The 57,671-nt window shown below is 65.0% G+C and carries 50 protein-coding genes, 1 tRNA gene and 4 pseudogenes (2 of these 55 only partly in view); 18 read left to right on the top strand and 37 right to left on the bottom strand.

The window, feature by feature from the left end; genetic code table 11:
• A protein-coding gene (gene sigK / locus FM104_RS00310; protein ID WP_179206612.1) for an ECF RNA polymerase sigma factor SigK crosses the window boundary here: on the bottom strand, positions 1-541 show its 5' portion. Its footprint begins 59 nt before the window's first position; the window shows 541 of its 600 coding nt (coding positions 1-541); its start codon is at positions 539-541; its stop codon lies off the left edge, out of view.
• A gap of 30 nt (positions 542-571) precedes the next feature.
• Positions 572-2,284 (bottom strand): cytochrome c biogenesis protein DipZ, encoded by a 1,713-nt coding sequence (locus FM104_RS00315; protein ID WP_087129464.1) that lies wholly within the window; start codon positions 2,282-2,284, stop codon positions 572-574.
• Between the two features lie 206 nt (positions 2,285-2,490).
• On the opposite strand from FM104_RS00315, the gene FM104_RS00320 reads away from it, so the two are divergent.
• The 3 genes from FM104_RS00320 to FM104_RS16665 all read left to right on the top strand — a co-directional run bounded on the left by FM104_RS00320 (position 2,491) and on the right by FM104_RS16665 (position 4,090).
• The gene (locus FM104_RS00320) at positions 2,491-3,147 is read left to right on the top strand and encodes a fasciclin domain-containing protein (protein WP_087129465.1); all 657 of its coding nucleotides are present in this window, start codon (positions 2,491-2,493) and stop codon (positions 3,145-3,147) included.
• A 179-nt stretch (positions 3,148-3,326) separates the two neighbouring features.
• Positions 3,327-3,399, top strand: a tRNA-Lys gene (locus FM104_RS00325).
• 226 nt (positions 3,400-3,625) lie between these two features.
• Entirely contained in the window at positions 3,626-4,090 is a 465-nt protein-coding gene (locus FM104_RS16665; protein ID WP_256971433.1) for a hypothetical protein, read from the top strand.
• Here FM104_RS16665 and FM104_RS16865 read toward each other — a convergent pair.
• From FM104_RS16865 to FM104_RS00435, 22 genes and pseudogenes are all read right to left on the bottom strand, one after another.
• Positions 4,004-5,047 (bottom strand): annotated as a pseudogene (locus FM104_RS16865) (recombinase family protein); the annotation flags it as partial. The gene FM104_RS16665 and the pseudogene FM104_RS16865 sit on opposite strands and share 87 nt — an antisense overlap.
• Positions 5,048-5,405: 358 nt before the next feature.
• A complete protein-coding gene (locus tag FM104_RS00335) occupies positions 5,406-5,981 on the bottom strand; it encodes a hypothetical protein (protein ID WP_143738218.1) in 576 nt (191 codons plus the stop codon).
• Positions 5,982-5,992: 11 nt separating this feature from the next.
• Positions 5,993-6,442, bottom strand: coding sequence for a single-stranded DNA-binding protein (locus FM104_RS00340; protein WP_087129466.1), 450 nt, complete (start codon positions 6,440-6,442; stop codon positions 5,993-5,995).
• Positions 6,443-6,515: 73 nt separating this feature from the next.
• On the bottom strand, positions 6,516-8,291 hold the full coding sequence (locus tag FM104_RS00345) for a type IV secretory system conjugative DNA transfer family protein (protein ID WP_087129467.1): 1,776 nt from the start codon (positions 8,289-8,291) through the stop codon (positions 6,516-6,518).
• Positions 8,288-8,827: a hypothetical protein gene (locus FM104_RS00350; RefSeq protein WP_179206613.1), complete on the bottom strand. Its 540-nt coding sequence runs from the start codon at positions 8,825-8,827 to the stop codon at positions 8,288-8,290. The genes FM104_RS00345 and FM104_RS00350 overlap by 4 nt, the downstream gene beginning before the upstream one ends.
• Positions 8,827-10,374 (bottom strand): VirB4 family type IV secretion system protein, encoded by a 1,548-nt coding sequence (locus tag FM104_RS00355; protein WP_087129468.1) that lies wholly within the window; start codon positions 10,372-10,374, stop codon positions 8,827-8,829. Before FM104_RS00355 ends, FM104_RS00350 begins: the two co-directional genes overlap by 1 nt.
• Positions 10,371-11,516 (bottom strand): hypothetical protein, encoded by a 1,146-nt coding sequence (locus FM104_RS16400; RefSeq protein WP_179206614.1) that lies wholly within the window; start codon positions 11,514-11,516, stop codon positions 10,371-10,373. The genes FM104_RS00355 and FM104_RS16400 overlap by 4 nt, the downstream gene beginning before the upstream one ends.
• Positions 11,517-11,568: 52 nt before the next feature.
• Positions 11,569-13,029: an SCO6880 family protein gene (locus tag FM104_RS00365; RefSeq protein ID WP_087129469.1), complete on the bottom strand. Its 1,461-nt coding sequence runs from the start codon at positions 13,027-13,029 to the stop codon at positions 11,569-11,571.
• Between the two features lie 4 nt (positions 13,030-13,033).
• On the bottom strand, positions 13,034-14,422 hold the full coding sequence (locus FM104_RS00370; RefSeq protein WP_087129470.1) for a conjugal transfer protein TrbL: 1,389 nt from the start codon (positions 14,420-14,422) through the stop codon (positions 13,034-13,036).
• A gap of 37 nt (positions 14,423-14,459) precedes the next feature.
• Positions 14,460-14,729 carry a DUF6112 family protein gene (locus FM104_RS00375; protein WP_022883069.1) on the bottom strand — a complete coding sequence of 90 codons (270 nt, stop codon included), beginning with the start codon at positions 14,727-14,729 and terminating at the stop codon, positions 14,460-14,462.
• Between the two features lie 77 nt (positions 14,730-14,806).
• Positions 14,807-15,073, bottom strand: a complete 267-nt coding sequence (locus FM104_RS00380; RefSeq protein ID WP_087129471.1) for a DUF6112 family protein — start codon at positions 15,071-15,073, stop codon at positions 14,807-14,809.
• A complete protein-coding gene (locus tag FM104_RS00385) occupies positions 15,073-16,245 on the bottom strand; it encodes a M23 family metallopeptidase (protein ID WP_087129472.1) in 1,173 nt (390 codons plus the stop codon). Before FM104_RS00385 ends, FM104_RS00380 begins: the two co-directional genes overlap by 1 nt.
• A gap of 15 nt (positions 16,246-16,260) precedes the next feature.
• Positions 16,261-16,950: a hypothetical protein gene (locus FM104_RS00390; protein ID WP_087129473.1), complete on the bottom strand. Its 690-nt coding sequence runs from the start codon at positions 16,948-16,950 to the stop codon at positions 16,261-16,263.
• Positions 16,951-17,024: 74 nt separating this feature from the next.
• Positions 17,025-18,065: a ParB N-terminal domain-containing protein gene (locus FM104_RS00395; RefSeq protein WP_256971436.1), complete on the bottom strand. Its 1,041-nt coding sequence runs from the start codon at positions 18,063-18,065 to the stop codon at positions 17,025-17,027.
• A 38-nt stretch (positions 18,066-18,103) separates the two neighbouring features.
• The gene (locus FM104_RS00400) at positions 18,104-18,970 is read right to left on the bottom strand and encodes a hypothetical protein (protein ID WP_087129475.1); all 867 of its coding nucleotides are present in this window, start codon (positions 18,968-18,970) and stop codon (positions 18,104-18,106) included.
• Between the two features lie 82 nt (positions 18,971-19,052).
• Positions 19,053-19,499 carry a hypothetical protein gene (locus FM104_RS00405; protein ID WP_087129476.1) on the bottom strand — a complete coding sequence of 149 codons (447 nt, stop codon included), beginning with the start codon at positions 19,497-19,499 and terminating at the stop codon, positions 19,053-19,055.
• The gene (locus tag FM104_RS00410; RefSeq protein WP_218778533.1) at positions 19,496-20,080 is read right to left on the bottom strand and encodes a DUF2637 domain-containing protein; all 585 of its coding nucleotides are present in this window, start codon (positions 20,078-20,080) and stop codon (positions 19,496-19,498) included. The genes FM104_RS00405 and FM104_RS00410 overlap by 4 nt, the downstream gene beginning before the upstream one ends.
• A 35-nt stretch (positions 20,081-20,115) precedes the next feature.
• Complete coding sequence (locus tag FM104_RS00415; RefSeq protein WP_087129478.1) at positions 20,116-21,009, bottom strand: bifunctional DNA primase/polymerase; 894 nt, start codon at positions 21,007-21,009, stop codon at positions 20,116-20,118.
• Positions 21,009-22,094: an ArdC-like ssDNA-binding domain-containing protein gene (locus FM104_RS00420; RefSeq protein WP_087129479.1), complete on the bottom strand. Its 1,086-nt coding sequence runs from the start codon at positions 22,092-22,094 to the stop codon at positions 21,009-21,011. Before FM104_RS00420 ends, FM104_RS00415 begins: the two co-directional genes overlap by 1 nt.
• Positions 22,095-22,319: 225 nt before the next feature.
• Positions 22,320-23,090: a helix-turn-helix transcriptional regulator gene (locus FM104_RS00425; protein WP_256971438.1), complete on the bottom strand. Its 771-nt coding sequence runs from the start codon at positions 23,088-23,090 to the stop codon at positions 22,320-22,322.
• 261 nt (positions 23,091-23,351) lie between these two features.
• The gene (locus tag FM104_RS00430) at positions 23,352-24,749 is read right to left on the bottom strand and encodes an ABC transporter permease (RefSeq protein WP_087129481.1); all 1,398 of its coding nucleotides are present in this window, start codon (positions 24,747-24,749) and stop codon (positions 23,352-23,354) included.
• On the bottom strand, positions 24,746-25,492 hold the full coding sequence (locus FM104_RS00435; RefSeq protein ID WP_087129482.1) for an ABC transporter ATP-binding protein: 747 nt from the start codon (positions 25,490-25,492) through the stop codon (positions 24,746-24,748). The genes FM104_RS00430 and FM104_RS00435 overlap by 4 nt, the downstream gene beginning before the upstream one ends.
• Before the next feature lie 130 nt (positions 25,493-25,622).
• On the opposite strand from FM104_RS00435, the gene FM104_RS00440 reads away from it, so the two are divergent.
• Both FM104_RS00440 and FM104_RS00445 read left to right on the top strand, forming a co-directional pair.
• Positions 25,623-26,873: a sensor histidine kinase gene (locus FM104_RS00440; RefSeq protein WP_087129483.1), complete on the top strand. Its 1,251-nt coding sequence runs from the start codon at positions 25,623-25,625 to the stop codon at positions 26,871-26,873.
• On the top strand, positions 26,870-27,532 hold the full coding sequence (locus tag FM104_RS00445) for a response regulator transcription factor (protein ID WP_087129484.1): 663 nt from the start codon (positions 26,870-26,872) through the stop codon (positions 27,530-27,532). The genes FM104_RS00440 and FM104_RS00445 overlap by 4 nt, the downstream gene beginning before the upstream one ends.
• 228 nt (positions 27,533-27,760) lie before the next feature.
• On the opposite strand, the gene FM104_RS16675 is transcribed toward FM104_RS00445, so the two are convergent.
• Entirely contained in the window at positions 27,761-28,201 is a 441-nt protein-coding gene (locus tag FM104_RS16675) for a hypothetical protein (RefSeq protein WP_256971447.1), read from the bottom strand.
• Between the two features lie 94 nt (positions 28,202-28,295).
• Positions 28,296-28,628: pseudogene (locus tag FM104_RS16680) on the bottom strand (DNA cytosine methyltransferase); the annotation flags it as partial.
• A 256-nt stretch (positions 28,629-28,884) separates the two neighbouring features.
• Here FM104_RS16680 and mobF (FM104_RS00455) point away from each other — a divergent pair.
• A pseudogene (mobF, locus tag FM104_RS00455) lies at positions 28,885-30,570 on the top strand (MobF family relaxase); the annotation flags it as partial.
• A gap of 232 nt (positions 30,571-30,802) precedes the next feature.
• Here the strand turns inward: mobF (FM104_RS00455) and FM104_RS00460 are convergent.
• Positions 30,803-31,468, bottom strand: a complete 666-nt coding sequence (locus FM104_RS00460; protein WP_087129487.1) for a response regulator transcription factor — start codon at positions 31,466-31,468, stop codon at positions 30,803-30,805.
• Complete coding sequence (locus FM104_RS00465) at positions 31,465-32,703, bottom strand: sensor histidine kinase (RefSeq protein ID WP_087129488.1); 1,239 nt, start codon at positions 32,701-32,703, stop codon at positions 31,465-31,467. Before FM104_RS00465 ends, FM104_RS00460 begins: the two co-directional genes overlap by 4 nt.
• Before the next feature lie 128 nt (positions 32,704-32,831).
• Between FM104_RS00465 and FM104_RS00470 the strand changes: the two genes are divergently transcribed.
• From FM104_RS00470 to FM104_RS00480, 3 genes are all read left to right on the top strand, one after another.
• A complete protein-coding gene (locus FM104_RS00470; RefSeq protein ID WP_087129489.1) occupies positions 32,832-33,575 on the top strand; it encodes an ABC transporter ATP-binding protein in 744 nt (247 codons plus the stop codon).
• Positions 33,572-34,963, top strand: coding sequence for an FtsX-like permease family protein (locus FM104_RS00475; RefSeq protein WP_087129490.1), 1,392 nt, complete (start codon positions 33,572-33,574; stop codon positions 34,961-34,963). The genes FM104_RS00470 and FM104_RS00475 overlap by 4 nt, the downstream gene beginning before the upstream one ends.
• Before the next feature lie 91 nt (positions 34,964-35,054).
• Entirely contained in the window at positions 35,055-35,903 is an 849-nt protein-coding gene (locus FM104_RS00480) for a helix-turn-helix domain-containing protein (protein WP_087129491.1), read from the top strand.
• A gap of 50 nt (positions 35,904-35,953) precedes the next feature.
• Here the strand turns inward: FM104_RS00480 and mobF (FM104_RS00485) are convergent, their stop codons facing one another.
• The 3 genes from mobF (FM104_RS00485) to FM104_RS00495 all read right to left on the bottom strand — a co-directional run bounded on the left by mobF (FM104_RS00485) (position 35,954) and on the right by FM104_RS00495 (position 41,460).
• Positions 35,954-39,415 carry a MobF family relaxase gene (gene mobF, locus FM104_RS00485; RefSeq protein WP_256971439.1) on the bottom strand — a complete coding sequence of 1,154 codons (3,462 nt, stop codon included), beginning with the start codon at positions 39,413-39,415 and terminating at the stop codon, positions 35,954-35,956.
• A 130-nt stretch (positions 39,416-39,545) separates the two neighbouring features.
• On the bottom strand, positions 39,546-40,196 hold the full coding sequence (locus tag FM104_RS00490; protein WP_087129493.1) for a response regulator transcription factor: 651 nt from the start codon (positions 40,194-40,196) through the stop codon (positions 39,546-39,548).
• The gene (locus tag FM104_RS00495) at positions 40,177-41,460 is read right to left on the bottom strand and encodes a sensor histidine kinase (RefSeq protein WP_087129494.1); all 1,284 of its coding nucleotides are present in this window, start codon (positions 41,458-41,460) and stop codon (positions 40,177-40,179) included. The genes FM104_RS00490 and FM104_RS00495 overlap by 20 nt, the downstream gene beginning before the upstream one ends.
• A gap of 124 nt (positions 41,461-41,584) precedes the next feature.
• On the opposite strand from FM104_RS00495, the gene FM104_RS00500 reads away from it, so the two are divergent.
• The 3 genes from FM104_RS00500 to FM104_RS00510 all read left to right on the top strand — a co-directional run bounded on the left by FM104_RS00500 (position 41,585) and on the right by FM104_RS00510 (position 44,442).
• Complete coding sequence (locus FM104_RS00500; RefSeq protein ID WP_218778529.1) at positions 41,585-42,346, top strand: ABC transporter ATP-binding protein; 762 nt, start codon at positions 41,585-41,587, stop codon at positions 42,344-42,346.
• Positions 42,343-43,692, top strand: a complete 1,350-nt coding sequence (locus FM104_RS00505; protein WP_087129495.1) for an FtsX-like permease family protein — start codon at positions 42,343-42,345, stop codon at positions 43,690-43,692. The genes FM104_RS00500 and FM104_RS00505 overlap by 4 nt, the downstream gene beginning before the upstream one ends.
• Positions 43,693-44,220: 528 nt before the next feature.
• On the top strand, positions 44,221-44,442 hold the full coding sequence (locus FM104_RS00510) for a hypothetical protein (protein WP_087129496.1): 222 nt from the start codon (positions 44,221-44,223) through the stop codon (positions 44,440-44,442).
• Between the two features lie 69 nt (positions 44,443-44,511).
• Here FM104_RS00510 and FM104_RS00515 read toward each other — a convergent pair whose 3' ends face one another.
• Entirely contained in the window at positions 44,512-45,999 is a 1,488-nt protein-coding gene (locus FM104_RS00515; protein ID WP_087129497.1) for a recombinase family protein, read from the bottom strand.
• A 53-nt stretch (positions 46,000-46,052) separates the two neighbouring features.
• Between FM104_RS00515 and FM104_RS00520 the strand changes: the two are divergent.
• Positions 46,053-47,927, top strand: a pseudogene (locus tag FM104_RS00520) (ATP-dependent DNA helicase); the annotation flags it as partial.
• Between the two features lie 79 nt (positions 47,928-48,006).
• Here the strand turns inward: FM104_RS00520 and FM104_RS00525 are convergent.
• Positions 48,007-49,302 (bottom strand): hypothetical protein, encoded by a 1,296-nt coding sequence (locus FM104_RS00525; protein WP_143738219.1) that lies wholly within the window; start codon positions 49,300-49,302, stop codon positions 48,007-48,009.
• A gap of 320 nt (positions 49,303-49,622) precedes the next feature.
• On the opposite strand from FM104_RS00525, the gene FM104_RS16610 reads away from it, so the two are divergent.
• Positions 49,623-50,771: a hypothetical protein gene (locus tag FM104_RS16610; protein WP_218778530.1), complete on the top strand. Its 1,149-nt coding sequence runs from the start codon at positions 49,623-49,625 to the stop codon at positions 50,769-50,771.
• Between the two features lie 76 nt (positions 50,772-50,847).
• On the opposite strand, the gene FM104_RS00535 is transcribed toward FM104_RS16610, so the two are convergent.
• On the bottom strand, positions 50,848-52,101 hold the full coding sequence (locus FM104_RS00535) for an AlbA family DNA-binding domain-containing protein (protein WP_087129500.1): 1,254 nt from the start codon (positions 52,099-52,101) through the stop codon (positions 50,848-50,850).
• A 189-nt stretch (positions 52,102-52,290) separates the two neighbouring features.
• On the opposite strand from FM104_RS00535, the gene FM104_RS00540 reads away from it, so the two are divergent.
• Positions 52,291-52,677, top strand: coding sequence for a sulfate permease (locus FM104_RS00540; protein ID WP_087129501.1), 387 nt, complete (start codon positions 52,291-52,293; stop codon positions 52,675-52,677).
• 73 nt (positions 52,678-52,750) lie between these two features.
• Here the strand turns inward: FM104_RS00540 and FM104_RS00545 are convergent, their stop codons facing one another.
• Complete coding sequence (locus FM104_RS00545) at positions 52,751-53,740, bottom strand: DNA-processing protein DprA (protein WP_087129502.1); 990 nt, start codon at positions 53,738-53,740, stop codon at positions 52,751-52,753.
• Between the two features lie 148 nt (positions 53,741-53,888).
• On the opposite strand from FM104_RS00545, the gene FM104_RS00550 reads away from it, so the two are divergent.
• The 3 genes from FM104_RS00550 to FM104_RS00560 are packed head-to-tail and all read left to right on the top strand — an operon-like array spanning position 53,889 to position 56,818.
• Positions 53,889-54,848, top strand: coding sequence for an ABC-three component system protein (locus FM104_RS00550; RefSeq protein WP_373407822.1), 960 nt, complete (start codon positions 53,889-53,891; stop codon positions 54,846-54,848).
• Between the two features lie 25 nt (positions 54,849-54,873).
• On the top strand, positions 54,874-55,083 hold the full coding sequence (locus FM104_RS00555) for an ABC-three component system middle component 6 (RefSeq protein ID WP_218778531.1): 210 nt from the start codon (positions 54,874-54,876) through the stop codon (positions 55,081-55,083).
• On the top strand, positions 55,073-56,818 hold the full coding sequence (locus FM104_RS00560) for an ABC-three component system protein (RefSeq protein ID WP_087129505.1): 1,746 nt from the start codon (positions 55,073-55,075) through the stop codon (positions 56,816-56,818). Before FM104_RS00555 ends, FM104_RS00560 begins: the two co-directional genes overlap by 11 nt.
• On the opposite strand, the gene FM104_RS16615 is transcribed toward FM104_RS00560, so the two are convergent.
• Positions 56,815-57,072, bottom strand: a complete 258-nt coding sequence (locus FM104_RS16615; RefSeq protein WP_218778532.1) for a helix-turn-helix domain-containing protein — start codon at positions 57,070-57,072, stop codon at positions 56,815-56,817. The two genes, FM104_RS00560 and FM104_RS16615, sit on opposite strands and share 4 nt — an antisense overlap.
• Before the next feature lie 282 nt (positions 57,073-57,354).
• On the bottom strand, positions 57,355-57,671 hold the final stretch of the coding sequence (locus FM104_RS00570) for an IMPACT family protein (protein WP_087129507.1). 343 nt of this gene lie beyond the right edge of the window; only the last 317 of its 660 coding nucleotides appear in the window; its start codon lies beyond the right edge, outside the window — the gene reads right to left on this strand; the stop codon is at positions 57,355-57,357.

The following is a 57,671-nucleotide window of genomic DNA, read 5'->3' on the forward strand; positions in this document are numbered from 1 at the left end:
TGATCGTTCCCAGCGGCGCTCCGATGAGCACCGCGATCTCTGTCTGACTGTATCCGCCGTAGTACGAGAGGACGAGCGCTTCGCGCTGAGCCTCCGGGAGCTGAGCGAGTGCTCCCACGACCTTCTCCCCTTCGATTCCCGATTCGACCTGTTCGGCCACACTGTCATGTGCGACGTCGATGTTTCGCAGTCCTGCTCGGACGTCGCGGTCGGAACTGGATTGCGCCGATCGCACGCGGTCCACAGCCCGCCTGTGTGCGATCGTCATGATCCAGGTTCGTCCTTGCCCTTTGTTCGGAGCGAACCGCGAAGCGGATTGCCAGACCTCGAGGAAGACTTCCTGCAGCACTTCTTCGCTCTGCGACCGGTTCACGAGAACGCGCAGAATAAGGCCGAAAACCCGGGAGGAGAGCATGTCGTAGAGACTGGCGAAAGCCTTCTGGTCACCGGATGCAACGCTGAGGAGCAGGTCGGCGACGGCGTCTCGCGCCGTGCCGTCCTCGGGAACGTCCATCCCATCAATGACCATCTCTAACAGCATGCCGCATCCCCCCGGTTTTTCAGCAATGCCTCACCCGAAGGTGAACGAGTAGATCTGGATTCCGGCGGGCACTTCGATCGTGAGAACGCCCTTGCCGAGGCTGTCCTCATCGACGAGCGAGTAGGAACGTGGAGTGCCATCGATCTCGATCTTTCGCATCTCGCCGCCCTTGCCGCGCAGGACCACTTCGCCGGAGCCAGCGACCACCATGCGCACCTCAGCCGCGTGGTAGTCGAGTCGGATGCGCCCGGTCGTGCTTTCCGGCGTCGCGTACTGCGTCTGCACTTCCCACTCGCCATCGAGGGCGAAGGTGTCGGCCGGCTGCTTCTCGGGGAACGAGAAGCTCCGGGTTCCCGAGCGATACGCCTCGGGGCCGGCGAAGTTGACGTCCTTCGACGAGCCGATGAACGTCTCCCGTGTGGTCGATCCGACCTCCGGGGTGTCGTCCGTGGTCTCGGTGGCCGGCGGCAGCTTCACATCCGGGTCGGCATCTGTCAGCAGCTCGCGGATCAGCTTCTCGGTCGTCTGGTAGTTGCCTTCACCGAACGCGATGTGCCGCACGGTGCCGCTCGCGTCGATGAGGTAGTGCGCGGGCCAGTAGCGGTTGCGGTAGTTCGTCCAGGTGGAGAGGTTGTTGTCCAGCGCCACCGGATAGGTGATGCCGAAGTCCTTGGCGCCCGCTGCGACGTTCTTCGCGTCTTTCTCGAAGGCGTACTCCGGGGAGTGGATGCCGATGATGTTCAATCCGGCATCGCGGTAGGCGTCGTCCCAGGCCACGACGTGCGGGATGGAGCGCTGGCAGTTGATGCAGGAATATGCCCAGAAGTCGATCAGCACGACCTCGCCGCGCAGATCTTTGAGGTCGATGGCTGCGCCGTCCGGGGTGTTCAGCCACTGGTCGATGCCGCGGATCGAAGGTGCTGTGCCGCAGGATTCCAGTTCGTCGGCCCCGTTGCTGCACTGGTCGAGGTTCTTGTTCTCATCGTTGACGAGGCCGCCGAGGTCCAGCGCCCGGTCGATCTCATCGGACTGCGACAGCTGGTCCTGGAATGCCGCCGTGTAGTCGGGCACCAGCCGCTGCAGTGCCTGTGGCACGTTGAACACCAGACCGACCGCGAGTGCGATCATCGCAATGCCGGCCGCGATGCGCAGACCGCGCTCTTTCGTGCGGAATGCGCGGATTCGCTCGACGACACGTCGTCCGGCGAGAGCGAAGATGAGAAGCGGCACCGCTACTCCGATGGCGAAGGAGAGCGTCAACGCGATCGTGCCGATCCCGATCCGGCCGGTGGAGCCGGCGACGATGATGGCTGCCAGCACGGGTCCGGCGCACGGCACGAAGACCGCACCGAGGGCGAGGCCGACGCCGAAGCCGCTGCCCCGGTTGGTGACTTCGCGCTGTCCGAAGCGCTGGAAGGGCTTCTCGAGGATGTGCGCGAACCGCGGCACGATCAGAGCGATGCCGATGAGGATCAGCACCGCGATGCCCACCCATCGGATGATGTCCTGCGGCAGATTCAAGAGGCCGAGAAGGAGAGAGCCGCCGAGCGTCACGGCGGTGAAGCTCAGAACGAGGCCCGCGATCACCAGATACGGGCGGCTGCGCCTCGCGGGCAGCGCTTCTCCGTCGAACTTCGCCGACTGCGCACCTCCCGTGAGGAAGATGACCGGCAGTACTGGCAGGATGCACGGCGAGATGCCCGTGATGAGCCCACCGAGCAGACCGATGATGATGAGCTCCATGGTGTCCTCGCTTTTCTTCTTCGTGTCGTGCGGACAGTCCCGCGCGTCTAGGAACTGTTCGCTCCGACCCCCGGATCGGATTGGCGAAAAAGAATTTTGAGGAATCTCCCATCCGATCTGAACAGGACTCCGAACAGCTGTCAGACGCCACGGAAATGCCGGGGCAGACCCACGGGAATCCGTGAGTCAGAACTAAGGAGCATGAGATGTTCAGCACCAAGAAGAAGGTCACAGCAGCCCTGACTCTCACGTTGGCGAGCGCGTTCTTGCTGTCAGCCTGTTCGATGAGCGCTAGCGAGACCATGGAGTCGGAGAAGCCCGCTGCTCCCGAGACTTCGGAAGCAGCCCCCGAGATGATGGACCCGGCTGCCAACCTCGTCGGTCCGGCTTGTGCCGGGTACGCCGAGCAGGTGCCGGATGGCGCAGGCTCCATCCAGGGCATGTCGCAGGATCCGGTTGCCGTTGCAGCATCCAACAACCCGCTGCTGACCACGCTGGTCGCCGCGGTGAGCGGTCAGCTCAACCCCGACGTGGATCTGGTCGACACCCTCAACGGCGGCGAGTTCACCGTCTTCGCACCGGTCGATGACGCCTTCGGAAAGATCGACCCCGCCACCATCGAGGCGCTGAAGACCGACTCCGACACACTCACGTCGATCCTCACCTACCACGTCGTTCCCGGACAGATCGAGCCTGCTGACATCGCCGGCATGCACAAGACCGTGCAGGGCGCCGAGGTCGATGTGACCGGCTCTGGCGACAACCTGATGGTCAACGGCGCCACCGTGCTCTGCGGTGGAGTCCAGACCGCCAACGCAACCGTGTACCTGGTCGACACGGTTCTGATGCCCCCGGCAGAGTAATCCGCCGATTCGCTGAGTGGGGACTCCGCGATACCCCGAGTGGGGACTCGGCGATACCCCGAGTGGGGACTCGGAAACGACCTTCTTGCGCTCATGGGGATGACGGCACGGAGGAAGAAGGGCCGACAAGCGATGAGGATCGCTGTCGGCCCTTCGTCGTGCACTTAGACTGGAAGCACGGGCCTCTAGCTCAGTCGGTAGAGCATCGGACTTTTAATCCGCGGGTCATGGGTTCGAGCCCCATGGGGCCCACCCATAGGTCGTTGTTCAAACCAACGACATTCCCGGTTTGAGTACCGGATTCCGTGGTCTGCCCTTGTTTGGCGACCGCAGTTGCCTGGGCCTGGGGGTCGAAGAATACGTTGAACGGCGGGCCAGGCTGCCCGTCAACGGTGTTCTCCTCGGTGATAATGAGCTTGTCGAAGAACGCCTGGTTGGCGATCCGCCGTAGTGAGTCGTCGATGCTCATGTAGATCGCATGGCAGTCTCCGGCCAGGGCGAGACAGTCGTCGAGGTGGGCTTTCGCCTGCTCGTACTCGATGTCGCCTGCGTTGATCTGGGCATCAAGAAACGCGATCCGGCGGGCGATGCGTTCCTGCTCCGCGGCGAGCAGATCGAGGGGCAAGGCTCCGGCGTAGTGAACTTGCAGCAACTTGGTGCGCTCGTTCCGGAGCGCGTCGCGTTCGAGTTTGTGGGCGTTTCGCTCCTGCGTGGAGGAGGCTTGGAGCTGGTCAAACTGGCGGGTGATGAGCTCGCGCAGAGCTGTCACAATGTGGTCAGGGATCTGGATGCGGCGGTAGTAGTTCTCGACCGAAGTTTCAACATCAGAGATCAGCATCGCGCGCTGCTCACAGTTGGTGCGCTTGGAGTGACGACCGGCACAGATGAAGTACGGGTAGATCACGCCCTGTCGACTCTTCGCGTTGGTCAGCATCAGCCGTGAACCGCACTCCCCGCAGAACACTGTGCCTTTGAGGTAATGGTCGTGCGTCTGGGTCTTCTCGCCCGAAGTCTGGTGAGCGGTCAGCACAGACTGGACTCGGTACCAGACTTCCGTGCTCACAAGCGGTTCATGGAGTCCGTCGTAGGTGGCGCCACGGAATCGGACATTGCCCTTGTAGTACGGGTTCGACAGGAGTTTCTGGATAGTCGATAGGGCGGGTGGCTTCGCTGGACGTTTCGGGGTCGGTGGTGTCGTGAGGCCTCGGTCGATCAACTCGTCTCGCAAGGTGATGGTGGAGTAATTGCCGGATGCGTAGGCCTCGAAGGCCCAGGTCACCAGCGAGGCCCGCGCAGGGTCGGGTTCGACGGTTCGCATCTCGCGCCCGAGCTCGTCGCGGCGGATGACGTTGAGGTAGCCGATAGGTGCTTTCCCGTTCGTCCCACCCGTGAGCGCCTTCTGCCCCATGCCCTTAGCTACCTCGCTGGCGAGGTTGCGGGAGTAGAACTCAGCGATCGTGGACATGATGCCGTGCAGCAGCATCCCGGACGGGGTTTCGTCGATGTTCTCGGTCGCCGAAACGAGCATCACGCCCGCCTCTCGAAGGGCGAGGTGGATTGCGACGTCGTCGGCACGGTTGCGGGCGAGGCGGTCGACCTTGTGGACGATGCAGTACGCGACGTTGTGGGTCTTGACGTACTCGATCATCCGCATCAGATCGGGGCGGTCGGCCTTGCGTGCTGACTCGCCGGCGTCGATGAACTCCTCGACCACGATGGTGCTCAGATCACGGGCTTTGCGGAGGTTCGCTTCCCGCTGGGCGGGGATAGAGAATCCTTCGTCGCGACCGCCGCGTTCGGCTTGCTCTTTGGTCGAGACCCGCAGGTAGGAGACTGCGAGAGTCGTGGTCTCGCCGAGCCCGAAGGTGGTGGATGTGGGGGCTGGAGGTGCCAGTGTCATGAGTCGTGTTTCCTCTCACCGATGGTGGGAGCCAGCACGACAACTGAGGTGTCGTGCGGTGCGACTCGTAAGAGGGAAACACGACCTGCAAGGCAGGTAAGCCACGAAGGCGAAAAGACTGCGCACCCGACCCGGATCTCTCCAAGCCGTAGCGGTTTTGGCTATTCTACCTCGTCGCTCGATTCCGACCCGGAATCAGCAGAGGCTCGCGGTGTCGTTCGGCCTCCATCCTGTTCGGCTCGGGCGATGGCCATGCCCATGAAAACCTGCGCGAGCTTGTGGAGGTCTGGGGACTGCCTGGGCACTGCTTCGACTCGCAGTTGCCGTGCCCTGTTTTGCTGTCGTCGGTGCTGACGATTCATGACACCTCCCCGGTTGAGATATCGAGGTTGGCGTAGAAGTCGTCCTCGGCCTCGCGTCGGGCAGCGACGTCCTCGATCACGAACTGGACGAAGTCTTCTTCGCGGTTGGTGATGATTGTGTCCTGGACGGACTCTCCGGGTTTCTCGCCGGGCCAGGTGGTTTGCCGGGTGGGGCGGTCGCGGTCGAGGCGTGTGCCGGAGGCGGACACCCAGTCGCGGAGACGTTCTCGGGTGTCGGCGAAGTCTCGGTGCCATCCGGAGGGTGCCGATCCGTTCTGTTCGGCATCGTAGGCGGAGAGCCAGTGCAGGTGCAGGGCGGACAGTTCCCAGACGAGCTCGGGATGCCGGTGCCAGAACGGCGGGATCACCGTGGAGGCAAGGCCATAGGTCGTGCGCAGCCAGTCCACCCACTGATTCAGGTCTAGCCATTCGGCTTCGGCTTCTTCCGCGGTGAGGAGGTTCCAATTGATCGGGTGCGGAGGCCCTGGCTCTGCCTCGTCGTAGCGAGGCTGGGTGCCAGAGGTCGGGAGGGTCGGTTCGGGTTCATCCATCTCAGGGATGTCGTCAGTCATGATCGGCCTGTTCAGAGCGTCGGGACTGACGAAGTGGCCGCGTTGGCGCGGCGGGACTGATCCTGTTCCGGAGCGTCCTGGGTCACGGCCGGCTGGGAACGTCGGGCACGGGTCACCTCGTAGTTCGTGCGGGCGAGATCATGACCGATCTTCTTCGCGATGAACTCCTCCGTCGGAACGGCCTGTCCATCAGCATCGATGTGGTCGTATTCGTGGGTATAGCCCTCAGCGACGAACTTGTCGCCCTTCGCGAATCGTGCGTGGGCACGCTCGGCAGTTTTCCTGAACGAAACCAAATCGTGGAAGGTGGTCTCGGTCTGGGTGAATGACCCGTCCTCTTCCTTGCGGTAATGCTCCTGCCCGATCTTCGCGTAGAAGCGAGCTCCACCACGTTCGGAGAACGTCAACTGCGGGGTCGACGCGATGAAACCGGACACGGACTCTTGAGTGTGGATAGCCATCGGACTGTCCTTTCTGACATCAGTGGCAGTCCCAGGCCGGAACCGCTCTGCCAGACAGGTGCACCCCAGGTTCCTACAACGGGCGCTGTTCCAGGAGCTTCTCGATCCCGGTCCGGTCCGCTTTGAGCTGGGCGGCATCTGGCCGACCCGTCCACGTGCGCATCCGAGTCACAATCGGTGGTGCGGACCGCAGGAGTACGAGGGCGGTCCCGAAGGGGAAGGTGCGGATCGTGTCGGGTGGCATGATCGGGACCCGGCGGATGGAGCGTTGCGCGGATCGGGAGCCGTGGTCGCCAATGGTGGTGGAGTCGGTGAGTTCGTCGCGTTCACCGATGAGGGTGGTGAGGTCGTGGAGGTCTTTCGAGTTCGACGCTCCGCCAAGGATGATCTTCACGATGGACGCATCCCAGATCGCACCGGCCGCGTTCTCGGACCACTTCTCCCGCGCTTGCGCCAATGACTGGAGCACGGGCATGGCCGTGATCCCGGTGCCACCTCCCTCCGCCATCAAGGTCGGCAACGACGGCAGCGGGGCAAGGTTCCCGACCTCATCGAGGGCGAGAAGTAGCGGCGGATCGAGACGCGCGCCAGGGCTCCGGGCGGCGATGCGTCGTGCAGTTTCGACGAGGTCTTCCACGAAGGCCGCGACGAGTGCGGATGAGTTGTTCGCCCCGGCGCCGGTGGCGAGGAGGTAGAGGGTGCCGTTGGCTTGGAGGAATGCTTCGGGGTCGAAGTCCTCACCTTCGCGTGGCGATACGGCGTCGAGGACTCTGGGATCAGCGAGTGCCGCGAGGGCAAGGGAAACGCCTTGCCAGATCGAGTCGCGGGTTCTCGGATCGGAGTCGATCATCGCCTGTAACGAGTCTGCCCACCCCGTCGCCGCGCTCGGGTGTCCAGTGAGGATCGCGACGGCGTCCGCGGCGGTGGAGGGATCGAGAGTCCACCGGAACAACTCAGCGGGTGTCCGTTGGTCCAGGGCGGCAGCGTGTAGGAGTGCTTGGAGAGCGGTGCGGGTTTTCCCTTCCCAGAACCCGCCCCCTTCAACCCCGCCTGCAGACAGGCCGGTGCCTGCGGCGAGGCCGGTGGCACGGATCATCGCGGTGAGGGGATCTTCGCATCCGCGGATGGGTGACCAGCGAAGCCCGGCGGGGACGCCTTCGGCGAGATGCTGCGGATCGAACACCGCCGCCGGCCCAACCTTCTCCCGCGCCCGCAACGTTGCGGTGAGGTTGTCTGGGCGAGTGGAAGTAGTGACGACGGCGCCGGGTGCGTCGAGGATCATGTTGATCACGACGTGGGCGCCTTTCCCGGAACGGGGCGGCCCGATGAGGAGGATCGAGTCCTCCACCGACGCCCACACCCCAGCACCCCGTGAGGTGCCGATCTGATAGCCGACATCGGTCGGGCGTGGATTCTCGAGCGAGGGGCGCAGATGCCCGGCACGGCGGAGTAGCGCTTTCTCTGACGCGGCGGCGGTGACGTCGCCACGGGTCGCGATTCCAACGATCCGATACGGGTCCGTCCGCGTGCGGCGTCCGTGTTCCCGGATGGTCCGCCACACCCACCACCCGACAATGCCGAGCAGCGTGAGGAGAACGATGGCGGTGGCCCAGTATGCGACCGGGTTGAGTCCTTCCGCACCGAGAACGGTGGCGGGGTCGCCAGGGTTGGTGAAGATCCCGACCCCGGCGTCGATCCCCGCTTTGGGTTGAGCCGTTCCGGTCACCCAGGCTGTGACAGACCCCGCCCCCCGGAGGAGCGCTGCGAGACCGGCAACAGCGATCAGTCCTCCGAGGAGGATGTTGGTGAGCTCGTCCCCGAACGACCCCGACGATCGCGGCACACTCATCGCAAGCGCACAACCGTGAGCGTGCCGGAGATCCGGCCGAACAAGATCGCCTCACGAGTCGGCGACGACGCGACCTGTTTCGGGGTGAGGAGACCACGGGCGGTCCCGTTGTGGGCGGCATCGCTGTGGGTGAGGATCACCGCGACCGCGACATCCTCTCCAGGCACAAACCCTTCGCCCTGGACGACCTGCAACTCGGTCGGAGCTGTGACGGCCGGTACAGCAGCGGAAGACGTGCCCAGTTCTGGTGCAGGCTGACGCCTCCGGGTGGGAACGATGATGTCGGTGAACACGGTCCCATCCGCTTCGCGGACCTCGACCCTGACTGGAGTGCTTCGCTGGCTGGTGAGGGTGTCGAGGATCGCCGCGAACGCTTCACGTCTCCACGGTGGAGCGAACGGTTCCGGCAGGTGGCGCTCACCGTCGACAGTGACGGTCATGGTGCCGTCTTCGGCGACGGTCATCACGACGGACGGTAACATCACCGGAGCCTGATCGGTCTCGGTGGGTGTGCGCTTGTAGCGGGGGCGGGTCATCAGGATTCTTCCTGATCGTTCGAGATTCCCGAAGGAACGTCGAGATCGCTGATCTTGCGGGCTATCTCTGTCATGCGGGTGGTGGTATCGAACGCGGCGAGCTCGGCCGGGTGGAGCTGATGCTGCACGACGAACGATCGGTCCTTGATCCGCCACAGCCCCTGCCCTGTCCCGAGTCCGGGGAGGAGCTTCTGTTCAGTGCCGGTCAGCCCGAGCGCGGCGGCGGTCGAGCCAAGCTGGTCGGCTTCCTGCCGGTAGACGATCCTCGTCTCCGCATTCGCCAACAGCGATGAGGCCAGTGCGCGCATAGCGGAACCCTGGTCGCCCACATTGTCGAGGTCGCTCAGTTTGTGGAAGATCAGCATGTTGGCGATCCCGAAATGCCTCGACATTCGCCACTGGGCGTCCATCCGTCGAAGGAGCGCCGGGTAGGCCATGAGTCGCCAGGCTTCGTCGTAGATCACCCACCGTTGTCCGCCGTTCGGGTCCGAGAGCGCCGATTCCATCCACGCCGACGAACAGGTCATCAGCACTGAAAGCAGGGTGCTGTTCTCCGCGACCCTCGATAGGTCGAGACTGACCATCGGCAACGATGGATCGAACCTGACGGTCGACGGTCCGTCGAAGAGTCCTTGGAGGTCCCCGGCGACGAGGCGACGGAGGGCGTGGCCAACGAGGCGTCCGTCTTCGGCGAGACGACCGTCCTCATCATCGGCCGGGTTTGGTGCGAGGATGCGGTCGACGACCATCGGCAGGATCGGCACCTCCGCCGATCGGACAGCGTCTCGGAGGGCGAGGTCGATCGCGGTGTGCTCCAACGGCGACAACGCCCGATCCAGCACAGTCTCCGCCAGCGCGCCGATCAGGTCGCGGCGGCGGGAGGCAACCTGCATCGCCCACTCCACATCCGACACGGTGGACGGCCGATGGCCTTCATCGAGGGGGTTCAGCCGGTTGGACAGGCCATGGCCGAGGACGATCGCTTTCCCGCCGACCGCTTCGGCAACCGCCGTGTGCTCTCCTTTCGGGTCACCGGGAACATAGACCCGGCGCCCGAACGGGAGCGAGCGTGTGTAGAGGGACTTCGCTAGGGAAGATTTCCCGGAGCCGACGATGCCGGCAAGTACCACGTTCGGGGCGGTGATGAGCCCTTGCTGGTAGAGCACCCACGGGTCGTAGACGAACGAACCACCAGAGTAGAGGTCTTGGCCGACGAAGACACCAGAGGAGCCAAGGCCGCCTTCGGCCAGGAACGGGTATTGCCCCGCCAGCGTGGCGGAAGTGTCCTGGTGCTTCGGGAGGCGGAGACGACCCGGAGTCCGCAACGCCGCAGGGCCAGACTCGCCAGCGGAGGGCAGGTAGGTCGTGTTCCGGCGCTCGGCCTGCTCCGCATCCCGCCTGGCCTTCGCCTGGGCCTTCCGCGCATCGCGGGCGGTACTCTCAATGCGGGTGGCAGCCTTCTGGCGGGCCTTGCGGTGCCGGCGGTGTTCCCCTTCCGGGCCGACCAACACCGCCGTGTGCAGCCGTCCCTCATCTGTCCCGGTCACAGCGCCACCCCCCGCCCCGACGACGCGGATGCGCCCGGCCTCCGAGCGAACCAGTCAGTCGCCCCTGCACCGGCCGCGCGTGCCGGTGCAGTCCGCTCGACGCTCCGTGCGAGTGCGGTGGTGTCGATACCGAGGAGTCCCTCGTCGGGTACCGCGTCGTGTGCACGGAGCAGGGAGACATGCCCGAGGAAGGGGTTGTAAGTGAGGGCATAGGTGTCTTTGACCGCCACCCGGTCCAGCGGCCCAGACGGGGGTTCGTCGTAGACGTACCCGTTCTCGAGCGCAGCCTGCACGGTCTCGTCCCCGAAGTCGTAACCTGCCAGGTCCTTGATGGCAGTTTCAGTCCCGTCACGGTCGATGACATCCAATACCCGGTCGGCGTCCTCGCCTTGGAGGAACACAACGCTGATCCACCGCCGCCCGCCCGCCGATGTTTGCGGGTCGTGATCGACCAGAGCGGCGAACGCGCCGGGGTCCTGGCGGGCGGCGTCGGCCACCCAATCCGGGAACGCACCCTCGTTGTCGGTGTGTTGGCCGGGATAGTCGATCGCGTACTGGCGTGCCTCACCTGCCGCGGAGAGGAACACGGCGAGCTCCCGGAGCGCCCGCTCAGGTGAGACGGGCGCGCCGGTCCCGGTGAACAAGTCCCGCCCCTCGACCGTCTGCCCGGCGGCAGTGTCGTGGATGCTGTAGGCGTAGCGCTGGTGCTCGCCCAGCGGGGTATCTGGCCACACCGTCAGCGTGAGTGTCCCTGCCTGAACGGTGGCGCGCACACCACCATCGAGGGGTTCGGGCGCGGGGTGCCAGGCGATACGGCCGGAGTGTGACATCGCCTGATCGACCCGGTCATGCACCGCATCGAGCAGGGTGCCCGCCTGGTGCAGCTCATCCGCAGCCGCCAGGGCCGCGGTTGCGCCGGCAGTCTGGTTGCCGGCGTCATCGTGCGCGCGGGAACGGCCGCCGATGTGGGCGGCGGCGAGCTGGTCGAGTACCTGCCTGAGTGACCGCACTCCGGCGAGCAGTTCACCGAGCACCGGGTAGGTCTCGGCAGGGTCATCGAACGTGCGGGTTGCGTGGGCGAGGCCACGCAACGCGGTGGACGCCTCAGTGGCGTCCTCTACGGGATTATCGAAGGTCGGCATGATCGGAACTCCTCACAAGGGGGACGGACGGTTAGTGGGCAGGTGGGAAGGGCTATACCGGTCGGCACAGCGGCAGCGCGGCGGCAGTGAACGCCTGGGCCTGCTGCCCGACCAGCCGGCGGGTCTCACAGGAGGCTTGGATCGCGGCTTGCTCGACCGCAGCGACGGCGGCGTCGAGCTCATCGACAGTCGGTGCGGAGATCGAGACGAGGCCGGAGACGCGCAGGACGCCGTGTCCGGCGGTCAGATCGGCCTCCTGCTGCAGCACGTCGTCTAACTCCGCCGACGAGGAGGCGTCCTCGACTTGCCCGATCTTGCGGCGCTGGGTGGCATCACTGATGAGCTCGGTCTTCTTCTTCCGCAAGTCTCGTGCGGCCTGGTCGGCGCGCACTGGGATGTAATGCAGGGCGAGGGTGCGGAGGATGCCGTTGGACAGCACCAAGGGGGCGAGGAAGCCGGGATAGACCTGGGAGCGGGGCCACTCGGTGATCCACAGCACCGCGTGATGTGCGCTGTCGGAGTGCAGCCGGTCCCAGGTCTCGGTGACCGCGACCGGCCCCGCAGTGGCAAGGTCTCGCCCGAGGGTGCCGTGGCGCTCCAGGGCGGGAGCGGCGGCGGGATCGTAGGCCGAGCGGAGGATGACGGCGACCTCGCCGGGGGTGAGCCACCCGGTCGAGGTCAACTCCGCCGCCCGCAGCGCCGTGGTCAGCGTGATCATCTCCTGCCGCAGCACCGCCGCCGCGCCCCGAATCCCACCGCCGCTGGTTCTGATCTGCCGAGTCGCGGCCTTCATGTCCAACGTGAGGCTGATGGTGGTGGCGTGGCGTTCCCCGGCGGGGCCAGCCCGTTCTATCAGCTCTTGGTAGGTGGTCGCGGCCCAGGAGCCGTCGTCGGTGCCGTGGGTGCGCCACCACTCCGCCAGGCCGGTACCCGAATCCGGCAGGGTCCGCTCGGACACCTGGATGCGGGCGATTCTCCCGGACCGGCACGCGGCAGCCAGCACGCGCCCCCACCCGGAGACGCGGCGCTGCTGCTCGCCAGGGTCAAGGAGCACGAACGCCGGATGCGAGATGCCCAGGATGACCGTGAGCGTCTGGGCGTGGGGGTCATGGATCATCGCAGCCCCGGTCTCGGGGTCCTCCCACTCCCGCAACGGGGCCGAATCACCCGGCAGGGCGAGGGTTCCGGCGGGGCGAGGCTTGACGACCCGGCGGCGGTAGATGAGCTGCCCGAGGTAGGTGCGGCCGGCCCAGCGGGTGAGGATCGGTACCCACTCGATGAGCTTCCTACCCCCTGCCGGGATTACGGCGAGGAGGGCAGCGCCGGCCCAGACCGGGGAGGTCCAGGCCAGACCCATGCCGCCTGTGGTGTAGAGGGAGGCGACCACGGTGAGGATCGCGATACCGAGGGCGATCAGTTGCGGCAGGGACAGGCCGAGCATGATTCCCCGCTTGGTGAGGCGGGAGAACTGCACCGGCGACAACGGAGAGTCGGTGTGCGTGGTGGTGGCCATCGGTTCATTCCTTCCCGGACGGCTTCGAAGATGGCGGCGGCGCGGGCTGCGACTGGCGTGGCGCAGATAACGTCGGCGGGGTGGTCGCGGCGGGGTTAGCCTGTGCCGGCGGGACCGGCGGCGGGGATGACGGTTCGGCGGCGGCTCCGGCGTGGCTCTCCGCAGCGCCGCCCATCGCAGCGCCTGCCTTCGGGCCGGCGGTCGCGGCACCCTTGACCACCGCACCGCCGACGACCACAGCCGCACCAACAGGTCCCGCGGCTGCGCCAGCCCCCGCGCCGGCTCCGGCACTCGCACCTGCTCCACCGGACGAAGCCGCTGCGCCCCCTGCGGTCCCGGTCGATCCCGCACCCGCCGATGCCGCAGGCGTCGCCGCGCCACTGCCGCCCGCAGTGCCGCCGGTTTTGGTTCCGGGGTCGCTGCCGCCGTCGAGGACCTTCTTCGCGGTGTCGCCCTGGGGTGCGGACGGCACCGGGACGGGACGGTTCAGCGCCGACTTCGCCTCCTGCTCCGAGCTCATCGCGTGGTACATGTCGAAGCCGACGAATGACAGGAACTTGTAGGTGATGTACGGGGCGAACGCGGCGATGAACATCAACACCACGCCCGCGATCGGGTCGCTGATGGAGGCGAGGTCCGCCTCGATGGGGGCGCTCACCTGACCAATCGCGACGAGGAAGATCACGACGAGAACGAGCTTGGAGAAGATCAGGGCGATCACGAACGCCGCCCACTTGCCGAACCATCCCTTGGTCGCATCCCACGTCGCCCCGGCCAGCGCGATAGGTCCAAAGACAATGGCGACGAGCAGCAGGGCCTTGCGGATCAGCAGGGAGAACCAGACGATCGCGGCCGCGGAGATGGCGAGGCCGGCGAGAAAGATGGTCAGGATCGCGCCGACGCCGGGGGCGGCGATGTTGATGCCGGCAAGTCCGGTGGCGAGGAGCCCGATCTGGGTTCCCATTCCTTCCATCGTGTTTCCGGTGGCCTGGACAATCCCGACCGCGAGCTGGTCAGTGATTTCCAAAAGCAGCGCGGTGAGCGTGATGACGAGGAACGATCCCAGCACGGACTTGGCAAGTCCCAGGGCGGCGCGGGACAGGGCGGTGGGGTCGCGGTGGATGAGGCCGGTGATGAGTTGGAGGCAGAAGAACACCAGCATCACGAAGATCGCGACGCCGAACAGGACGTTGTAAACGCCGACGTACTCCGGGCTGGTGACATCGACGAGGGTGGTGGTGTCGAGCACCGACCACACCGCCTCGAACAGCCAGGCGGCGGCTCCGGCCATCGCCTGACCGAGCCAGTCGAACGGGGCTGCGATCAGGGAGGCGGTCGCCTCGCCCACGGCATCGCAGACGCTGGAGATGACCGGGACGTCGCACACGCTCATCGAGAACCACCGGGAGAGGGCTGGGTTTGGGTGGTCATCAGACGGCCTGCCCGACGCCCCAGAAGAAGTTGATGAGCGTCACCGCTGCGCCGCAGATGATCGCTGCCCCGCAGGAGACGAGGACGCCGACTTTGCCTCGGCTTGCGAGGTGCGGGTTGGAGCTGTTCGCGCCGAAACCCCACACGATCGCGCTGATGATGAGCGCAAGGACGCTGAGGATGAGGCCGACGGTCATGACGGCGCCGACGATGATGCGCAGTTGCTCGATACCGGGAAGGCCGGACGAGTTGGGGTCGATGTCGATCACAGTGCTGCTCCCTTGACGAGTCGAGATGGGTTCTCGGCTGTCAGGTGCACACCTCGCCCCTCGCGGGCGCGACCTGGCTAGAGGCCGGTGCCGATGTCGAGGAGGAAGTTGACCCAGGCGACTCCCGCGCCGGCCAACGCTGCGGCGCCGAGGGAGACCCAGAGGCCGGTGCGGGCTTTGGTGGCTGCCTGGTGGTTGCCGTTGGAGGAGGCGATAGCCCACACGATGGCGCAGACGATGAGCATGAGCACGGCGATGACGAGGACGAACATCAGCAACGCACCGACGATCGCGCGCAAGTCGGAGGCACCGCCGACGCCGCCGAAGTCTGGGAACACATCCATCACGCACCTCCCGCGGTACAGGTCGCGGGGGCAGTACCGCCGCCGCTGAGGCCTTCGGCGCCATGGTCGGCGAGCCAGGCGGTGCCATCGACGGCGGGTTGTCCTTGCCCGCCGGGGTGGATTTCCAAGTGCAGGTGTGGGCCAGTGGAGCGGCCGGAGGAGCCGACATCTCCGATGTGCTGGCCCGCGGTGACCGACATGCCTTCGGTGACGTGGATGCCGGTCTCCCACATGTGTGCGTAGTACGACGCGACCCGCTCGCCCCGGACGGTGTGCTCGATGATGATGAGCCCGCCGAAGCCGCCGCTGTACCCGGCGTGCACGACCACCCCGTCCGCGACGGCAAGGATCGCGGTGCCGTCCGCGGCGGCGAGGTCGGAGCCGGAGTGGAAGGCGCGCTCCCCAGTGAACGGGTCGGTACGCCACCCGAAGCTGTCGGTGTCCACCCACGTCCCTTCGGGGAGGGGGAACACGATGCGGGTGGTCTCCGGCACCACCGGTGTCCCGCCTCCACCTCCGCCAGTGTTTGGCGGGCGGGTGAGGGCCGCGAGGATCGCTTCGGCGACGGGCTGATAGTTCTGATACCTGTCCGGGTACCCCGATACCTCCACCGCTTGCGCGGCCTCGCCGGGATCGAGTTGCTGCCAGTCGGGAATGTCCAGCAAACCCCGTGGCGAGGGGTAGTTCGGTCCGGTCGATCCGCCGTAGAACGCCCTGGCCTGATAGTGCGGGTCCATCAGTTCGGACACGGTGCCCCACCCGGACTGAGGGCGCATCTGAAACAAGCCCAGCGAGTCATGATCCGACCCGTTGCCATCATTGGGGTAGTTCCCCGATTCAGGGTAAGTGCCGGTGTTGGCGAGCATCCGCAGAGTGGATTCGGTGAGCGCGGCCATGAGCGCGATGACCACACCGGGCCGTCCGACACTGGCTGTCTGCGAGCCTGTGGTGATGATCGTGGCGGCGTGCGTGAGCTGCTGCCGGTTCAACGTGATCGTTTCCCCGTTACGGGTGGTCGCAGTCAAGGAGTCCGGGATCGGTCCGACGATCAGCGAGCCCGGTGCGCACGCGGCGATCGCCGATGTGTTCGCCAGGGTCGCCACGCCGATCAGCACGGTGGAGGGGGCCAGGAACAGCAGGGCGACCGCGAGGGCGGCGAGCTTCTTCATCATGACGGCTCACCCCGTTCAGTGCAGCGGGTTGTCGAGCTGAGAGAGCCGCAACAACTCGCACAGCCCGGCACCCCGGACCGGCACGGGCGGGGTGCAGACGATGAACACCGTGAACGCGACCGGACGCGACGCCTCGACCGGTTCGGTGTCCCAGGTGCCGTCGCGATGCCGGGTGCCCGAGATGGTGTACGCGACGGCTCCTTCGGGAATCTGGCCTGGCGCCGCCTGCGACACCGCGGTCTCCCACGATTCGGGGATGACAGCGGCGTCGATGGTGAGCCACTGGCGGGTCTGATACTGACGCAGCTGTGCCCACGCCTGCGCAGCCGGGAGGTAGGAGCGCACGTCACCTGCCAGCGCCTCAGCTTCTTCCCCTGCAGCCACATCCGCGAGCACCTGCGCATACTCGGACGGTGCGTATCCGGTGGCGGTGTCCCATGTGAACAGCGCCTCGGCGACCGCACGGGCGAACGCTTCCGGGCCGCCACCGCGCGGCACCGAAGCCGGCCCGTCGCGGCGGGCATTGGTGAGTGGGCTGGTGGCGGCAGGTGACGGATCGGTGGGAGTGGTGTCGGTTTGTGGTGCAGGTCCGCGCAGCAGACCATAAATGCCGACGCCCACCAGCAGGAGTAGGACGAGGCCGCCGGCGATAGTGGCGATCAGCAGACGGCGGCGACGACGATCATCAGTGGTGGCGGGGTCCATGCGCGGGTCCTCCCAGGAACAGGCAGAAAGGTGGTCGCCAGGAAGGTGCGCACCCCCGCCCAGGCACGAGGAGGTCAGGCGATGCACTCGCCCCGTTCGCACCCGGCGCGGGTGTTGCGGGCCGCTTCGGCGAACGCGAGCGTGCCCGCGATGGTCTGCTCGAATCTTGCCCATTGCTCGTCGGTGAGTGCGGGGCCGACCTGTTCTGGGTCGTGGTGCAGCCACCACTCAGCGAGGTCGTCCCAGATCGCGACGAACACGGTCAGCGGGAACGGCACCGGCTCGCCCGGCTCCACGGCCGCTAGTACCGGGCGCTTGGGCTTCCGGCCGGTCTTCTTCGCGGCCTTGACTCTGGCGAGGGCTGCCTGCGCCAACTCATCCAGCTCCGCCGCCCGCGCTTCACGCTCGGCTTCCCGCACCTCGGCGGCCTCGGCACGGGCTTGCTCGCGCAGCTCTGCGGCCTGGGTCGGGTCAGCGGCGATCTGGTCGAGTTCGGCCAGGGACAGTTCGGCGTTGATGCGCAGGTGTGAGGGGTGGACCTTCCCGCCGGCCTTGATCCGCTCGACTTCCTCCACCGCGCGCTGCCGCACCGTTCCGGGCTGGGACTCGTCAGCGGCGAGGTCTTCGAGGCGACCGATGCGCTCCAAGGTCTTGTGCGCGTCGCGGCCCGTGACCATGATTGCCGCTTGCGAGCGGGCTTTACCGTGCTCGAACTGCGGCGGTGGAAAATTGCCACCACCGTCTCCTTCGCCCTCACCGGCGGCGTGGAACCGGGACGCCTCCTGGCGGCGTAAGGCGTCCTCGGCGAACAGGACCTTGAGTTCGCGGTAGAGGGCCGCTGCTTCGAGCTGCGTCAGGGGCTTGTGCAGCAGGTTTTCGTCCTGCTCGGCCAAGAGCTGCCCGAGCCGGTCCGAAACACCTGAACGCACCCACACATTGACGCTCTTCCAGCCAAGCAGTTTGATCGCTGCCAGGCGGCGCGCTCCGCAGATCAGGTGACCATCGAGGGTGATCGTGATCGGTTGCAGCAGTCCGTTGCGGCGGATTGACTCGACCAGCGGGGCCAGGTCGCCGTAGTCCTGCCGGTGCCGGAGGCCGACACCGATGGAGTCCACCGCACGCTCCAGCTCGATGTGCCCAGCCGGCGGGGTACTCACAGGCGATCACCCCTGACATCGGGCGCGGCCAGGCCCGCAGTGAGCACGAGGTCGTCATCGCGCAGCAGCGCGCGCAACGGTTCGCCGATCAGGAGCCGCACGAGCAGTCCGCGACCGACATTGGTATGTGCGAGCGCAGGGTCGGGATTACCGAGCACGACCCGCAACATCGTCGTCCAGGACGTGCTCGGCAGGTCGAGGAGGGCGCGGGCCTGACGGTCACGGCGCAGCGTCTCGAACGCCGACGCCCGCGACACCGATTCGGTGAGCCTGCCGGTGACGTACTCCACCGTGCCCCTCGCGATGTCGGGTGCCCAGCCGAGCAGGCAGAAAAACGCGATCGTGTCCTCCACAGCCGAGGCGACATTCATCGTCCGCTCCAGCAACAACTCGTCATCCTCGCCGGGGGCATCAGACTGGTCGTCCGCGAAGGGGTCGATGCGGAAAGCGGGATGATAGTCGGGCAGCGGGTTCTCCCGGTCACTGAACCGCTCCGCGTCATGGAACACCGAATACCTCGGGCGGCGGGCCTGGTGCACCGAGCACAGCAGCCCGTTGCCGCGCTCCTCGCCGATGCACGTCACCTGTACCGCACGAGTAACAACGGCCCAGGGGTCGTCGGCGCGACGCGTGGCGGCACCGCGCATCGCCTCGAATGCCGCCGACGCGGCTTCCCAAGGGTCCAGCCCGTGCTTGCGTGCGAGCGCGGCGTACTTCTCGGCCGCGTGCCGCATCAGCGCGGCCGCCTCCGGGTCGTCCCGCCACGCACCTCGGCCGGCCTCATGCAGCCTGGTGAGGAGGCTGCGCAGCGCCTCCGAGTCCTCGAAACGATCCCGCTGCTCGCGGGAGCTTGACTGTGTCATTTCGGCACCTCCTGAACAGCAGGTGCGCACACGTTCCCCAGACACAGTGCTTGCCAGTGGATGAGCGACGCGCATGGCTACCTCACCCCAACCCGATCCCGGACCGCGATACCCACGAGAACTGTTCCCTGGTGCCGCGCCCGAACGCCGACACCGGCGGCAGCTTCCGTGCCCGCTCGCTCATCACGCGACCCCCCGAACGCGCGGCCGTGCGGGTGCCTTGATACGCCTGGCCGGGTACACGTCGCGCGCGGCGAGCGAGCTCTGACTGGAAGTCGATGCCGCGCCCGGCAACGCGTCCCATCCGCGAGGCCAGCAGGTCGGTGGGTCGCACCCACTCCGCCCCCGGCCGTCGCATCCCCGCCCTCGCCGGGTCGGTCGTCTTCTTCGACAGTGACGGGTCGCCGTGGCGGGCAAGCTCGGACGCCTCCCCGTCACCGGCCCGGCGAGCCTCGTCGGGTGCCTCGGACTTCTCAGGGCGGGATGCGGGGTGCTCCCGGAGCCGGATGGTGTGCTGTTCGTCGTTCATGGCGTCTCCTCCGCGTCAAGGCCGGTCAGGATGGGACGAGCGAACCAACGGCCCACCGTGGATGGATGCACCCCGAGGTGGCGGGCGATCTGCTTGTTCGACCACCCCTCTTCCTCCCGCAGCAGCACCGCTACCTCACGACCAGTGGGCACCGGAGCGACTGCCGGCTCCGCGTTCCGCTCGGATGGCCGCTCGGGGATGGGTGTCGGGAGGGGCCGGGTGAGGATGACCGTGAGGTGCGTGATCGCCAACAGCACCAGCGGCGGCACTGCCGCCACCGACGCCGCCAGCACCGCTGGCACATCGGCGTCCGCGGCGACGACGGCGTGGATCGCGTTCGCCGTCACCGATACCACCGCCCCAGCCGCCAGTAGCACCCACGGATACCACGCAGAGGGTTGCCCAGCAAGAGCCACGACGGCGACAGTCGCGACGACGATGATGCCATCCACGATCAACGGCCACGCCCACGCCTGCCCAGCATCCACGCCGGATCGGCGGGCAAGGTCGGCCAGCGCCGTGAACGAGAGCCAGAACGCGCCGGCAGCGATGAACACCGTTCCGGCCACCGCCGTCGCCACCGCGATCCGACCGCCTCTGCGGCGCTGCACCGGGTTCACGAGAGCACCCGACTATCGAGGCTCACCGCACGCCGCGGAGGGTCGCTCTGCCCGCTGGGCTGTCCGGCCGGGTGGACGTGGGTAGCGCGGTAAGCGGAGCGGATCGTGGTCGTGACCTCGCGCGGCGACAGGCCCGAGTGCTCGGCGGCTGGCGCGAGAGCGTCCACCATGTCCGGCAGGGACAGGCCGGCCTCGGCGAGGCGGCACGATGCCCAGAACAGGCCCCGGTTGCGTTCGCCCTCGCCGCGCTGCGCGACCCATGCTGCCAACCGCCCCGCATCTCTCGGCACCGGCCCGGCACGACGTGTCTGTCGTGGTTCGGGGCGAGGGTCCAGGAAGTCCCGCAACGCGCCCGCATCCACCGGCCCAGGTATCGCCTGCGTGCCGTCGATCAACGCATAGGACACGCGCCGATCACCAGTAGCGACCACGGAGGGCGGGACGATGATGTATCCGCCCTCGCCCCGGAAATCCACCCGCGCCCGCGCCGCCTGCCACGACGACTGCGGCCGGTCGGGATCGACCGGATAGTAGGCGTGCATCCCACCCGACGGAGTCCGCACCAACGCCACCCATCCATCCGCCAGACCGGCGCGGCGGGCACGCCCGAACGCACCGAACCCGTGCCCATCGGCCTTCCGGTCGACATCGACGACATCCATCCCAGATGCACTGCCCGTGGGCACGCCGATGTTCGCTGCTGGCCATCTTCGCCACCACGCTGTGACTTGCGCCAGCTCGGTGGTCGCGTCGTGGAACCCATGCTCGACCAGGGGCCGTTTACCGCCCGGCACGCACGGGAACACCGGCACCCCGGCCTCCGCGAACCGTGCCGCCGCCATCGCTGGCAGGAGGCCGACAACCTCAGCGAACAACTCTGCGGGCCTCATCACAGGCTCCTCACCGCGGCATCCGCCACCCGCGACACCGGCGGCGGCTCCAACCGCGGCGCCGGTGTGTGCTCTGCTCGCGGCGTACGCTCGGCTCTGGCTGTTTCGCGGGTGAGCCCGGGCGGGTCACCGCTGCCGATCTGTGACGTGGGCAGCCCGTCGAGGATTGTCCCGGCAGCCTTGCGGACTCGCTCTCCGGTGGCCTGCACCACCTCGGCGGGGTCTTTGTCCTTGACCGTGCCGGCCCAGCCTGAGACGTAAGGGATCGTGTAAGCGCTGGTGTCCATACCGTGCGCAGCGCCGATCATCAACGCCACCGACTCCGCCTCAACCTCACCGATCCCGCGATGCCCGGTCGCCTCCGGGTTATCCGGCCCATGCAGCCTCACATGCGCCAGCTCGTGCGCAAGGGTCTTCACCTGCGCCGCGTCGTCCATGTTCGTGCGCACCGCGACCGTCCGGGCCTCATAGTCAGTGAGGCCATTCGCGCCACGGATCATGCCCTCGTGCTCCACCCGCAGCACCGCAAACCCCTCAGCCTCCACCAGCCCTGCCAGGCCGTCCCACAACCCCGCCGGGGCTTCGCCTTCCAGCAGGACCGGAGACGGCTGCTCCGGGATCGGGTCGCCTGCAGTCTGGGAAAGGTCCCAGACATAGGCCGGCTTCGCACCAACCATCCGAGAACGCACCGCCTCACCAGGCTTCGGCTTCTCGTTCCGGCCGAGTCGCCGCCACGAGGCTGCGTCCTGCGGGGTCGAGGACGCGAACCGGCCCGTAACCGGGGCGAAGATCATGTATCCCGGCTGGCCCTTCTCGACCTGACGGCCCAAGGTCTGCCATTGCTTGTACCCAGCGACATACGACGGCTCCGGCGGCTCCACGCGCCCCTGCTCGAAAGCGTCAAGATGCTGCGCCCAGATCAGCAGCGTGTTCCCGAAACTGCGGGACCGGAACCTGGCCGCGAACTCCAAGGCACGCCGCCAGTCGTCCCCGGACGAGAGCTGACCAACCGCCGCCGCCAGCCGCTCATGCAGCGCGTCGAGCTTCGCATCCCGCGCCGCTCTCTGTTCCTCGGCCATCGCCATCACGTCCTCCTCCCGGCACGTCACACCGCACACGGCGGGTGACCCCTGCGACCAGAAGGTGCGCCAAGAGAAACAGCGAGGAATCGAGACGGACGACGGACAAGAGCGGGCGACCGCCAGGTACATCACTGAACCCGACGTAGTCCGCCTCGGTCTATCTCACAAACAACGCCCCCGGTGATCCAAGCACCGGATCATGACCGTTTCACCCGCCATGATGCGCGTTTACTCCGGGTGCGTCGCGAGTGGCGTGTCGCGACTGATCCGTCGATACTCGCTCGGAGAGACCCCGACACTACGGCGGAATTGACGGGCGGCGAAATCAGGATCGTTCCAACCGACCGAGGTGGCGATGGCCGCAATCGGGTCGACTGTCGTTCGCAGGAGGTCAGCCATCCGTTCGACCCGAAGCATCGTCAGATATGCAATTGGGGATTTGCCATACGCCTCTACGAACAATCGTCGCACCTGCGACAAGGACAAATGCACTGCGTCGGCCAGGTCGGTGATAGTCCAGCGCCGATCCAGTTTGTCCCGGAGCATTCTGGCAGCGTCACGTGCCTCACAACGCAAGGGTCGGAACTGTCGATGTCGCGGCTGCGAAGGAATGCCAGTGCTGCGTTGAGTTGAGCTGGTGCGTTCGCCCGTCATCGTCAGAAACGGCACAACAACATCAAGTACGGCAAAAAGCATCGCCTGGGCACGATAGAACCGCTCCGGGGCCAGTCCGTCGAGACTCAGCGCCGTGAGTTCGTCCAGCCACGGCATGAGGAGACCAGCCCTGTCCTCACCGATGTGGACGATTTGCGCGGGCTCCGCATAATGCACATCGAGGAAGGCGCTGGCGTCAAAACGGTCGTTGAACTGTGCTGCATACTGCCAGAACACCTGATCGATTACATAGTCCCGATCCAAATACAGCGTCGTCGTGGTGATCCACCCTTCCGGCTCGGCGCCACACAGGGTGTTTGCGGCGAGCACGATGACATCGCCCACATTGACATGACAGCAGCCGAATTCGCTGAATAGCTGTGCACCACCGGCACGGACAACGATGAACTTGACACAGTCGAATGCAATGGGAGCAATCGGTGCGTGACTGCTTTGCGTTCGAGCAACGATTGGTGAGTACGCTGCTGGCGCTGAACGAGGTTCAAAGGACGGGAGAGCCATCTATGCCTCACCGTCCGCCGGCCTGAGCAGGGCTCCTCCCCGCTCCTCTGGCTCGTGTCTGGTTGTAACGCATGGCGGCTCGCCCTACAGCGCCGAAACTGTGTCGCGCGGGTTTCCTCTGATGGCGGTGAATGCTGGCACGAAGAGGACGACGAGGAGGGCTGCGACGCCGATCCCCGCGAGGATCAACATTTGCCGGAGGTCGATGAGCGGGATTGCGGGGAGCCCCATCGCGGTGAGTAGCGCCGCTGCTGTGAGGACGCTGGCATAGGCGACAGCGAAACCGAGTCCGATTGCGGTGATGCTATAGCTGATCGCCTCGGCGAGTGCGATTCCGACGATGGTTTGCGGTGTTGCGCCTGCAGTGCGGATGAGCGCGTATTGCCGTGTGCGGGATCGGGTGGTGAGCAGGATGCTGGCGACGCTGCCGGTGACTGCGATGAGTGCTGCGGGGGTAAGCATGACGTAGGTGTCGATAGTGTTCAGTTCGCCGCCGAAGCCGGCCGCGAGGAGCGCGTTCTGCCATGTGGCGATAATCCCGAACAGGATGCCGTACAGAGCGATTCCGATGCTGATGGGCATCACCGCCGTCGACGCTTGTCTCGGGTGCTCGATAGCGGCATGTCGGGCGATGAACCAGGCCGGAGCAACGCGGGACGGCACGATCGCTGTCCAGACGCGTATCAGTGCCGGAACAACGATCGGTGAGAGCGCACCGATCGTTGCGATCATCATGATCCCCAAGGTGAGTGCCAGCGTTGCAGCAGCGGATTCGACGCCGGAGTCACCGCCGAGTGTCTGTGTAGCTAGGACTGTGACGATCAGCTGCTGGATGAGCGCGAAGATCAGCAGACCCGCGATGATCCATCGTGAGACCGGCATCGTCTTGGTGCGCTCAGTCGTATCGCGAACTGCGTGAACGGCAGGAATCCGCGCCGCGCGCCTGGCTGGCATGAAGCTGGCGAGGTAGCAGACGAGGGTGGAACCAGCGAGGGCAACCAGCGCAGCTGTCGGCGTGCTATCGACAGGGATGGTGTAGTCACCTCGAGTCACCATGCGCACAAGCAGGTCGACGGCGGGTTGACGCAGTGGTGTGGCAATCGCTATTCCCGCGGCCGTTCCAATCGTGTTCACGACGAGAACCTGCACGGTGATGCCAGCGCGAACTTGCCGCGGTGTCGCTCCAGCGAGCCGCCATCGGGCGATTCTGGTGGAGAAGGCTGCGATGGTTGCAGCACTGGTCGATCCGAGCACGGCGATCGCGGGGATCGCGGTGGAAACGTAGACGACATAGCTGCCGGCTCGTGCTTCATCGACCGTCGAGCCGAAGCTCTCGATGAGTTCTGCCCCAGACGTTGTGCCGAGCGTCCACCAGTAAACGGCCGCGAGATAGACGAACGCGGAAGCGACGCTGGCGACGAGCAACGGTCCGATCCACACCCGTACGTCGGTGCGAAGCTCAGCGAAGGCGAGGCGGATCACGCGGCGCTCCCTTCCATCGTCTGGAGGATCTGAGCGCTGGTTGCGCCCGTCAGAGTGTGGGTAACGACGCCGTCACGCATCACTAGTACGTGGTCTGCGAGGCTTGCGGCGTCGAGGTCGTGAGTGACCATGACTACGGTGCGGCCCTCGCTGGCGTGCTCCCGGAGCTTCCCGAGTACCAGCCGGGAGGATGCGCTGTCCAGTGCCCCAGTGGGCTCATCGGCGAACACGAGCTCCGGTGCGTTTGCCATCACCCTCGCCAGGGCGACCCGTTGCTGCTCACCGTTCGACAGCTGATTCACGCTCGCCCGCGTGCGCTCAGACAGTCCGAGACTGTTGAGAACGACATCCGCGTGATCCAAGTCTGCGCGCTGACCGGCAAGCCGTTTCGGAAGCACGACGTTCTCCCTGGCATTCAGCGCCGAGACAAGGTTGTACGACTGGAACACGAACCCCACCCGGTCTCGGTAAAGGCGAGCCAGAGCGCCGGATCGAAGTCGCCCAAGATCGCTGCCGAGCAGCTGCACGCTCCCAGCGGTCACCGGGTCGAGACCAGCGAGACAGAACAGCAGTGTGGACTTCCCGCATCCAGAGGGTCCGACGATCGACATCATGGTGCCGCGTGGCACCGTGAAGCTGACACCGCGCAGCACCGGGACGAGGGGCATACCCCGACTGCCGCCGAACGACTTCTCTACCGCGTTCGCGACCACTGCTGGTGTTGACCCCTGAGACTCATGCATAAATCAAGGCTCTCGGGAGCACCGCGCACCGAGCGAGACCGGTTCCCATCGACCCCGTGAGGGAAACCCATCACCTTTTTCTCAGGGAACCCCCGAGGTGCGCCCGCGCATCGAACGAGACAATAGAAAGATGAGAACCGTACTGACGTATCGCTCACTCCGAGCAAACCCGTTGCGGGTTCTCGTCAGCCCGACGCCCTGGGCAGGACTCGTCTACGGGTTCTCAGGGATGTTGCTGGCTTTGCCGACGGCCATCCTTCTCCCGCTCTTCCCGCTCCTCCCAGCCTGGTCGTGGCTTCTTAGCACCGTCGAACGGCAGCGGGTGCGCCTCATCGGGCACGAACATATTCCCGGCCCGCCTTCGCCATTGCAGGTACCGCCGTGGCAGAACGTTCCCGCGCGACTGACCTCGGCGCTCGGATGGCGCGAGATCGCGGGTGCCCTCGTGCATCTGATTTTCGGAATACTGACCTTCACCCTGTGGATCTTCGGACTCACTCTGGCCATGACGTTGATCCTCGCGCCCTTCCTGCCATTGGTTGGTCGAGCGTTCGCCATCGGCAACTGGCAGATCGACAGCCCGGTCGGCACCATGTTGATCGCGATGCTCGGTCTCGTTGTCCTGGCTGTCTTCCTGTATGCGCAACTCCTGCTCGCGCTCGGACAGGCGATGACCACGCGTGTGCTCATCGGTTCACGAGTCGAAGAACTCCAGCAGCAGGTCACCACTCTCGCCGGTGAACGTGTTGCACTGATCGATGCGTTCGAGGCTGAACGGCGACGCATCGAACGTGACCTCCACGACGGCCCCCAGCAACACCTCGCCGGCGCAGCCCTACACCTCGGTCTCCTCCGCACGCGCCTCCAAGCACGCGCCCCAGAGGATCAGGCCGAGCTGCTACCAAATATCGATGCCGCACACGACGAAATCGAACGAGCCCTCGACACCATCCGCGACGCAGTCGCCGGACTACGACCGCGCATTCTCATCGACAAGGGGCTTCTCGCGGCCATCGATGACCTCGCCGAACGCTCTCCAATCCCCGTGATCGTCAGCATCAGCCGCCCGGTCCGACTCCACGAGGCAGTCGAGGCCAGCGTCTATTCCATCGCCACCGAGTTCGTCGCCAACAGCCTCAAGCACAGTGGCGCTACCCAGATCACCATCACATTAGACACATACCCAGACGGCGTCCGCCTCGTACTTAACGACAACGGATGCGGCGGTGCAGACCCCGCCCAAGGCTCCGGGTTGATCGGAATCCAACACCGCGCGACGCTACTCCACGGAGTCATCGAACTGCACAGCCCAGCAGGTGGGCCCACGACGCTTTCGCTCCTACTCCCCGAAGGCACCATCAGGACAGGAGCGTCCGCATGAGAATCGGCATCGCAGAAGACGTGGCTCTTTTGCGCGAAGGCATCACCGCACTTCTCGAACAACACGGGCACACCGTGCTCTGGTCCGTCGGCGACGCCAGCGAACTCCTCGCACGAATGCATAACCCCGCGCCGGAAGTGACTCCAGAACTACTGATCGTGGATGTGCGGATGCCGCCAGAGAACACGGACGACGGACTCCGAGCCGCCGTTGAAATCCGCAGGCAGAATCCCGAGCTCGCGATCATGATCCTCTCCCAGCACCTCGGGAACGAGTACGCCAAGGAACTACTCGCCACCGCCCCTGATTCCGGAGGCGGCACCGGCTACCTTCTCAAGGAACGTGTCGGACGAGTTGCCGACTTCCTCAACGCGATCGACGTCCTGGGACATGGTGGCGTCAGCATCGATCCGAAAGTCGTTGCCGCACTTCTCGCATCGCACTCCACCGGCGGCATACTCGCCACCCTCACCAACCGGGAACGCGACACCCTTGCGCTGATGGCCGAAGGACACACGAACGAGCAGATCACCAAGTTCCTGCATCTGAGCGCGCCGACAATCGAACGTCACATCAGCAGCATCTTCACCAAACTCGACCTGAGCGAGCACCCCGGCAACAAGCGCGTCCTCGCTGTGCTGGAGTACCTCAAAGGCTGAAAGCATTGCGGGCGGTTTCAAGTGCAGCGATTGCTTGTCTGGGGAGCACGCCGTTGCCGAGGGCGGCGAGCTGCTGGTTCGTAGTCAGCCCGTGACGCGCGTCTGTGACCCAACCTGACGGTAGCCCCATGAGCCACTCCACGAATACTGGCGCGGGCCGCGGGCCGGTCGCTTCGTCCAGGAGCGCGGGTGCTGGCGCCGGACGGCCGGTGATCTGAGTCCAGTACGTCACAGCTGCGGCGTATCGTCCCCAGCGCCGAAGAGCAGCCCGATCAACGTCCACAGGCTCTCCGGCTCCTCTGTGCGCTGGTAGCCGTTCGGACCGTGGAGTGCGAGATCGATGATCTGATGGCTCAACGCGATCGTCCCGCGACGCGCTCTGACCTGTTGCAGACTCTCCCCGCCCCGTGCGGCGTCCGATGCCAATGGAGTGCGGAAGAGCACGGTGGGCGACGATGAAGACCCGAAACCGTGGATGGGGTGCGCCGATAGCGGAAGCGGGTAGACCGATCCATGCTGCATCCATCCCGAGGTCGGCCAGGTCCCCCAGAACTGCTCCTGCCGCCCGAAGAGGTCGAGCTGCGGAACCTCCCATATTCCACGGATCGGGTTCCAAGTCGCGACGGGTTGCATCGTTGAAGGTTGCGGTTCGGGGGCTGCGCTGTTCATTGTCGTCTCCTTCCGGGCGTGCGCGGATCGCGGAGGCCGAGAGCAGCCCCCGAACGTTCTCAATGACGACCCATTCGGGTTGCAATGCGTCGATCGCTGTCGCCATGTGCGCCCAGAGCCCGGAGCGGGTGCCGGGGGCGAGACCAGCCATCTTCCCGACCGTGGATACGTCCTGGCAAGGGAACCCACCGCAGAGTACATCGACCGGTTCGACCGTGCTCCAGTCGATCGCAGTGATGTCGCCGAGGTTGGGAGCGTCAGGCCAGTGGTGGTCGAAGACGCGGGCAACGGGCTCGTTGATTTCCGAGAACCAGATCGTGCGGGCATCAAAGACTTCCTCGACGGCGAGGTCAAGACCGCCGTACCCGGAGAACAACGATCCGACCCGCAGACGGCGATCGTCGTTCTTGTCGTTCGGCTGACGCATGCGAGCTCCGGCAGGTTCGTGATCCCCGGCCGTCGTCCACTCGTGAACTCGATACCGGGCTGGTCACCTGCCAGGTGCTCGCCGCTCCTCCCACGACCGGCCAGGCAGCGCCGCCGTCGACGCTTACCTGAGCTCTTCTCGCCATCTTGCTTCCGAGCTACCACGCGTCTTGCAAACGTGGCGGCGGGTGCCGGGTCGGCACATGGTTCGGCCGGCTCGCGGCCACCTACCTCCTGGATGAAGGGAGGCGGTCAGGGTGACGGTTTCGATGCGTGTGATGAGCGCGGGCGATGGTTACAAGTACCTGCTGCGCACCGTGGCGGCCGGCGATGGCGACAGGTCTCTGTCGACTCCGCTGACCCGCTATTACGCGGAGGAGGGGACTCCGCCGGCGTTCTGGATCGGGGCGGGTGTCGCGGCGCTCGGTGAGGGCCGGATCACGGTGGGTGATCCGGTGTCCGAGGCCCAGCTTCAGCTCCTCGTCGGGATGGGCCGTGATCCGGTGACGGGTGTCCCGTTGGGGCAGGCGTACCGGCAATATCTCTCGGTCGCTGAGCGCGTCGAGAAACGCACCGCGGCCCTGGGCCCAGGCTTGGGGCCGACGGCGCGGGCGGACGCGATCGCCCGGATCGAGGCCGAGGAGGCCGCGGTGGGGACGCGGCGTGCGGTGGCCGGTTTCGACTTCACGTTCTCGATTCCGAAGTCGGCGTCGGTGTTGTGGGCGGTTGCGGACGCGGGAGCGCAGGCGCTCATCGCGGATGCACATCATGCGGCGGTTGCGGAGGTGGTTGCGTTCATGGAGCGGGAGGTTGCAGCCACGAGGATCGGCGCGCTCGGTCGCAACGGGGCGGTTGCGCAGATCGATGTCGAAGGTCTCGCCGCGACGGCGTTCGATCACTACGACTCCCGCGCCGGTGACCCCCATCTGCACACCCATGTCGTGGTCAGCAACAAGGTCCGCACCGCCCAAGACGGTAAGTGGCGATCCCTGGATGGTCGCCCGTTGCACGCCGCGACCGTCGCTTTGTCGGAGTTGCATGAGGCGGTGTTCGCGGACCATCTGACCCGGATGTTCGGCGTCGGGTGGGAGGCGCGCGACATGGGCCGGGATCGGAACCCGGCGTGGGCGATCCGTGCCGTCCCGGAAGAGCTCGCCGTGGAGTTCTCGTCCCGGTCCAGGGAGATCGATATCGAGAAGGACAGGCTCATCGCCGAGTACGTCGCCAAGCATGGGCGGCAGCCCTCGAACTCGACGGTCATCAAGCTCCGCGCTCGCGCAACCCTCGCCACCCGCCCTCAGAAGCAGGTCAGGTCCCTCGCCGAACTGACCGCCTCATGGCGGCACCGCGCGGCACGCATCCTCGGGGCGGATGCAACTGGGTGGGCACGGACGGTTGCAGCGAACGATGCACCGTTGCTGCTTCACGCAGACGACATCCCCCTCGACGTGATCCAGTCCCTCGGGCAATCCGTCGTCGAGACCGTCGGAGAGAAGCGGTCCACATGGCGGCGGTGGAACCTGACCGCGGAGGCCGCGCGGCAGACGATGGGCTACCGGTTCACCAGCACTCAGGACCGCGAAGCGATCGTCGGCATGGTCGTCGATGCCGCCGAGAACGCCTCGCTGCGCCTGACGCCGCCGGACCTCGCGTCGAACCCGATCCTGTTCCAACGCGCAGACGGGACGAGCAGGTTCAGACCGGCGAACTCCACCGTCTACTCCTCAGAACAACTCCTGGCTGCCGAAGACCGCCTCCTCGAGCGTGCCCGCACCCTCACCGCCCCGACCTTGCCGTTGGCTGTCGTGGAGAAGATCACCAGACGGCCCGACCGCGAAGGACGAGTCCTCAGCGATGACCAGGCATCCGCTCTCACCAAGGTCGCCGTCTCCGGACGGGTCGTCGATGTTCTGGTCGGTCCCGCCGGAGCGGGGAATACCACATGTTGGGTTTGACACCACTATGGGAAGCCGCGAATACGTACCGAGCGGGGTTCTACCGAAGCGTAATGCCTGCTCATTTTCTTCGCGCGACATGAGACCGAGGCCGCGACCCGTAGGGGAGCAAACATAGCTTTGTCTGAACCTGCTGGTCTATTGAGTAATCCTACTTTGTTGCTTCGACGACGAGTTGTTCGATGACGCGGTTTGATGATCTCATAATGCGAAACTCTGGTCAGTTTGCCTTGATGTGTTCCAGGACGGCCAGGACGCGTTTATTGCCGGAGTGCTCGCTGAGGTTGAGTTTGGTGAAGATGCTGCTGATGTGGCGTTCGATCGTTGGGGCGCTGAGGTGGAGGAGCTTGGTGATCTGTTCGTTCGTGTGCCCTTCGGCCATGTGCGCCAGCACTTCGCGTTCTCGGTCGGTGAGGGTCGCGAGCGTCCCTCTTGCGGGGCCGGCATCCAGGAGCGCGGCGACCACTTTGGGGTCGATGCTGACTCCGCCGTTGCCTACGGTGTCGATCGCGGTGAGGAAGTCTGTGACTCGCCCGACGCGCTCTTTCAGGAGGTATCCGGTGCCGCCCGAGGCTTCGGGAGCGCCGGCGAGCAGTTCTTTCGCGTATTCGTTGCCGAGGTGCTGGGAGAGGATCATGATCGCGATCGCGGAGTGGTTCTTGCGGATGTCGACGGCGGCGCGGAGTCCGTCGTCGGTGTTGTCGGGCGGCATTCGCACGTCAACGATCAGCAGTTCCGGCATCTGGTCGTCGGCCGGGGTGTGCATTCGCGCGCGGAGCTCGTTTGCGTCGCTCACCGACCAGAGCACGGTGTGTCCGTGTTGTTCGAGGAGAGAGGTGATGCCCTCGCGGAGCAGGGCAACGTCTTCTGCAATACCGATTCTCACGTGTGTGCTCCTGTTCTGATGATGTCACTGGGGAGCATGATCGATAGGTTCGTGGGCCCGCTGATAGGGCTGTCGAGCTCTGCGGTTCCGCGCAGGAGCGTGACGCGGTGGTTGATGCCGATCAGCCCGGTGCCTCGGGCCGGGTCCGCACCACCGTCCCCGTCGTCGTTCAGCAGGATTCGGACACCACCAGGCGCAGTGTCGAGTGTGATCGTGATCTGGTGGGCGCCGCTGTGCTTGAGGCTGTTGGCGACGAACTCGGTGGCGATGGAGTACACGCTGGCCTCTGCCGCGTCAGAGAATCGGACCACGGGATCGACATCGACCCTCACCGGTACCGGGGATCGGTCGGCGAGGTCGATGAGGGCGGCTGCAAGGCCTTTCTCGATGAGGATGCGTGGACGCAGTCCTGATACGGCAGCGCGGATGGCGTCGAGGGCGCGTTCGATTTCGTCGTGTGCGGAGTCGAGTCCTGGGAGCAGGTCGGGTTGTTGCTGTTCGATGCGGGTGCGGAGGAGCCCGAGGTGGAGGGCTGCGCCGGCGAGGTGTTGCTGGGGGCCGTCATGGAGGTCGCGTTCGATGCGTCGTCGTTCTGCCTCGAACGCATCGACCAGCGCGACACGTTCACCCGCGAGCGTGGTGACTTGCTGTTCGAGCTCTTCGACGCGGGAGCCGATCAGCACCCTGGCGGTCATCGCCTGCACGACGGCAAGCGCGAGCTGCGCATAGAGGAAGACCGCCAGGACGATGATGCCGAGCACAGCGATCGGGATCGTGTCCGCGGGGTGGTCGATGCGCCAATCACCGGCCGTGAATGCCGAGCCGAACAAGGGTAGGAACGGTGCGAGCAGCAGCGTCAGGGCCAGGGTGAGTCCGAAGACCCACAGGGTGAAGGTCAGGACGGCGAAGATCAGGTGGAGGAGGGTTCCTGCGATCTCACGCCACCCGAGCGCCGATGTCAGCCGTGCGGGAACGTGCCGCCACGGAGGTATCCGTAGAGACACGGGTGGGCCTGGAATGCTCTTGTGACCGAGCAGGCGCACCCGCTGACGCTCGATCGCGCTCAACAGCCACGCCCAGCCCGGAAGAAGCGGGAACAGGGCAATGAAGATCATCGTCGGTAATGCCAGCAGCATCCCTGAGAACCCGTAGACCGCCGCCGCCCACGGTGCCGTGCTCGCGAGAAGGCGCAACGGATTCGTCCGAAGCAGGCGAAGCGTATGCGCGGTTCTCATCCCTCTATTATCTCGTTCGCGCCATCGGTGGACTTCGGGGGTTCCCCGAGAACAACATGATGGGTTTCCCTCACCCAGCGAGGGTAACCATCCTCGTCGCGTGGTCGGTGGGGCGGGAGCCTTGACGTATGCACGAGTTTCAGGGTCAAGCGGCGGTCGTCGCACATGCAGTGGAGAAGTCGTTCGGCGGCAAACGGGGCCTGCCGCTGGTGCCGGTGCTCCGTGGGGTGTCGTTCACGGTGCCGACTGGCAGCATGGTGTCGATCGTGGGACCCTCCGGGTGCGGCAAGTCGACGTTGCTGTTCTGTCTCGCGGGCCTGGACCCAGTGACAGCGGGGAACGTGCAGTTGCTCGGCAACGACCTCAGCACACTGCGTCCGGGGGCTCTTGCGCGGCTCTACCGCGACCGGGTGGGATTCGTGTTCCAGTCCTACAACCTCGTCTCGGCTCTGAACGCGCGAGAGAACGTCGTGCTCCCCAAGCGGCTCGCCGGTCGGCGCGTCGACATGGATCACGCTGACGCGGTACTCACCGGGCTCGGGCTCGCAGATCGCACGCGGACAGGGGTGAACCGGCTCTCCAACGGTGAACAGCAACGTGTCGCGCTCGCCCGAGTTATGGCGAACGCCCCCGAGCTGGTGTTCGCCGACGAACCCACCGGAGCCCTCGACAGTGCCTCCTCACGCCTGGTGCTCGGGAAACTCCGCGAGCACGCGAACAGCGGGCGCACCGTGGTCATGGTCACGCACGACCTCGACGCGGCCAGCCTCGCCGATCATGTGCTCGTGATGCGCGACGGCATCGTGACTCACATGCTCACCGGGGCCAGCAGCGCGCAGATCCTCGGGGCGATGGAAGGGAATGCCGCGTGATCCGCCTCGCCCTCGCCGAACTCCGCACCGATGTGCGGCTATGGATCGGGCCGTTGTTGGTTGCGAGCGTGGCGTCCGCATTCGTGTATCTCGCATCGGTGTACTGGTGGACGCTCGGCACCCCGTCCGGGGCTGCGCTCATCGAGAGCTTCGGCTCGACCGTCGATGAAGCCCGAGCTGGGAGCTATGTGGTCTACGTCTCCACCGCCATCCCCGCGATCGCGGTGCTCGGATCAACCAGCGCTGCGACCATCGCGGCCTTCGCCACCAGAATCGCCCGCTGGCGACTCGCCGGCGCCACACCCAGACAGGTGCGCGCCGTCGTGACCGTCCAGGTGCTCATCGTGAACACGATCGGTACCCTCCTCGGAATCGCCATCGCCCTGCCACTGCGTCAAGCAGCTGTTGACCTGCTCGTGCGGATGGTGACTCGAGGCGACTACACCATCCCCGCCTACGGAAGCCTTGCTCCCGCGCTGGTCGCGCTGGCCGGGTCAACGCTCGTTTGCTACCTGGCGAGCTTCGCACCCGCACGTCGTGCCGCACGGATTCCCGCCGTGCACGCCGTCCGCGATTCGGTCGAAGCCTCAAAGACGATGCCCGTCTCACGATGGATCATCGCCGGCATCCTCGTCTTCGCACTCATCCAGCAAGTGATCGTTACCGTCTTCGCCACGCAGACACTCGGCGCTGATCCCGGTGTGGAGTCCGCTGCCGCGACGCTGGCGCTCACCCTCGGCATCATGATGATCGTGACCATCGGCGCGCTCGCACCCGTCCTCGTGCCCGCGCTGATCCGCCTGTGGACAGCGATCGTTCCCTCGCGTCTCGCGCCGTCGTGGTTCATCGCCCGTCACTCCTCGACCGAGCACCCCCGGCAAGCCTCGACCGCGGTGATGCCCATCAGCATCGGCATCGCCCTGTACGGCATCCTGTTCGGCATCATCGCTACCTGGCAGAACGCCCTCCACACGGCCGGACTCGCCGGAGAGCTGAACACCATCGATACCTACGTCATGCTCACCCCCGCCGCAGTCATCGCGATCGCCGGGAGCGTCGCAAGCATCCTGCTCACCACCCGAGCACGCGCCCGCCAATACGCACTCATCCGCACCGCTGGTGCGCTGCCCAGAACCATCGTCAGCATCGCACTCGCTGAAGCAGTCAGCTACAGCATCACCGCGATCGGGCTCGGGCTCGCAGTCGCCTACGCGAGTGTCCTCACCGCCGCTGGACTGCTCACCGCAACCGGGCTCCCGGCGGCACCGCTCATCGACTTCCGCCAGATGCTCCTCCTCGCAGGAATCGGAATCATCGCCGTCCTAGCCTCACTCCTCGTCCCCGCACTCACAGCGATTCGCGGGAACCCACGCGAGACGACGCGCTAGGTGTAGCCAAACTGATTTCCTTAGCAAGAAGGAAGCGAGCACGATGTGTCCGGGTGCGTTCCTATCCATTGCCATATGAGTTGTGGAGGCCGTGGCGCATGAGCGGCGCCCGCTGCGCATCCTTCATGCGCACCACAGCGCCGCCGTTGAACCCATCGCCTTCCCACAGGCCAAGGTCGTTGTCGTCACCGCGGGATGGACGAAACTGGAACATCGCGGGCAGGTGACTCCTCTCACGGAGGGCGATGTCGCGATCCTCCCGGCCCAGGCTCTGGTCGCCGGGGTCCCGCTCCCGGTCGCGGAGACCGTGACGTTCTATCTCGATCCGCCGTTCCTCGAACAACAACTCGCGTGGACACGAACGGTTGCTCCACTCGCAACAACTCTCCATGCGGCTGCGGCGGGAACCGGGCCGATCCTCTCCCTGCGACCGACAACGACAGAACGCAGAACGATCATCAAGCAGGCGCGGACACTTGCGGCATGCGACGCATCATCTGCGCGCGTCAGCCTGGAGCTGCTCGGGGCATGTCTGAGCTTCCTAGCTCGCATCGAGCACGTCATTTCGCCGCCGTCATACGTTCTGCCGCGAAGCGACGTTCGGGCCGTCGTCGCTGCTCTGCGCGGTGACCTTGCCCGCCGTTGGGCGGTGAGCGACTTGAGTCGCATCGCGAGCCTCTCCATGTCACAGCTCACTCGTTCCTTCAACTCCTCGCTGGGTTCGCCGCCGATGCAAGTGCTGGCGCGGCTGCGCGTGGAGCGGCTGGCGGAACTGCTGCTGACAACAGATTGGACTGTTCAACGCTGCGCGGAGGCGGTGGGCTGGTTCGATCCGTGTTACGCGACACGGATAATGAAACGCCTGTACGGGATCACCCCGAGCGAGTACCGCAAGACCGCTCGTTGCAGGCGGTGGCTGGGCTCTGAGTTTCGAGGGTGATGGCTCCTGGGCCGTTGGAACGCGGGGTCGGAAATCTCCGGGGCAAGGTGTCAGAAGCCGATGCCGCGCTCACGGTGCGGATCGACATGCGGGCGTTGCTCATGCTCAACGGATGTGATCTGTTCCGCGCGCTCGGCACGAGCACGTTCCGCCTCGACTCGCCGGGCTTCTGTCTCCGCGTGTCGCTGACGTATGAGTTGCGCCGCTTCCACGGTGGGCAACGTCTCGATCTTGCCGAGCACACTGCGCAGTTCCTTGGCCTGGTCACGCCAGCGTGCAGCGCGACCCGCGGGGCCACCCACGGGTGCTCTGCCAGTCTTGCCGTAGATGCCTGTCCGGAGCCGCTGGCTCTCGGCAAGCTGCTTCCTCGCGAGCTGCCCTCCGGCTGCCCGTGCGTCCTGCGCTTCGCGTTCAGCCTCGACCACAGCAGGGTACTGCTCGGCCCGCTTCTCGGCGACCGTGTGCGCCCATGCGTCGAGACCTTCCGGGGTGTACGGCAGAGTGCCCCACCGTTGCTGCACGCCTGCCTGGAGGCGTTCGTGCGCGTGGTTCGCCTCATCGCGGGTGCGAGCGGCGGCTCGGCGTCGGAGCCTGCTTGCCTGCTGGTAGGCACGCCCGGCCTCCCACACCTCCTGCTGAGAGGTGAGAACCGTTTGCCCATCGGTCAGAGCCTCGGCTACGAGCGGGGCGGTAACCTCCTCACGGACCCGTTGCGCGTACTGCTCAGCGGCGGTGACGACTGTCTTGTGCTCTTCGAGTTCGGCCTCATGTGTCTCCCGGAGTTCGGTGATCGCCACCTCTGCCTGTTCCCATCTCGTGGCCTGAGTTTCGGCGTGGGCGATCGCTTCGGCCAGCCGCTGACGTTCCGCATTGACGAACGCGACCGGCCCGTCTGAGATGAGCCCGCGTGCTGCGTCGTGTGCTTCGGTGGTGGCGTGGTCGAGGCCGCGGTCTGCACGGTCGCGGGTCATGGCCTGCACGAACTGTTCCCGCGCTTCCGCCTCGTTCGCGGCGATGACGTGGAGGGTGTTGTCGTGGGTGCCGCGGGTGAGCCCGACGTAGAGGCCCGCTGCGCTGATCGCCTCGTCCAGCACGGTGTGCGAATCGGTGACGGTGACGCCTTGGACGCCGTAGGCGGTGCTGGCGTAAGCCAGGTGCGCATGTTCTTCCAAATACTCGGACGGGAGCTTGATCGTCTGCTGGTGCTTCCGGTCGTTCCCGTTCTCGGCCGCGTACACGGTGCCGTCGTCGGTGATGTGTTGGACGGTGAAGGTCTGTCGGTTCGCGACCCCGATGGTGCTGTCGTTCTTCCGTGCCTGGATCACATCCCCGGCACCGATATCGAGGCCGTCACTCCCAGTGATGGTGCGGGTATGGTCGAGGTCGCCTCGTTCGAGGCACATCTCCTGTATGCGGGCATTGAGTTCGCGGGCGTCCTCGTTCGTCGCAACGGTGACCGCATCACCGGATGCAGCGGTTGCTGCGATCTGCTCGCGCATTATCTCTTCGGAGTCGTGGAGTCGCACGAGTCCCATCGCGTGCAGTTGGTCGAATGCTGCGGCGGGGTTGGTGCCGTCGCGTAGTTGCAGGGTGAGGGTCGCGTATTCGGGGCTGGTGAAGCGGTGCAGCCCGGTCATATCAAACGTGGTGCCGCATATCTGGGCTGCGATATCGAGGACACCACCACGTCCGACGGCGGCGAGTTGTGCGCGGTCGCCGACAAGCGCGACCGTCGCCCCCGCCTCCGCCGTGATCGTCATGAGGGCGATAGCGGTGTCCTGATCCAGCATCCCCGCCTCATCCACCACCACCCGCTCAGCACGCGCAAGCTGGCTCTCGGATGATGGCCCCGTGAACGGGCGTTCCGTGTCGGGGTCGATGTCGCCGACGTTCAGCCTCGACCAGACACCATCGTTGTTCCACCGGAACCCGTGCGCGTGCACGAGCGCCGCGACGGAGTCAGCCGGTACACCGAGCGCTTGACCTGCAACCTGTGCGGCCTTCTTCGTCGGCGCAACCACCCGCGTCAGCCTGCCGTCCGTGCGCGCGGCGTCGATCGCGGGTCGCAGCATCGTCGTCTTCCCGCTACCTGCGGCACCTTCGACGATCACGAGCGGATCGGTCGACGCGATCGCTGCGGCTGCCTGCAACTGGGCGGCATTGAGCCCCTGTGCGGAGTCGAGTGCTGCAACATCCGGGTGCCGCATATCGTGCTCCGGTGTTGCGCTGGTGAGGAGGTCACGCAACCGGCTCTCGGCCTGTACGACGCGGAGACTCGTGAGGTGCGCAACATGATCCGGCCGTGCAGCACTATCGGGCAGGACCGAGAAGCAATCCGAACGTGCGAGGTCTGTCGCGAGTTGCACGAACTCCCGCAACTCCTCCGGTGTCGCGGTGACGCCGTGTTCGGTGGTGATGCGGGTCACGTGTTCGCGGATCGTGTGCGGCGTCCACGCCGACGCGCCCGCGGCACAGCGATCGAGAGCGCGGGAGGCGACCTCCTGAATCGAAAGGTCATCAAGCCCGACGATGGGGCGCTGTGCGGTCTTCCTGACGTTCTCGGGTGCGTATCCGGCGTCTTCGAGTTCCGCCCGCCATCCGGCTTCTGTCGCCAGGACGGAGGGCTTCTTGCTGGGGCGCTCGTGCGCCCACGCCCTGTGCAGCAACCGCGCCCGCGCCACCGGCCCCGCCGCCTCACCGGGATGGGCCTGTTCCCACTCGGTTTCGAGGCGGTCGAGGTTCCGCTCGACCTGCCGGGTGCGCTTCGACATCACGGTGTTGAAGGCTTGCAACTCATTGACTTCTCCGGTCATGGGGTCGAGCGTGAGGCCGTGCCTGTCGAGTGCAGCGGCGAGTCCTGGGTGTGCAGCAATGACCGCGCTGCCGAGAGCACGAATCGCGCCTTGCTGCTTGAACAGGGCCCCGGTGTCGAGAGCACGCCATTTCCCCGCTGCCTGCACACGTGTGCCGATCTGGAAATGGATATGCCGGTGCGGATCACCCGCACGCGACGTGCGGTGCGTGACCGCGACGGTCTGCAACGACCCCACCGGCACGACCTCCTGCGCACCCCGCGGACCGGCACGCGTGGTCGAGTTCTGTGCAAGCCACCGGCGAATCTCCCCGGCTGCATCCGCCTGCGCCGCATGCAGCGCCGCGGAGACCTCCGGGTGCAGGGCAGCAGAGATCGACAAGCTCTTCGGCGCATTGATCACCATCTCCGCGAACCGCGGGCTCCCACGTTTCCCGCCGCCCGCCTCGCGTGGGGTGCCCATCGAGATTGCGGTAGTCGGGTCGGTCCAGTCAACCCAGGCCGCGTATGCGTCTGCGTCGAGGGCACGGGCTTCGATGACTTCGCCTCGCGCGTCCGTGATAGTGAAGTTCGCGAGCGCAGTTCCGGCTTCCAGGTAGTACTCGTCAGCGGTGGCACCGTCGGACTCCAAGTACCGGCGCGCCGCGACGCCAGCTCCCCGGAACAGGGTCACACCGCCCTTCATTGTGTCCTCCCTCATGAGTGGTCTCATGAGGGAGGTACGCACCACGGCCCCGCCGTAGTATGCGTCCATCATTTTCTTTGCGGGGAGGGAAGTTGGTCCAGCGGCGTATGACGGTGCGGCGTCTGCGTCTCCGAGCGTTCAGCGCTTAGGTCTGTGTTTGTAGGAAGGTGAGGATGGCGCGGACTCGTCGGTTTTCGTCGGCAGGGTGGAGCCCGAGTCCGGTGAAGATATTGCCGATGTGCTTGCGCACTGCTGCATCACTGATGAAGAGCCTGGCGGCGATGTCGCTGTTTGAGGCCCCTTCGGCCATCAGGGTGAGGACTTCCCGTTCGCGTTCTGTGAGGTAGTCAATGAGGTGGGGTTGGTCTCTTTGCAGGAGGTGGCGCGTCACCTCGGAGTCGATGACGGTGCCGCCCTTGGCGATGGTGTTGATTGCGTGTTCGAAGTCGGTGACGCGGTTGACACGTTCTTTCAGGAGGTATCCGACCGCTCCTTCTGGCAGGGCGAGGAGGTCTCTGGCGTAGCGGTCTGCGACGTATTGCGAGAGTGCGAGGATCGGTTGTGTCGGGTGTGCTGCGCGGATGGTGAGTGCTGCGCGGAGACCGTCGTCTGTGCGGGTGGGTGGCATCCTGACGTCGGTGATGACGAGGTCCGGCTTGATCGGAAGAGCCTCGTAGACGGTGACGAGTTCGGTTGCGTCGGCTGCGGTCGCGATGACGTGGTGTCCGAGCCGTTCGAGGAGTGCCTGGAGGGCCTCTCTGAGGAGTGCTGCGTCGTCAGCGAGAAGGATACGCACCAGGCACCTCCGTCGTTGGGTTACTGAGATGCGTCGCGGCGGGGAGCGTGAGGGTGAGGATGGTGGGGCCACCGGGTGGACTGGAGATGTGCAGTTCACCGTCGAGGGTGTCGGCTCGTTCGGCAAGACCTCGCAACCCTGATCCGTGTGAGGTGTCGACCCCGCCGTGCCCGTCGTCTCGAGCTTCGATGCGGGCGTGTCCGTCGTTCGTCGTGAGCGTGACGTTCAGCCGGGGTGCCGTGGTGTGTTTCGCGGTGTTGGTGAGGGCTTCGGTGATGAAGAAGTATCCCGCGGCTTCGGCTGCCGGATCGAGCCGGGGAAACCCGAGATCGTCGATGTGGAGCGGGACGGTACTCCGTCCGGCGAGCTCTTCGAGCGCTGCGGGTAGACCGTAGTCCGAAAGGACCGCAGGGTGGATGCCGCGCACGGTCTCTCGAAGTGAGGTGAGTGCGCGTTCGGTTTGATCCTGCGCAGCACGCAATGCGTGCTTCTTCGCTTCGTCGGTGCAGCCTCGGAGTTCGAGTTCGAGGATGCCCAGGCGCGCGGCGATCCCGACGAGCTCTTGTTGCACCCCGTCGTGGAGGTCGCGTTCGATGCGTTGACGTTCGTTTTCGTGGGCGGTGACGATGGTGGCACGGGAGCGGGTGAGCTGCTCGACCCGCTGATCCATTTCCGCGAAGCGCGGCGCGGTCAGCCAACGAGTGCATGAGCCCTGAGCAGCCGAAAGCATGGCGTTCAGATAGGCAAACACGAACAGTGCGACCGGAACAAGCAGGAGTGGATACCACCAGGTCTCGGGGCCGAGCACGATCTTGGTGTCGCCGAAGAGTGTGATGTCTGTGGTGCTGCGTGCCGCCATGACAGGAATCGCGATCAGGACGGCGATGGACATCACTTGCGCGAACAGGGCGATGACTGCGAGCGACCCCAGGACCAGGCCGGTGAGGAGGGACGCTGTTTCGCGCCAGGTGGCGGGCTCCATCAGCCGAATGTTCAACCAGTTGCGTCGCTCGTCGCGAGGGACATACACATGCCCGCTGGATGGTGTGGGGAGTCCCAGGATGCGTAGGCGGCGACGTTCGATCGCGGCGACGAAAATGCCCCACAGCGGGAGGAAGAAGATGGTGAACACGAGAACCGGGATCAGTATGAGAGTGAGGATCGCGCTGGTGGCGGTGTAGGTGAGGGCGAGCCAGGGCCATCGTGAGGGGAGGAACCGCCACGGCGGCAGCATCAGCGCCTGCCATACGGTTCGTGCTCTCATGTGTCTAGGCTACGCAGTCCCCCTTCGTGCGGCCTGGTGAGGCGGGCAAGAGTATCGTCAGGTCTACCATCGGGGTCGCTTCCGGGCCACTGCCTTCCGTCGCCCGGGCCGCTGTACTCGAAGAGTGAATACTCATCCCGCACCCCACGAAACGTTCCTGAGCACCGAAGTGGTGCTGAACGCCCGCGCCGTCACCAAGAGCTATCCGATGGGGCGCGGCCAGAGCGTACCGGTGCTACGCAATATCGATGTGCGGGTCGATCACGGTGAGATGGTGAGCATCGTCGGCCCGTCCGGCTCGGGGAAATCGACGCTGTTGTACTGCCTCGCCGGTCTCGAAAAGGCGGACTCCGGGGAGATCAGCCTGCAAGGGGATCGGGTCGATACCGCTTCGCCTTCGCAGCTCGCCCGCATGCGACGGGACCGGGTCGGGTTCGTGTTCCAGAGTTACAACCTCATTCCCTCGCTCTCGGTGCGCGAGAACGTGGCGCTCCCGGCGCGGCTTGCACGGCGCAGCGCGCCCGACGTTGCTGGCGCGCTGGCAGCGGTGGGGCTTGCTGCTCACGCGGGCAAGCGGCCGGGCGAGCTTTCCGGCGGTCAGCAACAGCGCGTAGCGATCGCCCGTGTGCTTGCCGCGGAACCGCAGCTCGTGTTCGCTGATGAACCGACCGGGGCGTTGGACACGACCACCGGGCGGCAGGTGCTCGACCTGTTGCGCGGGTACGCGACCGATGATCGCAGCGTTGTGCTCGTCACACACGACCTCGACGCGGCAGCGCGCGCTGACCGCACCATCATCCTCCGCGATGGGCTGGTGGTCGCTGAACTTGCGCGCACAACCGCCACGGACATCCTCGCGGTGTTGCACGAGAGTGCTGCCGCGTGACTCGGCTGATCCTCGCCGAACTTCGCGCGAGCTGGGCTACCTGGGCGGGAGTGATCCTGGTATCGGCTATCACCGCGCTTGCCTGCGGTATCGCGGTCAGCATGCTGGAAACCGGAATGCGGGCGGGCGAAGAGTATCTGCAAGGTTTCTCCGGCGGCACGGCCGCGATCTTGATGTTCAGTGCTCCGGCCGGTATTGCTGTGATCGCAACCATCACTCGGCTCGCCGTGGATCTTGGCCGGCCCGCCTATGCCCGGTGGCAACTTGCAGGGGTCAGCCCGTCACAGACAGCCCTGGTCGTTATCATCCAGATCATGGCCGCAAGCCTGCTGGGAGGTGCGATTGGGTTCGGTGTCACCACCATGCTCGCAGGCCCCGCGATTCATTCGGCATTCGAGAGCGGCACGGGCGGATACTCGGAAATACCGATCATCACCGGCCCACTCACCGCATGGGTCACGATCCCTGCAACCGTCATCATCGCCTTGCTCGGGGGGCTGCGCGCAGCGCGCACTGCTGCACACACCCCGCCTTTGGCCGCGCTACGAGAACCAGAAACCAGAGCGAAGCGGATGCACTGGTGGCGCTGGGTGTTGTTCCTTGCGGTCCTCGGGGGCGCGACAGCGTTCTTCGCCTCTCTCTTCCAAACAACTGAGCGCGGCGCTTTCCTGAGCCAGGGGCCGCTCGTGCCTGTCGTGATCACGGTGGTGTTCGTCAGTGCTGGGCCGGTCGTGTATCCCTGGCTTCTTCGCGGATGGACAGCGCTCATCCCCGCCCGGATATCGACCTCGTGGTATTTGGCCCGGCATCAAGCCCGATACCATCTCGGTCGCAGTACAGCCTCCATCACCCCTCTATTTACCGGCACCGCACTGCTGGGTGGCCTCTTCACGATGACAGCGACCGTCGACGCCTCCCTGCAAGCCGGAGGTGAAGAGGGCGTCAGCCTTGAACTCTCACAAGTGCTGCTCATGCTCGGCGGACCTGTGCTCCTCGCCGCCGTCGGCGCGGCAGTCGTCATCTTCATGAGCAACCGCACGCAGGGCTCCGAACAAGCCCTCCTCCAAGCCAGCGGCGCCACCAGTACCACGGTCGTCGCCTCAGCGCTCTGGCAAGCGGTGATCCACGTCGTCACTGCCGCGATTCTTGGCAGCGTGGTCATCATCCTCACCGCGGTCCTGACCTCAGCCGTGTTGGGACGCTTCGTCCCAGCCGTCTCGGTCATCGACGCCACCTACGCGCTCGGACTCATCGGAGTAGGGCTGGTGCTCACAGTGCTGGCGACGGTGCTTCCCGTTGTCTCCCGAAGCCAGGCATCCGTCGCGCTTCAACTCGCTGCGAAGTGAGCAGACTCGGCCTTCTCCACCCGCACGACCCGCACAGGCGTATGAGCGACGCATGCAAGGTCTCGATGAAGAGGTTTCCGCGGTCCTGCCACGGTGGCGGGACCAAGGGATCAGGGATTCTCGTGTTTCCGGGTGAACCGTGCGGGTGGGGTCACGGTGGCCCCACCCCGTGACCTGGAGTTTCTCTTTCTCCGGTTGAACCGCGGTTGTGTTGAATCAACACAACCGGTGCTCCTTCGAGCGGTGGTGCCGAATCGGCCCCACCGCTTCATCTGGGGAAAAGCCGTTCTGCAGTGAACCAGAATCTGGTTCACCACGGGGGTGCCGATTCGGCACTCCCGGCGCGTTCCTTGTCGGTGGTGGCAAACTGCCACCACCCTGGCGGCGCGGTCCCGGCAGGTTGCCGGAACCGGTGGTTGTGATTCCCAACCGCCGCGCGGTCCCTGATTGAGTTGCTTGAGCACATATAGTAGCTCAAGTTCCGATCGAATACTAGATGTTGTGGTTTAGGGTTCGTACCTGCATGGTATGGACACGATCACAGACACCACCCACGGCACGCAGGACACGGCTACGAGACAGGTACGGACCCCATCCCGCCGCCTCTCGCAGGCACCAGGGAAGCTCCCGCCGGACTTCGACGTCGAGGCATTCACCCGGGAGGCATGCGAGCGGTCGGGGGTATCGTTCGCCGTCACCGATCCGGTCGCGCTCTCGAAGCTGCGTGTCCTCACCCGTCCCGACACCTGAACCCCTGTAGGTGCGACCGTCAGGCGCAGGGGGCACCTCTCTCCTGCGCCTGACGGTCGTGCGCGCGGTTCAGGCTTTGAAGGTGAGGTCCACGCGTTCGGACCGGAATCTCGCCCCGCGTTTGCCAGGTTGGGCGGGTTTGACGATGAGGGTGTCGATCAGTGCGGCGATGATCGCGCGTTTCTGCGGGATCGACCACTCTACCTCCCACGCCGCCCGGAGCGCTTCCTCGTCGCCGATGGGGATGCCTTTCAACGCGGACGACTTCGCGCTACGACCCAGCACCAGTTCGGCACTGTTGATCGTTGCGGTGGCGGCGGTCTTCGCGGCGTGGAGTTCGGTGCGGGAAAGCAGCCCGGCCCCGTAGTCGCGGGCCATGTCCTCCATCCGCTGCCTCGCGGCAGTGATCTGCTCCATCGCCGCCGATACTCCCGCATCCTCACCCGGCGTGGCGGTGGGCAGTGTGGTCGCGGCCAGGCGCGTGATCATAGCCTCGGACACCAGGGTTTCGATCCCGTGCGCGGACACGACGAGTCCGCCACGCTCGGGCCTGCCGGGGAGGGGCAGGCAGCGGTAGAAGCGTCGCTTCCCGATCGACGTCTCGCCCCGGTGCAGGCCTGAGGACACGAGGGTGTTGCCGCATTTGGCGCAGGTGATCAGTCCTGCGAGGAGGCTTTTGGATGAGCGGCCTACGCGCCGGTCGGGATGGTTGAACACCGCCCGGATACGCGCTGTCTCTTCCGGGGTGATGATCGCCTCCCAGTTCCCCGGCCCCAGGATCGCCCGGTCACGCCGTTCCCACGTCGTGGTCGTCTTGGATGCTGGCTCGTAAGCGCGTTGCCCGGAGATCCTGGCTGAGCAGAGGATTGAGCCGACGGTGCTCTCGTGCCACACGTTCAACCGGCTCTTCCCCTTGCTGGGTGGTTCGGGGCCGTCGTCGCGGTTGAGCCACCTCGTGATCTGCCGCACCGACTGCCCCGCGAGGAACCGGTCAGCCATCTCCCGAATCACCGCCGCCTCGGACGGGATCAGGACGCCGCCGATGCCGTACCCGTACTTGGCTCCGCCGTGCCAGTCGCCGCGCTCGGCCTTCTGCTGATTCGCACGCCTGATGCGGTCTGCTTTGTGCCCGGACTCGTAGGAGGCGATCGCGACAAGCTGCCTGGCCATGAGCCTGCCTTCGTGGGTGTTGAGGTCGAACGCGCCGCCCTTGACGGTCTCGATCCGGATCGGGTGTGTTTCCACGAGGTCGATGAGGTCTTCCAGTTCGCGGGGGCGACGGTAGAGGCGGTCCACATGCCATGCCACGATCCGCGACGGCCCCAGCTTCACCCGCTCCAGCAACTCCAGGTAGCCGGGGCGCTTCTTGCCCGAGTAGGCCGAGATGTCGTTGTCCATGAACACCGCCGGATCACTGATCCCGAGCATCGCGCACATTTCCAGGCAGTCCTGCCGCTGTCTGTCGACTCCGGCTTCCGCACCGGTACGATCCTCGGAGATGCGCAGGTACACCACGACCTGCTCCACGTTGTTGTTGCTTGCTTGTGTGCCGTCCATGACGACCTCCCTTGTCACCTGGTAGGTACGCGGGTCAAACCCGACACGTCGACAAGACGACCGCGATGAACGCGCTCCGCCGGGCATGGGAAACCGAGCACGGCAAAGGGTCCGTGGTCGGATTGGCGCCGTCGGCCGTCGCCGCGCAGGTCCTCGCGGAGGATCTCGGTATCCCGACCGAGAACACCGCGAAGTGGTGGCATACTCACCTCACCACCGGCACCACCTTCCAGGCCGGCCAGCTCGTCATTGTCGACGAAGCTTCCCTCGCCGGCACCCTCTCCCTTGACCGCATCTCCGCCCTCGCCGCAGAAGCCGACGCGAAAGTCCTCCTGGTGGGCGACTACGCCCAACTCCAATCCGTCGACGCGGGCGGCGCATTCGGGCTCCTCGTCCACGACCGCGACGACACCCCCGAGCTGGTCGACATCCACCGATTCGTCAACGACTGGGAGAAGACCGCCTCCCTGAACCTCCGCCACGGCCACACCGACGTCATCGACACCTACGCCGCCCATGACCGCATCCGGGGCGGTGAAGCGGAGCAGATGATCGACGCTGCCTACACCGCCTGGCGAACCGACATGCTGGCTGGTCGGGTGAGCGTGCTGATCGCCGATTCCAATGAGCACGTCACCGCCCTCAACACCCGCGCACGTGCGGACCTCATACTCGATGGCACCCTCGACGCCCGACGGGAGATCGAACTCCACGACGGGACCGCCGCGAGCATCGGTGACACCGTCATCACCCGCCGCAATGATCGCCGCCTCCGTACCGGGAGAAACTGGGTCCGCAATGGTGACCGGTGGACCATCACCAGCATCCGAACCGACGGGTCCCTCAACATCCGACCCGCCGGCAAACGCTGGGGCGGCACGATCGTCCTGCCCGCTGACTACGCGACCGAGCACCTGGACCTTGGATACGCCGTCACCTCCCACCGAGCGCAAGGCCTCACCACCGACACCGCGCACGTCCTCGTCGACACCACCACGACGAGAGAGAACCTCTATGTTGCCCTCACCCGCGGCCGCGAAACCAACACCGCCTACGTCGCGACGGATCGCCCCGATGACAGCCACGCCGGCCCGCACCCCGGCGACAACCCCGACGCCACCGCACGATCCATCCTCTACGGGGTTCTGCAGCACGTCGGCGCGGAACTCTCCGCCCACGAAACGATCACCGCCGAACACGAGCAGTGGGGGTCGATCGCCCAGCTAGCGGCCGAGTACGAGACCATCGCCCAAGCCGCTCAACACGACCGGTGGGCAGCACTCCTGCACGCATCCGGCCTCACCGACGAGCAGGTCGACGATGTACTGGTCGCTGACACCTTCGGAGCGCTCTCCGCTGAGCTACGCCGTGCCGAAGCCAACCACCACAACGTCGATCTACTTCTGCCACGACTCGTCAACGCTCGGGGACTCGGCGATGCCGACGACATCGCCGCAGTCCTCCACGAACGACTCGCCCGCGCCACCGTCCACCCGGCCGGGCAAGGACGCGCCCGCAAGACACCGCGCTTGATCGCCGGGCTCATTCCGGAGGCATCCGGCACCATGACTCCAGACATGCAGCAATCCCTCTTCGAACGACACGAACTCATCGAAGAACGAGCTGCAGCCCAACTCCAAGCCGCGGTTACCACCGATGAACCGTGGACCGCGGCGCTCGGCAGCGAACCCACGGAACCACGTGCTGCGGCCAGATGGCGACAGCACGCCCGAACCGTCGCTGCGTACCGCGACCGCTACGGGATCACCACACTTACTGTGCTCGGGCCAGCACCTGATGGCACTGCACAGAAGATCGACGCAGCACGGGCCCGTGCCGCGCTCGATCAAGCACGTAACCTCGCTGAGAGGCAGATGCACGAACCTGCTCGCCACACCGGACAGACGCGAGTTGGGCCAGTGCTCTAGCCTCCATCAAGCAATCCAGACTTGGCCTCGTTCAGGTGTTGGAGGGGCGCGCCTCAAGCCGGGTCGGTCCGGCGAATTTCTAAAATGGCCAGACTTTGGCTTCGTCGAGTTCTTCGGAAACCTTGACCGCTGATGCTTTCGGATGTGACTGGAGGAGCTGCCGCACGGTTCGCACGGCGAGGTACGCCTCGACAACTAGGTGTCGCTGATCTGTCCACATTGACGAGTCGTATTCGTTCTCATGCAACTTGTGGGCTGTTTTGGATCGTGCTCGGCGAATTTCCTTGAGGATGGCTGCGGCGGATTGCACCATACCCTCGGGATCGTGCGTGACAGTACGATCCATCCATTCGATGAGCATATTCATCGTGCCACGCTGGCCCTGGTAGATGTTGCCGTCGCCGTCTTGCCTTTCCTCTGTGAGGGGAATCTTGGCCTGGCGGAAGAATTTCTGGTCGAGGTTATCAATCAGTAGCTTGTTGAGTTGCTCGATGAAGGTGGATAGCTCGCGCTTTGTAGGGCGAATTAGGTAGCCGTAGTCCGTAGGACGATTGGGGTCCTCGTAGAGGGTCCGAAAGAGCGTCGGGTAGCCGATCACATCGCAAATCTCGTTGACTAGGCTCATCTCCATGAGGATCGCCGTGTATGGGCTGACGCGCTCTGGGAACTCGCCCATGAGATGCGGACGTACCCAATCAGGGTGAAGGACCCAGTCTTGGCGCTCGTGCTCGAATGACTTCCAATACGACTGCTCAGTAGGCGAAAGGTCATGAAGGTATCTAAGGGGTACACCGACGACAATCTCGTCGCTGGTCGTGTCACCATCGAATCCGATACTGAAGGTCGTTAAATAGGTGTCGAGCGGAGTGCCCTCTCGAGCCCTAATCTCACCACCGATGTCCAGGGTGTAGTCGTAGCGCGGATCATCGCGGTATCGGCCGAGTACGTCAGCGCGGAAGAAAATCGACTCAAGCTGGGCATGGCCAAGGGCGAGAGCTGCCGAGTAAGGAGCACTCGGATAACGCTCACCGGCTGACATGGCCGCGAGGGTGCCCTTAGTTGGATAAAGGACAGCCGAGCGGACTCCGCCGCGCCGTTGAACCTCCGCAAGGTTGTCGGCGGCCGACTGATGCGGGAATCCGAGGATGTGCGGGTTGACCATCTCATGCCCGAAGTTGGCATAGACCGCGCCGTCCGCTACGAGTTCAGCGAGTGCTACCTCAGAGTCCACGGAGAGCTTCGCCGCCACGTCCATGAGCGGAGCAGCGGCCACTCCGTTGAAGTCGGGAGAATCGAGATACTGCGTGGCAATCCGCTCACGCAAGAGCTCCTTCAGGCCCTCAAGCGCCGTCATCGCAGGTTCAGCATTGGTCACGATCCAATCGTCCCGTAAGCGACCAGCAAACGCGAACGATCTGCCGAGATTCAACGGGCACGGTGAGAGTGGCTACATCGCTGATGCGCCCGAGCAAGTTCAGCAGACCAGCTCATTCAGCACGCTGTGGACGGGTGGATTCTTCCCAGCTAGACTCACTGTGGGCAGTCTGGACTGCCTCTCTCCGAGTCTGAGTCCCCACGCGACGAAGACGCTGAGGACAACGGTTGCTGATCCAGAGAAGCAGTACCTGGATCGAGATCTCTCTCATGTCACAGGGCTGGCACGCGTGGGTTGCATAGCCCGGAACTGAGATTGAGATGACCTCCAGCAACCACAGCCAGAATCGTGAGCTCCAGCAGGATGCACGCGCCTGGGCCGACTTCACCGGCACGAAGTACACCGCTGCCCTGCGGCAGATGAGTTCCCCATTGGCGCAGGGGCTCCTCGGTAAACGAGTCAGCGCGCGGCGACTGATCGCTACTCTCAACGATCACGAACTGATCGGCGGACGCGGCGGCAACCCCATGCTCGGCGAGAACGGCTACCGCTCGGAAGCGCTGTGGAACTTCAACGGCGAGACCGACTTCATCGAGCTCGCCCTCATCTCGGACTTGCTCCGGATGTACACGCCCATCTCGGACGCGGTGTCGCCAGAGGTAGGCAGCTACTCCTTGAAGCACACCGCGGAGTGGTTCCTTAGCCCGCATTGCTCCTATGTGTCCAACGGCCGGCTGATCTGGGCAGCGGCAGCGTTGGGACTCCCGGTTGCCGACCCAGGAGGCGACGGGCCGAATCTCCTGATCGGAGTATTGGAGCGCGAGCACAACTATGTTCGTCGGATGGTGGGCTCTGAGCAAACCAGACCACACGGGGAGCACTACCGTCCCGCTGGATACGCACATCTCCAGAGCGCGCTTGCGCGGGCAGCGGCGGGCGAGCTCATCTCGAATGATTGGGTCCGGCCGACCCTCGTTGAGGAGCCGGCCCCTTTCCACGATTGGCTGATCATGCAGGTCAGTCGGGACGATGCCGTGGGCGATCTCGCGGGCGACTACTCCGCCGGCGTCCGAGGCAGTGACCACGGCATCGCACGCACCCCTGCCGAGATGCTGTCGATCTTTCACGAGGTATCGCACTCGTCTGAGGCCTACGATGCGGTGGTCGTCGCGATCACAGAGTGGATGCGGACAGCGCCATCACCAACCCCTATCCGTACTGAACGGCTCGGCGGAGACACGCATGACCACGGCGGATGGGGCGCAGGCGCCGGGACCACAGAGCGCATTGAATTCCGGTGCCCCTGCGGTGACGGGACGATCGTCGAAGAGCACGACAATGTGCCGGGTTTCCGGGAGCACGACGTGCGCATTGCCTGTGACAAGTGCCGTGCAGAGTGGCACTTCGCCGAAGGTAGGGGCATACGGGACTGGGCGCTGGAACCCGCGGCCATGAGTGGCACGCTCTAACGGCGATGATGGAATCTACTCACCGCACCGAGCCGAAGCGAGTTGGCTCGGTGCGGTGCTCGTAGGAACCCAGAGGTTATGCCGACTGATCGCGCGCTGGGGGCTGAATCATCTGCACGTTTGAGATGCCGCCCTGATTCACGCAGTCCTGGGCGAGGTCATGAACGTGCCAGTAGTAGTCCAGAGCTGGCTCTGCCACGTTCACCGTGGTTTCGACTGGCGTGAAGTGATGAAGAGGGATCGACACACCGTCGTAGGTGAAGCCCATGTTGTCCTTCGTCAGGATCGTCAACGGCTGCTCGCCGGTCCACTCGATGCCAACCCGCAGGTCGTACTCCTCGTTGTCAGTTGCTTCCGCCGCGGTGCGCGCGAGCGCCATCAGATCCGCGATGGCGCACTCGATGGCGGCAGACTCGACCTGCCAGCCGTCGAAGAATCCGTCGCTGCTCATACGATGCCCGCCCACAGCAGCGGCGACCGTCACCGAGCCATCATGGTGAAGGCTCATCCAAGCCTCCTTCCAGAGCGAACGTTCGCTGGCTGCCGTGTTCACCGCCACCCAGCGGCGCAATCCGGGGCGGGGATTGTCGCGGTCGACGTTCTCGAGCGGGTGAACACCTCCGCGTCCCGCGTAGGTCAGGGCCAGCCCCACGGTTTTGGTCAGCACTCCGCGAGCCTCGTCGCGTGTGAGTCGATCGTGGAAGCGAGGGATGCGAGGGTGAGCGACTGCGACCAGCCAGGCGCGCTTGCCGGAATCCCTGCCTGCCGCGGCTTCATCGAACAGTGCATCTAACGCCTCAGTTGCGTGGCGGCGCTCCTCGAAACGAGCTCGATACATCGCCTCGATCTGCCGCTCCTTCATCCACACCGTGTCGGAATCGTTCCGCACCGGCGCGGCGAAGTAGTCGTTCTTGTAGATCAGATGTGGCCCATCGACGCTGGCCGGGATCTCTACGACAACGGCACGGTTACCCTCGACTCCGATCCGATGCACGTTCAGCCCGAACACCGGCGGAGAGATCGCAGTGATGGCCGCGCTTCGCAAGGACCGTTCGTACGCTTCATCCAGCTCGCCGACGTCGACGCGCTCAGTCGCAGCCTTCTGCGTCTCCCGTACCCCGTAGACGATAACTCCGCCGCCGCTATTGGCCATCGCCGCAACGTCCTTGGGGAAGTCCGTCTGTGGCAACCCCTTCGCTGGCGGCAGCTCCGACTTCCAGTCCAAGTCGTCCGTCTCTGCTACACCAGCGGCAACGGCCGCATCAAGGATCTCGTCAGTCAACGGTCCCGGAGCGGCGCCCACGGCGCGATGAAGTGCGGTGAAGGTCATGCTGCAAGCCTAGAGATGGTCGCTGACACAGAGAGCAGCGCAGATGGCTCTTCCGACTCACCCAGGCAAGGCGTAAAGTAGCAGACGAGGCAGATTTCTCCTTGATATGACGTCCTTCGGGCAGGCTCTTGGGTCACTCTCCACGCACTGTCTCGTCAGCATTGTCGTGCGATGAGAGAGGCCAACGTCATGATCCGACTGCTCTGGGCAGCAAGCGTCCACACCCGCTATTTCCTGCGCCGCTACATGCCGACGAACCGGCTCCTCGACGCGATCCGCACCCGGCGAGGTCTCAAGTGGGGTGTCCCCGCGATGCTCCTAATCGGCCCATATCTCCTCGCTGCGAGCATCTGCACCAACCTCATCAAAGACGGCGGACCGGGCTGGCTGAACATCCTCGTGATCCTGTTCATCTGGAACGCGCTGAAGTTCCTCATCATGGGACCCGTCAGCGTCATCCTGCTCGCTCGGGTCCGTATCCACGAAGCAGTCCAGCGCAGACAGGCACGTCGAGCACAAGCCGCCGCAACTGAACCCCAACCAGTCGAATACCAGCCGGCGGGTGTCATGCACTGAACACCTCGACGGCCTTCGGACACAGATGAGGGTGGGTTCCTGAACGACTCGGGATCCCGCCCTCATCTGTCTGTCAGAGCGAACGGTGCGGAGGCTGGCTACGACGAGCCGCCTCTCGTTCAAACGACTTCTCCACCACAGGCACCTCAGCGTGATGTTTGATCATCGCTCTAACGTCCTCGCCGTCTGTGATGATCTTGGCGATGCCGTCACGAATCAGGCGATGCGTGCCCGCGCTGCTCACGCTCGTCACTGGTCCTGGTACCGCACCGACCGCACGACCTAATGCCTCTGCGTGGCCGGCGACGTTGAGTGATCCTGAGCGATACCCGGCCTCGACGACAACCGTCGCCGACGACAACGCGGCCAGCAGACGATTCCGCGCGAGAAAACGCCACTTCGTCGGCGTCGTTCCCGGCGGCAACTCGCTCACCACCAGGCCCACCCCGCGAACACGATCCAGGAGATCCTTCTGGCCCTGCGGATAGCTCCGATCCGCACCAGAGGCTAGGACCGCGATCGTGTCACCGCCTGCGGCGAGCACCGAACGGTGGGCAGCATTCTCGATGCCATACGCCCCGCCCGAGACGACAATCCTGCCCCCATCACTCATATCCGATGCGAGCTCACTGGCAACGTGCTCGCCGTAGCCCGTCGAGGCACGCGCACCCGTAATGGTTACCAGATCCTCGCTCGGCCGGGAGAGGAACGACGCTGCTCCCGACGTCCACAGCACATACGGGGCACGCTCGTGGAGGTCCTCCAGCGCCGCCGGCCAGTTCTCATCCCCAGGAATCACCGTGCCGTAGCCCAGCCCTTCGAACGAAGCAACCTTCTCTCGCAGACCCTCAGTAGTCCGCGTCAGCAATCGCTTCCGCCACACCTGCGTCTCCACAGACCCAACACCGGGCGCAGCATCCTCACGATCAAGGAGCCCAACCGTTTCAACACCACCCAGCCGGTCAAGCATCCGACCCGTCACCGAATCGCCGGGCTCCGACAACACCGCCAGCAGCATCCGAGCGGTTCGCTCGTCCCAGCCACCCTGAGCAATCCTGACCATCTCCGGCTCCTCTCGATCGGCGGTCATCGAGAAGGTGCACGTCAAGACGCCGCCGCTCGCGGGAGGATGCAAGGGGCGCTGCTGGTTGGACGGTAGCCTTGGGAGAGGCGACCTCCGACGGTCGATTCTGTCCGCAACGGGGGTGACGATGCTACTTACGCCGAATTGGCGCGACTGGTATCACTTCCGTCATCAGCAGGAATGCTTCAAATCCGGTGCCATGTTTGAGGACTACGTCGCTAAGGTGCTGGGCCTCTTCCACGACGACTATGTGAATCCAGCTCCATCTGGAACGCTTGGAGATGGCGGCTGTGACGGGCTGGCCCTTAGTGGAACTATCTTCTATGCCTGTTACGGTCAGCGACCAGCCCGTAGCGCTGAACGCGAGTTGGCCGCAAAGATTGGCTCAGACTTCACTCGCGGACTCGCGCAGTGGGACAGCTTCCACACCTGGAAGTTTGTGACGAATGCGCCCGTCGGCCCAGAATCTTTGAAGGTCGTGACGGGGCTTCAGCAAACTCATGGGCTAACCAGCGAGCGCCCGTTGACGATCCGCATCGTCAGTTCGGAAGATCTCTGGGGCCAAGTGGTGGGCACCTTGGATGTTGCCATCCTCAATGAGCTCTTCCCCGGTGCGCCTGGGGCAGAGAACGTAGAACTTGCAGACTTACTCCCGCTGCTAGATGCTCTTGGCACAACCGGTGCGGCTATCGAAATGGGAGCGGATGTGCTGCCCGTTCCGGCAAGCAAGATGGATTTCAACGAACTTCCGGAAGCGAGCCGCCTTGAGTTCAATGCTGGGAGACTGCTAGCCCCCCGTATTGATCGCTGGTACGAAGAGTCATCAGACCCCGGTCTCTATGACGTCCATGGAGACAAATTTCGGTCACTGTATCTTGAAGCCCGAGCGGTCACAGCTGTGCCTGCGGAAATTCTCGAGCGACTTTACGTGTCAGTCGCCGGTGCTAATTTTCGGATGGACGGGAAGCGCGCCAACGCCGCATTCGCCGTCGTCTCCTACTTCTTCGATTCCTGCCATATCTTCGAGACGCCACTGGCGGAGGAGATCACCTCAGGGACGGAGGTACCCAATGCTCTTGCCCACTAAAGGAGTGTCCTCCGAACGGGCCCTCATGACGATCGGCTCGGAGATTCTTGAAGAGCTCCGTGAACCGACCTCCGTGTCAGCTCTTTGGGAGAGATACAACGCCCGGCAGCGTTCAGCAGCCAAGTCCCGCCGAATTACCTTTGACTGGTTCTCGCTCGCGTTGGCTGCTCTTTACGCGATGAGACTGGTGGATACATCCGACAGCGGCTACATCCGGCGAGCGCATGTTTCTTGACGCCCTCACCTCTTCCGACTCAAACTTCAAGTCCCTTCGCTTTCGCGAGGGCCTGAACATTCTCGTCGCCGACCGCACGGAGGCATCGGCGCAAGGCGATAGTCGAAACAGCATCGGTAAGACGAGTTTCGTCAAGATTCTTCGATACATCCTCGGAGGCGACCTGTCATCCGAGTTCAAGGCACCTGAGTTGTCGGCCCACAAGTTCACCGCGACTCTCAACCTCCCTTCGCCCGTCGGCGGGGAAGAGGAAACGGTTACCGTTACACGCTCCGTCTCGCCGACAACGCGTGTCCGCGTATCCGGCTGGACTGCGACAGATGGCGCCACCGACCTACACGTGGATGACTGGCGTGAATTGCTGACTCGCCATGTGTTTCGCATTCCAGCGGACGCAAACCGTCCGACGGCCGGTCAACTCTGGGGACACCTCATCCGGACGCACTTCGGCAACCCCATAAAGGGCCACCAATCCGAAGCTGATTGGGAGTCCGGCGTGAAGATCGGCTTCATGCTGGGGCTGTCCCCAGAGATATTAGGCAAGGCCGGAGACCTCGATCGCCTCACAAAGCAAGGCAAAGCGATCCGCGCGGCGGTCCGAGAAGGCGCAATCGCCCACCTATCACTCGACGAGCCAGCACTTCGCGCGCAACTTGCAACAGCCCGACGGCTACGGGATCGTACGCAAGGCGACCTGCGGTCGTTCAAAGTCGATGACCAATACTCGGACCATCAACAGGCAGCCGACCAATTGAGTGCCTCGATACAGAGACTCAACGACGAAGCCCTTGCCCTTCAACGTCGATCCCGTGAGATTGACGAAGCTCTGCACGATGAGGTCAGCACCTCCCAGAGCAACGACCTGACGGCGAGGCTTTCCCGTGTCTACGCGGAGATCGGCCTTGTGCTCCCCGACACCGTAAGCAGACGCTACGACGAGGTCACAGCTTTCCACGAGTCAGTAGTTCGCAACCGGCGGTCCTTCCTGGAACAGGAACTCAGCGCAGTGCAGGCACGGCTCGACGCCCTTGATGCGGAACGCCGAGCGTTGGACGACCAACGATCGCAGATCATGCAGCTACTCAACGAGACTGTTGCTCTCGACACTTTTCTGAGCATCCAACGCGACCTCGCTAAGCAGGAAGCCGACGTCGCAGACTTGGAACGAAGACTTGAAGCTGCGAGCTCAATTAGTACCATCAACGACACAATCAAGCTGCGAACCGCAGAGCTCGTAGCTTCGGTTCGCACCGAGCTAAACGAACGAGACGACAAACTCGACGAGTCGATCGCTTTGTTCGGTGAGTTGGGCGCCGAGATTTACACCGATCGCGAAGCATCCCTCCTCGTTTCACCGACTGCTAAGGGCATCCTCAGCGTGGAACCACGTATCTCAGGGGACGCAAGTACCGGCGTACGAAGCGTTGAAACCTTCATGCTCGATGTGGTCTGTGAAATAGCAGCAATCAAGCTAGGGCGAGCACCTCGAATACTCGTGCACGACAGCCATCTCTTCGATGCGATCGACGGACGCCAGGTTGCCTCGTGTCTGAACATCGGAGCAAGACTCGCCGAGGAACACGGCTTCCAATACATCGTGACCCTCAACTCCGACTTCCTCGCGACTGTCGAGGCTCAAAGCGACGGTGCCTTCGACGCCGCGCCATACATACTCGAAACCCGGCTCACAGACGAGACAGATGCCGGAGGGCTCTTCGGCTTCCGATTCGCCTAACCAACCATGAGCCGGCGTCGGCCTCGCGGACGGATCGTGCCGCCCTGCGAGACCACCGCGGCACGGACACCCTCGTCGCTGATTCCGAGGCGTTCAGCCACCTGAACAAGCGTGAGCCCACTCTCATAGAGCCGCGCCGCTTCCGCTCGAACCTCATCGCCCAATTCAGGGCGACGTGCGACGAGACCTGCCTGGAACGCCATCTGCCACACGGTCGAACGATGAACACGGAAACGGGAGGCCAACTCACTCACCGGCGTACCTGATGCATAGGCGGCAATGAGGTCGGCTCGATTCGAGGCACTCAAACGGGTTTGACACTGACGCGAATTTTCTACAACTGGACCGCGGGAATCGACCGGCCGTGCCCCACGCGAACGAAGCCCACGCGGCCCAGAGCCCCTGAGAACACGGCAGATCAACGATTTCAGCGGCTTGCTAGGGTTTGAGAAGTGCCTACTGAGGTCCACCGAACACGCATCGGGTCGCAGACGCTTCGTCTGCGGCCCGATGCGTCGTTGTACAGCGATCAACTGTCAGCGCGGCACGTCGATGACGCGCTCGACACCGGTCGCCTCAGCAGCAACCGCACCGCCGCTGGCTGCGGCGATCTCGCTCATCAGGGCCTCCCTCGCGTCGGCGGAAACCCACGCTTCGAAGCGCGCTTCCGCCGCGTAGCTTGTCTCGCCGAGCACCGCATCATGGCGGCCCACCCAGTCGCGCAGCAGATTATCGAACCTGCCGGCATCAGCGTGCGCCACGGGCACGATGATCTGCACGAGGGTCTTCCTGTCTACGAGCGCGGCGAGGTCTAGTGCCTCTGAGACCGCTGAGGAGTAGGCGCGCACCAAGC

The organism is Microbacterium esteraromaticum, assembly GCF_900163815.1.
Lineage (GTDB): Bacteria > Actinomycetota > Actinomycetes > Actinomycetales > Microbacteriaceae > Microbacterium > Microbacterium esteraromaticum_B.

Bases quoted from the DNA above. Each gene is read 5' to 3' on its own strand.
- FM104_RS00315 (WP_087129464.1), bottom strand. From the start codon at position 2,284: ATGGAGCTCATCATCATCGGTCTGCTCGGTGGGCTCATCACGGGCATC.
- FM104_RS00320 (WP_087129465.1), top strand. From the start codon at position 2,491: ATGTTCAGCACCAAGAAGAAGGTCACAGCAGCCCTGACTCTCACGTTG.
- FM104_RS16665 (WP_256971433.1), top strand. From the start codon at position 3,626: ATGGCAGTCTCCGGCCAGGGCGAGACAGTCGTCGAGGTGGGCTTTCGC.
- FM104_RS00335 (WP_143738218.1), bottom strand. From the start codon at position 5,981: ATGACTGACGACATCCCTGAGATGGATGAACCCGAACCGACCCTCCCG.
- FM104_RS00340 (WP_087129466.1), bottom strand. From the start codon at position 6,442: ATGGCTATCCACACTCAAGAGTCCGTGTCCGGTTTCATCGCGTCGACC.
- FM104_RS00345 (WP_087129467.1), bottom strand. From the start codon at position 8,291: ATGAGTGTGCCGCGATCGTCGGGGTCGTTCGGGGACGAGCTCACCAAC.
- FM104_RS00350 (WP_179206613.1), bottom strand. From the start codon at position 8,827: ATGACCCGCCCCCGCTACAAGCGCACACCCACCGAGACCGATCAGGCT.
- FM104_RS16400 (WP_179206614.1), bottom strand. From the start codon at position 11,516: ATGCCGACCTTCGATAATCCCGTAGAGGACGCCACTGAGGCGTCCACC.
- FM104_RS00365 (WP_087129469.1), bottom strand. From the start codon at position 13,029: ATGGCCACCACCACGCACACCGACTCTCCGTTGTCGCCGGTGCAGTTC.
- FM104_RS00370 (WP_087129470.1), bottom strand. From the start codon at position 14,422: ATGAGCGTGTGCGACGTCCCGGTCATCTCCAGCGTCTGCGATGCCGTG.
- FM104_RS00380 (WP_087129471.1), bottom strand. From the start codon at position 15,073: ATGGATGTGTTCCCAGACTTCGGCGGCGTCGGCGGTGCCTCCGACTTG.
- FM104_RS00385 (WP_087129472.1), bottom strand. From the start codon at position 16,245: ATGATGAAGAAGCTCGCCGCCCTCGCGGTCGCCCTGCTGTTCCTGGCC.
- FM104_RS00390 (WP_087129473.1), bottom strand. From the start codon at position 16,950: ATGGACCCCGCCACCACTGATGATCGTCGTCGCCGCCGTCTGCTGATC.
- FM104_RS00400 (WP_087129475.1), bottom strand. From the start codon at position 18,970: ATGACACAGTCAAGCTCCCGCGAGCAGCGGGATCGTTTCGAGGACTCG.
- FM104_RS00405 (WP_087129476.1), bottom strand. From the start codon at position 19,499: ATGAACGACGAACAGCACACCATCCGGCTCCGGGAGCACCCCGCATCC.
- FM104_RS00415 (WP_087129478.1), bottom strand. From the start codon at position 21,009: ATGAGGCCCGCAGAGTTGTTCGCTGAGGTTGTCGGCCTCCTGCCAGCG.
- FM104_RS00420 (WP_087129479.1), bottom strand. From the start codon at position 22,094: ATGGCGATGGCCGAGGAACAGAGAGCGGCGCGGGATGCGAAGCTCGAC.
- FM104_RS00435 (WP_087129482.1), bottom strand. From the start codon at position 25,492: ATGCATGAGTCTCAGGGGTCAACACCAGCAGTGGTCGCGAACGCGGTA.
- FM104_RS00440 (WP_087129483.1), top strand. From the start codon at position 25,623: ATGAGAACCGTACTGACGTATCGCTCACTCCGAGCAAACCCGTTGCGG.
- FM104_RS00445 (WP_087129484.1), top strand. From the start codon at position 26,870: ATGAGAATCGGCATCGCAGAAGACGTGGCTCTTTTGCGCGAAGGCATC.
- FM104_RS16675 (WP_256971447.1), bottom strand. From the start codon at position 28,201: ATGAACAGCGCAGCCCCCGAACCGCAACCTTCAACGATGCAACCCGTC.
- FM104_RS00465 (WP_087129488.1), bottom strand. From the start codon at position 32,703: ATGAGAACCGCGCATACGCTTCGCCTGCTTCGGACGAATCCGTTGCGC.
- FM104_RS00470 (WP_087129489.1), top strand. From the start codon at position 32,832: ATGCACGAGTTTCAGGGTCAAGCGGCGGTCGTCGCACATGCAGTGGAG.
- mobF (WP_256971439.1), bottom strand. From the start codon at position 39,415: ATGAGGGAGGACACAATGAAGGGCGGTGTGACCCTGTTCCGGGGAGCT.
- FM104_RS00495 (WP_087129494.1), bottom strand. From the start codon at position 41,460: ATGAGAGCACGAACCGTATGGCAGGCGCTGATGCTGCCGCCGTGGCGG.
- FM104_RS00510 (WP_087129496.1), top strand. From the start codon at position 44,221: ATGGACACGATCACAGACACCACCCACGGCACGCAGGACACGGCTACG.
- FM104_RS00515 (WP_087129497.1), bottom strand. From the start codon at position 45,999: ATGGACGGCACACAAGCAAGCAACAACAACGTGGAGCAGGTCGTGGTG.
- FM104_RS16610 (WP_218778530.1), top strand. From the start codon at position 49,623: ATGACCTCCAGCAACCACAGCCAGAATCGTGAGCTCCAGCAGGATGCA.
- FM104_RS00535 (WP_087129500.1), bottom strand. From the start codon at position 52,101: ATGACCTTCACCGCACTTCATCGCGCCGTGGGCGCCGCTCCGGGACCG.
- FM104_RS00540 (WP_087129501.1), top strand. From the start codon at position 52,291: ATGATCCGACTGCTCTGGGCAGCAAGCGTCCACACCCGCTATTTCCTG.
- FM104_RS00545 (WP_087129502.1), bottom strand. From the start codon at position 53,740: ATGGTCAGGATTGCTCAGGGTGGCTGGGACGAGCGAACCGCTCGGATG.
- FM104_RS00550 (WP_373407822.1), top strand. From the start codon at position 53,889: ATGCTACTTACGCCGAATTGGCGCGACTGGTATCACTTCCGTCATCAG.
- FM104_RS00555 (WP_218778531.1), top strand. From the start codon at position 54,874: ATGACGATCGGCTCGGAGATTCTTGAAGAGCTCCGTGAACCGACCTCC.
- FM104_RS00560 (WP_087129505.1), top strand. From the start codon at position 55,073: ATGTTTCTTGACGCCCTCACCTCTTCCGACTCAAACTTCAAGTCCCTT.